The following is a 52,390-nucleotide window of genomic DNA, read 5'->3' as shown; positions in this document are numbered from 1 at the left end:
ACGCGTCCGGCGCTGACGGGGTCGTCGCCCGCCACGACCCCGAGGGTGACCGCGCCGGCGGCGCCGATGCCGGTGAACACGGCGTAGGCGGTGCCGACCGGGACCCCGTCCATCGCCTTGCTGAGCAGCCGGATCGCGGCGGCGGCCAGCGCGAGGCACAGCAGGGTCGGCAGCGGCCGGGTGAGGTTCTCCGTCGGCTTGATGCTCTGCGACCAGGCGATCTCCACCAGACCGGCGAGCACCAGCACCGCCCAGCTCATCGCTGCGCCACCTCCCGGACCCGCGTCCGGGCCGCCGCGCGCGAGTCCGCCTGCGCGCCGCGCAGGTGCGCCAGCGCCGGGTCGACGAGCGCGTTGGTCAGCTCGGCGTGGACGAACGTCACGTCCTCGACGCCGAAATGCCCCCGGAAGAAGTCGCGGAGGTACCGCTCCTGGTGGTCGACGGGCTCGCGCGGCGTGCCCGGCCCGTACGCGCCGCCCCGCGCGCCGGTCACCACGAACCGCCGCCCCGCCAGGGACATCCGGGGGAACGTGACCTGGTCGATCCACGCCTTGAGCGCCGACGGGATCGAGAAGTTGTACATCGGCGTGCCGATCAGGACCGTGTCGGCGGCCACGAGCTCGTCCAGGAGCGGCTCGACGATCCCCCACGCCTCCTTCTGCGCGGGCGTCCGGGCGGCCTCGCGGTAGCGCGCGATGTCGGTGATCCCGTGTTCCAGGACGTGGTCGCACAGCTCCGTCCACGCTTCCCCGATGTGCGGGACGGGATCGGCCGCGAGGTCACGGTAGGTGTAGCCGCCGCCGGGGTGCGCGGCGCGCCACGTCCGGGCGTACTCCCCCGACAGCTCCCGCGAGATCGAGGAGCGGCGGGCGCTCGCGTCCAGGTGCAACAGCCGGCTCATCTCTGCCTCCCATAAGTGGACACCGTGTCCGCTTGCACTCTACGAACAACCGGACGCTCTGTCCACTTGTAGACTCCGGGCATGGAGAGAGCGGACGCGGCCCGCAACAGGGCCCGGATCCTCGAGGCGGCGGCCGCGCTGTTCGCCGCCGAGGGCGCCCCGAACGTGACCATGGACGACATCGCCCGCGCGGCGGGCGTGGGCCGCGGCACCCTCTACCGCCGCTACCCCGACCGCGCCTCGATCGCCCTGGCCCTCCTGGACGAGCACGAGCGCGTCCTGCAGGAGAAACTGCTGCGCGGCGAACCCCCGCTCGGCCCCGGCGCGCCCCCCGCCGAACGCCTGGCCGCCTTCTACTCCGCCATGGTGGAACTCCTGGAGGACCACGCCCACCTCGTCCTCGGCGCCGAGACCGGCCGCTCGCGCTTCGAGACCGGCGCCTACGGCTTCTGGCGCGCCCACGTCCACGCCCTGGTGACCGCCGCCGGAACCCCCGCCCCCGACGCCCTGGCCGACACCCTCCTGGCCCCCCTGGCCCCCGACCTCTACACCTACCAGCGCGACCGGGGCCTGACCCCCGACCGGATCACCGCGGCCCTGACCCACCTGGCCAAGGCCGCACTGTCCTGAAGACGCCGGTCAGGCGACCTGGACGACCGCCTCATGCCGCACCGGGAAGTCGACCGAGTTCGCGATGAAGCACAGCTCGTGCGCCCGCTCGTGCAGCGCGCCCGTCCGCGCGGCCTGCTCCTCCATCGCCACGATGACCTTCGGCCGCAACACGACCTCCTCGAACCGGCCACCGCCGTCCGGCGTCTCGACCATCGTCCCGCGCGGCCGGTCGGCGTACCCGGTGACGATCACCCCGTCCGCCGAGCACAGGTGCAGGAACCACAGCATGTGGCACTGCGCCAGCGAGGCCACCAGCAGCTCCTCGGGATTCCACCGCCCCGGATCCCCCCGGAAAGCGGGGTCGGACGACCCGAGAATGACCGGCTTCCCCTCCCCCGACACCTCATGCGCACGCGCGTAGTCCCGGTAGCCACTCGTCCCGCTCCCGAGGTCGCCGGTCCAGACGACGTCCACCTCATACCGATGGGCCCTGCCCATGCCCGCCTCCCTAATCACATACGGCCCCGGAGTCCGCCACCAACCAGGACGGGCAAGGCCCTCGCTCCAGACCGCACAGCATGAGCAGGAGACCACGCGGGGGATGAGTCGTCCGGTGCCTTCGGGCACGGTGAGCGCTGGTGCGGGCGGTGCCGGCATGGAAGCACCAGCACTGCCTGGTGGTCGGCCTTATATCGACCAGATGGCCACCGTTGGCCATAACTAAAAGTTACCGGCCGGTTCCACTGCGCGAGGATCGTGGTGCGGTCCAGTCTGAACACCGTTGAAGCCGCAGGGAAGCGGAGGCCCACGCGCACATGACCAGTGACTCCAGTGCGACTGGAGAGATCGGGGATGATGAGTGGCTCAGCCAGTACGGCAGCTTCGCCCAACTCATCGACGGCGAACCATTCAAAAATCGGCCTACAGGCGGCCAAACGGAGTTGTCATTCATACGCGGCAAAGCATCCGTCGACGAAGCGGCATCTTCGGTAAACCGAAGAAAGACGGCAGGAGCCACCGCCGGAGACGCTGTACGGTACGTCCTTGCAGGTAGGTTGCGTGCCGCAGGCTTCCGGGTATGGCCCACGCCAACGGCCTTCAATCCCCATCACGCTTCGGTGGCGACCATGGACGAACGCGCGGATTGGGCGGATGATGAGGTGGCCGCGTTCAAACGCTGCCTCGAAGGGGCGCAGTTCAAGTGGAAGGAGGGCAAGGTATGACCGAGCTCATTGAGGTCACGATCGGTGCTCGGCCGTGGCTGCCCTCTGAGGACGCTGTGGCCATCGCCGAGTTCGACAGGTTCAACTTCCCGACCACCGGCCTGATACGGCAGGGCTCCCGGCTGTACCTCTTCGACTGCGTGGACGGTCACGCCATGGAAGGGAACGTCTGGGTGTACGTCCAGGTCTCCGACCAGGGGGCAGAGACCCTCCGGCGTCTGACGGGCCGGGAACTGATCGATGGGGTCGACCGTGCCTTCCAGGGACGTCCGCTGATGGGAGTGCTGGCCATCGGCGGAAGGGTCCGTTCCGGTGCTCCGGTGTCGGAGCAGGCGGTGGCGGACAAGGGGCTCGGGCAGGCGCTGCTGGACGAACTGCAGCACGGCCGCCAAGTGGCCGCGAAAGCCGCCACAGACCTGCAACATCTCGTCAGCGCTTGAAGAGCGGCTGACGAGTAGCGCGCCCGGCGCGCGACCGCTTCGACGCTCAGCGCAGAGAGGTCGCCGCTTCGAGGCCCTCGTCGACTTCGGAGGCGCGCTCATACCGGACGCCCTCCCGCCCGGTGTTCCGTACGGCGAACCGGACACCGAGCAAAGCGAACTGCTGCTCGCGTCCATCAGCTCCGGAGCCCGTGCACTCCCCGGCACCCTGGACGAACTCCGCTACCAGACGGCGAGGGAAACGCCCTGGGTGAACCACATGGGCGACGCCGATTTCCTCGCCGCGTGGTTGCAGCACCCGCGCTTCCGCATGGTCAAGTAGACCGCCAGCCCGCGCAGGGATGGCGGCCGATGGTCTCCTCACCGCAGAGGGGCGCGGATCAGGTCCCACGGTCCGCTCAAGGTCTGCTCGTCCGGGTCGAGAGTCGCTGGAGCAGCAGGGCAAGACGGTGCTCGTGGTGCTCGCGCGGGAGCCGGCCGACGCGCGTCAGCGTCACGAGCCCGTGCAGCCCGCTCCACAGCACCTCGGTGAGCATGTCCACATCGTCGTCCCCGGCGACGGGCCGGACGGCCTGACGCAGCTCGTCGAAGCCGGCGTGCAGGGCGGCCGGTGCCTCCGGGGTGGCGAACGGCAGGTTCACGGCCTGGTTGAACATCGCGTCGTAGAGCGCCGGGCGTCGCTCACCGAACGCGGTGTAGGCCGCGGCGACGTCGGCGAGGACCTGCCGCGCGTCGCGAGCCGCCCCGCGGGCGGCGCGCAGCTCGGCGGCGAGGTCGGCGAACCCCTCGAGCGCGACCGCCGTCATGATCGCGTTCTTGCCCGCGAAGTGGCTGTAGAGCACCGGCTGGCTGTATTCGACGCGTTCGGCCAGCCGACGGGTCGTCACCGCCTCCCACCCCTCGGCCTCGGCCAGCTCGCGGGCCGCCGTGACGATCAGCCGCTCCCGCTCCGCTCGCTCCCGCTCCCGGCGGGCCTGAATCGACATGAGTGAATTCTAGCGGCGCTAGCGGGGTTTGCTGAAGCTATGTTAGCGTCGCACTTGTTCCTAGCGTTGCTAGCAATTGGAGATTCGATGCTGACCCCCATCGCGTACGGCCTGGCCATCGTGCTCGACGTCCTCGTCCTGTACGTCGGCGTGCAGTTCCTGCTGAAGCCGGTGCCCGCGGCGGCCGGCTACGGCGTGCCGTCCCCGGCCAGTGCCTACCTGACGATCAAGGGAGTCCGTGACGGCGGCTACGGCATCCTCGGCCTGGCCCTGCTGGCTTTCGCCGGCTCCCACGCGGCGGCCTGGTTCATGCTGGTCGTGGCTCTGAACCCGCTCGGCGACACCCTGATCGTCCTGCGCAACGGCGGCACCAAGGCCACGGCGTTCGGGGTCCACTTCGCCACCGCCGTGGCGGTCCTCGTGAGCGCCGCCCTTCTGTTCGCCGTGTGAATTCGGTCGGCGCCCACGCAGATCCGTCTCAAGGCAAGGCGCGTGCAGGGAGTGAGGGCCACCGCTCCGATGGCCGGGCCGAGTCGGACGCGGTGGTGCGGGGCGCCGTCTCCCGTCGGATCCGCGGGCGGCCGAGAGCGCCGGAGCCGGTGAGAGTGCAGGATGCGACAAGACCCCGCCGCGAGTGCTTGAGGACGGCGGGGTCTTGGTGTGCACGTCGGCCTTCGTCGACGATGCTCGCCAGCGGCGGTTCACGGCGGTTCACGGCGGTTCACGGCGGCTCACGGTAGAACCGCGCTGGGGCTTGCGCAGGATCAGCCGCCGGCCCGCGAGCGGTACGCGCCGTTGTTGTAGCCCGTCACCGCGACCCACGGCTTGTAGGTCCGGCCGTTGCCGGTGTAGTAGAACTTGCCCCGCACCCGGGCAGTCACCGAACTCCAGCTCGCGGGGTGGGTCGCCTTCCTCTTGGCCCAGCCGCGCCACTGCCACACGTGCTTGTTGTAGGTGTAGGCGCGGAAGTCCGCCCGGTAGGAGCGGACGTAACTGCCGTCCCAGCACCAGTTGAGCCGGTTGGTGACCATGATCAGCCAGCGGCCCTTGGCGGACTTGCGGCCACGGGTGCGCTCGTACCATCCGCACCGCTCGGCGGCCCTGATGGCCGCGGTCTCCTTGGCGCTGTACGGCTTGCCCGCGCGCTTGGCCTCGGCGAGGAGGGCCTCCGCGGAGATCGCCCCGGTGCGCGTGACGGTCACCTCCTTGCCGAAGTCGTCCTGAGCCGCGGACGGCTGGACCTTCGACCGGGTGTCCGCTTGGGCAGCGGGGGCCGAGACGAGCAGACCGGCGGCCAGAGCGCCGGAGATGATCGTCGCGGTGACGGAACGGCGCATGCATCCTCCATGTTCGACAAGGTGTGAGATCGCGAGTCAAGGTAACCGGAAGTATCAACATGATTGCGCCGTTTATCCCGTTTGTGGCCAATGTAGTGACCGATCCGTAATCACATGCTCACAATGAGGCAGATGACCGTTACGGACTGCCACATTTCCTTCGAGAAGAACGCCTCGGCGATCCGCTTCGCCGTCGCGCTCTCGGGCGAGTCGAGGCAGCAGGCGGGCGCGGGGGGGGGTGAGAAGCCGACGCAGGAGGCCACCGGTCCGGCCGCCGCAGGTCGACATCGGACGGCCGAGCGCTCCGGCGATCCCCCGGCGCCGAGCGCCTCCCATCCGCTACCGTCCTGACCTCAACTTGTGGGATCTGGGCAAGGGAGAAGCCCAACATATGGGGGTGAAGGGGTGGTGAGGGTCACGCAATCGGCTGCGGCGGCTTGGGACGCCGAGTACGCCAAGGGACGCTACCTGGACGAACCACCGGTCCCGTTCATCGGCGACATCATCACCGCCGCCAAGGCCTCCGCGTGCGGCCGCGGCCTGTACATCGGATGCGGTAACGGACGCAACTACGTCCCCCTCGTCGAAGCGGGCCTGGATCTGGTCGGCTTGGACATCTCGCCGGTGGCGGTCGAGCAGCTCTCGCGGCGGATGCCGGAACGTCGGGACCGGCTGGTTCACGGAGATCTCTCGGCACTTCCGGCCGGCGCGACGTACGACCTGGTGGTGGGCATCCAGGTCTTCCAGCATGGAGACCGTGCCGCCGCGCACAGCCGGATCCGCCACGCTCAGCGGCTGGTGCGCCCGGGCGGGCTGCTCGCCGTCCGCGTGAACTCCACCCGCACCGACCTGTGGCCCGATCACGAGGTGGTGGAGGCAGACCCGAAGGGCGCCGGTCTAACGCTGCGCTACCTGGCGGGACCGAAAGCCGGGCTGCTGATCCATTTCTTTGATGGTGGGGAGCTCGAGGAACTGCTCGCAGGGATGGAGCCCGTCCTGGTTCGGCGCGTGGTGAGCGCCCGGCGACCGGCCCCGAAACCGGGGCAGTGGTCGCAACACGAGGCGATCTGGCGGCGTGTCTCCTGATCGCCGACGCCGGCCGACCGCCGCGAGACGCGTACGGGCGGCGCGGGGCCGGCGGTGCTGGCGGGCCGCGCGGGTGATCAGCGGGGGCAGCGCGCCCAGACGATCTTGCCGCCCTCGGCCAGCGGGCGGACACCCCAGTCGTGGACGAGCCGCGTCATCATCGCCAGCCCGCGCCCGCAGATGGCGTCCGCGTCCTCGGGTCGGACGACAGGGTGTCCCGTCCCCTGGTTCCACACCTCGATCGTGACCAGGTCGTCGCGTCCGTCAGGGAAGATCCGGACGACGATGTGCCCGAATCCGACGTGCTTGAAGGCGTTCGTGACGAGCTCGGTGACCACGAGCCGCCCGACGAAGTCGTCCTCGATACCGAGTTCGCGGAACCGCTCCACCAGGAACCGGCGGGCGTGACCGGGCGCCCGGTCGTTCGGCTCCAGCACGAGCGCCGGCGCCTCGGGAGCGAGAGCGATGGGTGGCATGGGGACCCTCCAACATGGACGGTGGCGGCTGATCGCGGACGGGCTCTCATTACAAACCGGGAGATTCCATGCGCAATCACTCTGTGTTGTCGAACAACCACCATCCAGTCACGCGCTTAAGTACGATGCCTGGGTACCGCTGAAGCAGTCACCAAAAGCTCACTTCCCCTACCGCATCCGCTCACCAAGCCCCCGGGAGCGCTGTGACCGTCCTGAAGAACATCAAGCCGGAATTCCTGAGCTACGGTGCGGAGGTCCGGCGGCTCCGCAAGGCGGCCGGACTCACTCAGCAGGAACTCGCTGACCTGGTCAATGTGACCCGCAGTTACATCACGCAGATCGAGTCGGGCAAAGCCCGCTGCCGCCGCGACTTCGCCCTCAGGCTCGATCGGGGCCTGAAGTCCGGAACGACCCTCGTCGAGGCATGGGACGAGCTACTAGAATCGATCAAGTCCGACAAGTACCCCGAGTTCTTCGCCAACTTTCCCAAGGCCGAGCAGACGGCCATAATGCTCCGTGCCTATGAAGAAAGAATCGTTCATGGTCTGTTTCAGACCGAGCGTTACGCTCGATTCCTTCTGCAGGACGAAGACGCCGTCAAGAACAGGATGCGGCGTCAGGAGATCCTGTACCGGGTTCCCTGTCCGGTGGTGACGGTCGTCATGGACGAAAGCGTTCTTTATCGAGAGGTCGGCGGGAAGGAGGTGATGAGGGAGCAGCTTGAGTTCCTATTGGAACTCTCGAAGCGGGAGAGGGTGAACATCCAGATCGCGCCGATCCGATACATACGGAACGTGTGGGCCACCTTCGTCATCGCCACCTTGCCGGACCAGCGGCAGGTCGTCTACACGGCCAAGGCGTACGGCGGGGAGACCTCAAGCCGTCCGGACGAGCTCGCCTTGGTGAACGAGACCATGACGGTGTTGCAGGCCGAAGCGCTCAACGTGCACGACACTCGGGAACGGATCAGAAAGGTCATCGGAGAAAGATGGGCATAGGTATCGCGGTGTGGCGGAAATCGTCCCGGAGCAATGAATCTGGAGATGCCTGCATCGAGGTGGCATCCATCTCGGGTGGCGTGGCTGTACGCGACAGCAAGGATCCCGAAGGGCCCAAGATCATTGTGGGCCGAAAGGATTTTCGGCGCTTCGCCGAAGCTCTCAGAGCACTCTGAGCGAGCGACGGCCGGGTTGAGCCGTCCGAGGGCGGGTCGTCTGGGTTTCTGAGAATTACCCCATTGAGGCGTAGTATCCTGTTGGTTGCTCCCAGTGATCGTCGGTGAACAAGGGCGCGTCCTGCCTTCCGTGAACGCGGACGCCCTCGAGACGGGGAGCGTGGAGATGAGACGTGCTGTCACGGTCGCGCTGGTTGTCGGCGGCCTGCTCGTGACCACCGGCTGTGAGTCGGAGACCCCGGTACCGCAAGCGGTCAGCGCGACGCCGTCCACCAGCGCGGCCAGTAAGACGGCCACGCCCACCGCCACGCCGTCGAGCGAGGTGCGCACGGTCACCGAGCGCCAGAGGATCCCGTACCGGACGCGCAAGGTGAGCGACGCGGGTCTGGCCAAGGGCACCACCAAGGTGCGCAGGCAAGGGAGGGCGGGGATCAAGACCCTCACCTACCGGGTGACCCTCACCGGCGGCGTGCAGACGGGGAAGGAGCTCATCCGCCAGGCGGTCGCCAGGAGGCCCGTCGACCGGATCATCGCCGTCGGCACCAAGGCCGCGCGGCGGTGCGATCCCAACTACAGCGGCTGCGTCCCGATCGCCGACGATGTCGACTGCGCCGGAGGGAGCGGCAACGGGCCGGCGTACGTGACGGGGCCGGTCCGGGTGATCGGCTCGGACGTCTACGACCTCGACCGCGACGGCGACGGGGTCGCGTGCGACACCTGACGTGGACGCCCCGAAGCGGGATCAGATGGTGTGGACGTAGCCGAAGAACTCGTGGTCGGCGTTGTAGCCGCCGTACCCGCCCGCGACATCGGCGAAGCTGGCCACGAAGTCGATCCCGGCGATCCACTTGACCTGCTTGAACCCGTGCTGGATCTCGTTGCGCAGCCGCAGCGGCGCGCCGTGCCCGTACGTCAGCGGCTCGTCGTTCATGTCGTAGGCGAGCATCGTCAGCCGGTACCGCATCTGCTCGATCGGGTGGACGTCGTAGTACAGGCCGCCGCTCGGGCCGTCACCGAGCGAGTAGAAGACCACCCATTTCGCCTCGGGATGCGGCTGGACGAGGTCCAGGATCGTCGACATCGACACCCCGCCCCATTTCGCGATGCCGGACCAGCCCTGGACGCAGAAGTGCTGGGTGATCTGCTCATGGCGCGGCAGCGCCCGCAGATCGGACAGGCTGAGCTCGACCGGGTGCTCCACCAGGCCGTGGACCTTCAGCCGCCATGACGCGAACCCCTCATCGAACATCGCCTTGTACTCCGGCGTGCGCGGGAAGGCGCCGTTGTGCCAGAAGTACGGGGAGATGTCCTTCTCGGTGTACTGGCCCGGGGTTGCGTCCACATGCTGGAAGAGCCGCTGGATCGGCCTCACCAGAGCGGATCCCACGCGCTGCACGAGGCGCGGGTACTTCAGCGTGAACGGTGTCGCGGCGACCCACGCGGCGATGAGCAGCGCCAGGACGACCGCGAACACCGCCAGCCCGATCCAGCTGGTGTCGTCGCGTCCGGCGTAGATGTGGTTGAGGTTGCGGCGCAGCCCGGTCGTGAACACGAGCGTGACGTGGACGACGATGAAGAGCACGAACCAGACCATCACCAGGAAGTGCAGCGACCGCGCCACCTGGATGCTCAGCACCCGCGACACCGGCTTGATGCGCGTCGACAGCGCCGGCGACATGCCGAGGCCGGTGATGAGGGCCAGCGGCGCGGCGATGAAGACGGTGACGAAGTAGGCCAGCATCTGCAGCGAGTTGAAGGCCGTCCAGCCGCTCTCGACCGGCCAGTCCAGCGACATGTACTGGATCAGCACCGAGACGGCGCTCGGGAACACCTCCCAGCTCGTCGGGACGATCCGGCGCCAGTGCCCGGTCGAGAACAGCAGCACGTAGAACACGATCCCGTTGACCAGCCACAGCACGTCCAGGCCGAGGTGCCACCAGCGGGCGAGGCCGATGGAGTGCCGCAGGCCGGGGAGCCCGAAGTGCTTGGGCAGGGTGACCGAGTCCTGCTTGGCGGTCCATAGCGGATCCTCGGGCACGGGCTTCTGGAAACGGAACCAGTCCTTGCCGGGCGTGGAATGGCGCGTCCAGTACAGCCGGGCGTGGTCGGCGAGGATCTGGATGCCCGACCGGATGATGAAGAGCATGAACACGAGGTTCACGAAATGCTGCACCGCCGCCCACCACGGCATGCCGGGCTCGGCGGCGGCGGACACCGGAAGGGTGCCGGGGTGCCGCTCGATGAAGCCCGCCATGTGCTCCCGGAGCTCCTGCGCGACCGCGACGGCGACGAGGAGCAGCGCCCACCCGATCGGGACGAGCCACAGCAGGTTGAACCATTTGTTACGGCCGACGCGGATCCGGGGCGCGATCCCGGACGCGGCGGGCAGCGACCCCGACCATTTCTCCAGGTCGACCGCGTCTCCACCTCGGGAGAGCCGGTCGCGGTACTGGTCGAGTTCCCTCGGGCTGACCGGATGCTCCACCCGGTGCTGCCCGGCGGGCCCCTCCCGCACACTCACCGGGACGTCCCGGAACGCGTACTGCGGGCGATGGGCACGGAATCGGCACTCATGGTGGGACCTCTCGCACTATGGGCGGAACACGCAGGGTCACGTACCCGTCGACCCCGCGACCGCACCTCCGCCTCGCCCACTCACCCGCTGCCTGTACGAACACGTGAACCGCCCATGACCGGCGCTTCAGCGGCAGGGGCCGGTCCGGCCGAGGGGTTCGCGACCCGGGACGGAATTCACCGCTGCCGGGCACGGCCTGGCCTGGCATGACGAAGGCCGGCGCGGTGATCCCCCCAAGGTCACCGTGCCGGCCTGCGTTGTCCACGATGCCGCCCCCGCGGCGATCGTGCCGGGATGTGATGACGCCCCCGCGTCGACCACGCCCCTCCGTCCGGAATGCGGCGACGCCCCCCGCGTCCACCACGTCCCTTGATCTGGTCCGGCTCGGCGACGCCCCCGCGTCCGCCGTGCCGTTGCACCATCCCCATCGGCCGCCCCGGGACGGGCCTGAGAAAAACACCGAAAAAGGAACCGAGAACTTCCCGATCATCAACCGTCCCGCTCGGCGGGCGGTTCCGCCGCCGAACCGCCCCCCCCGGCCCGGCCGACCCCGTCAGGGGTAGGGGCCGTGTCGGCCGAGGGGCTCGACGGGGGTGGCCCCGGGGCGGGTCCACTGCGGTACGAGGCGGCGAATTCCGTGCGCTGGAACGGCCGCGGCCCTGCTGCCGGAGAGCCGGGGCAGGGGAGATAAGGCGATCGCCGTGGTCCGTCCGCCTGCCGAGGCCGCCCGCAACGGTCGGCGCGAGGACGCGACCGAGCGGGCACGAGCGCGCCCGAGGCCGGATCCGCGCCTCCCATCCCAGGTGACAAGGGACGGGAGGCGTGGACGAGCGGATCAGGCGAAGATGTCCTGCGCGTGGTCGACGACGACGGCGCGCTGAAGCCAGCGTTCGAGCTGCTCGACATCGGTGCAGGAGGTCACGCGCTCGCGGACGTCGGTGGGGACGCGGAGTTTGCGCGTCGCCAGGACGAGGAGTATCGCCCTCGCCTCGCCGAGGGCCTCACCTTCGGCGCGTCCCTCGGCGCGTCCCTCGGCGCGGTGGGTGCGGGCGAACTCGGACTGCCACTCGTAACCCTTGGTCTGCACTTCCTTCTCCAGGTTCTCCCGGGCGGCTTCGGACAGGTGTGCCTGCAGGTAATCATGACAGAGCAGCCTGAGGTGGTCCGGGACCACTTCGAGGGCGACGGAGGTGCTCTGGATGACCTCCGTGCCCGTCGGGCCGTCGGCATGGGCCGGGGCGCTCATGATGGTGAGCTCCGGCATCTCGCGGGCCTTCGCCGGATCCGTGATGGGCGGCAGAAGGCCGGGGTGGACCGTCAGGGGCTCCAGGCAGAACTTGGGATGCCCCAGTTTGATTGGTTTACCGCATTTGCGAGCGACGGATTCGTTGGGGCAGAAGACCAGGAGCGTGACGTCGCACTTGCGGCGCAGGCGCAACAGCGTGAGGTACGCGGGCCAGCTGTACTCCTTGTCCGGGTCGAACCTCATCTGCGATTCCACGACGATCCCGTGGTCGGGGTGTCCGGGAATCCGAGCAGGACGGTCGAGTCGCAGCGCAGCTCGATGGGGTCGGCGGCGGCGTAGGACTCGGAGGCGAGGGTGATCTGGTCGTCCTCGCCGGGCATCTCCAGAGCGAAGACGGTCCGCAGGATCAGGGGGACGAGCTGGGGCCGGTTGCGGACCATTTCCAGATGCAGGAGATTGGGTGAAATGTCGGGCGCTTGAGAAACGTCAGGTGCCGAAGAGCTGGACGATCCGCAGGGCGCCCGGGCCGATGATGATCACGAAGAGGGCCGGGAAGAGGCAGAGCAGGAGCGGGAAGAGGATCTTGATGGGGACCTTCTGGGCGGCCTCCTCGGCGCGCTGGCGGCGGCGCAGCCGCATCTCGCGGGCCTGCTCGCGCAGGACGCCCGCGATCGGGATGCCCAGCTCACCCGCCTGGACGACGGCGGTGGCGAAACCGCGGAGCTCGGCGACGGTCGTGCGGCCCGCCATGGCGCGGAGGGCGTCGGCGCGGGGCAGGCCGATCCGCATCTCCTGCAGGACGCGGGCGAACTCGCCGGCGAGGGGCCCCTCGGCGTTCTGCCGCACCTGGGCCATGGCGGCGTCGAACCCGAGGCCCGCCTCGACACCGATGGTGAGCATGTCCAGGACGTCCGGGAGCGTCTTGGCGATCTCCAGCTGGCGGCGGGTGCCGAGGTTGTGGATCAGCAGGTCGGGGAGCAGGAAGCCGCCGGACGCCCCCAGCGCGACGCAGAGCACGAAGGCCACGGGGCCGCCGAGGCCCGCGCCGAACAGGACGCCGAGGAGCACGCCCGCGCCGAGGGCGGCGCCCTTGGCCTGCATGACGCGCTCGACCGTCCAGGACGGGGGGTTCCCGGCCAGGGCGAGGGAACGGTGCAGGCGGGCGATGAGGCCGGCGGGCGTCAGGCGGCGGCCGATCCGGCCGAGGCGGGCGGCCAGGGGCGCGAGGACGCGGTCGCCGAACGGCTCCGCCTCGGGTTCGGCGGCGGGCTCGGGCGGGCCGTAGACGTGCCGGAGGGACGCCAGGCGCCGCTCCGGGACGCGCCGCGACCGGCGTCCCGCCAGCAGGGCGAGGGCGATGCCGCCGTAGAGGGCGGCGAGCCCGGCGAGCAGCAGCATCAGACCTCCACCTTGATCAGGCGGCTCATCCAGAACGACCCGGCGGCGACGAACAGGACGGCGCCGGCCAGCATCGCGATGCCGATCGGCTCGGTGTAGAGGACGCGGACGTACTCGCCGCGCATCAGGAACATCCAGCCGCCGACGCAGATCGGCAGCGCGATCAGCACATAGGCGGACAGGCGCCCCTCGGCGGTGAGGGCGTGGACATGGCGGCGGAGCCGGGCGCGCTCCCGCATGGTCTCCACGGCCGTCTCCATGATCTCGGCGAGGTTGCCGCCGACCTCCCGCTGGATCCGGATCGCCATGACCAGCCAGGACAGGTCGCGGCAGGCGGTCCGTTCGGCGGTGCGCTCCAGGGCGTCCTCCAGGTCGACGCCGATGCGGGTCTCGGCGAGGGCGCGGCCGAACTCGGTGCCGACGGGGTCGGCGGACTCCCGGACGAGGGCCGCGAGGGCCTGCCCGAGGGAGAACCCGGAGCGGAGCGACCCGACGACGAGCTGGAGGGCGTCCGGAAGCTGCTCGGCGAACCGGCGGGTGCGGCGGGACGCGCGGCGCCGCCGGTAGGCCGCCGTCCCGGCCCAGGCGGCGGCCGGGCCGAGGAGGATCCCGAGCAGCGGCGACAGCAGGACGGCCAGGACCAGCAGCGCCGCGGCGGCGGTCCCGACCCGCAGCAGCAGCCATTCGCGGGGCAGCAGCCGCATCCCGGCCTGTTCCAGCTGGACGGCGAGCCGGTCGTGCAGGCCCCGCGCCCGGACGACCCTGTCGCTGAGCGCGAGCGCCATGTCCGGCAGGGCGCGGGAGGCGGCGCCGGGCGGGGCGGCGCGCCCGGCGGTGAGGCCCTCCAGTTCGGCGAGGCGGCGGCGGCCGAGGCCGCGGCGGGCGGGGGCGATCGTGGCGGCGCCGAGCAGGACGGCGGCGAGCATGGCCGCGCCGCCCGTCCAGTACAGCCAGGGCGGCGGCCCCGGGGACGCGGTCACGGCGCGGGGCGCGCCGGCGGTGGCGGCGCGGGGGTCGGCGGCGAACGCGACGGTGACGCCGGTGCCGAGCGTGCGGCCCCCGGCCGCCGCGGTGATCGACAGCCGGGCGGTGCGGGCGGCGAGGGCCGCCGGGACCTCGACGGTGACGCGGACGGGGGCGGTGAACGCGGCGGCGGCGTCCAGGAACACGCCGGCGAGGGTGCCGCTCTGCGCGGCGTGGTGGAGGGTGCCGCGCCCCGCGTCGGCGATCCGCCGGAGCGCGGCGGGGTCGGTGCCGGTGCCGAACGCGACGACGTCGACGGAGCCGTCCTGCCGGTCGAGCCGCCGGGCGAGGAGCGGAAGGGAGGTCGCGGACGCGGTGTCGGCGCCGTCCGACAGGACGAGCAGCCGCCGCTCCCCCGCCGGCTGGGCCGCCAGCAGCGCGACGCCTGCGGCGACGCCGTCGTAGAGGGCGGTCCTCGCCCCGGCGCGCAGGTTCCCGGCGGCGGCGGTGAACGCGGCCCGGTCGGTGGTGGGGGCGAGGACGGTGCGGGCGGGCAGCCCGGCGGTGACGAGCCCGATCCGGAGGGACGCGGGGACGGCGGCGGCGTAGCGGCGGGCCGCGTCCTGCGCCTCGGCGAGGGGGCGCCCCTTCATCGAGCCGCTGGTGTCGATCACCATGACCACGGTGCGGGTGACGTCCGCGCGGCCGGACGAGGTCGCCTCGACGGTGGCGGGCAGCGCCCGGCCGCCGGCGGACGCGGTGATCCGCGCCTCGTCCAGCGTGACGCCCTCGGGCAGGCCCCGCGCGCTCAGGTAGAACTGCGCGGACCCGGGCACGGCCCGCACCGCGCCGACGTCGAGGGATCCCTCCCCGGACGGCGCGGCCAGCGCCCCCGGGGACGGAACGCACACCGCCAGCGTCAGCGCGACGGCCCAGGCGGCGGCCCGGAGCGTCACCATGGCGCGGTATGTCCGAAGAGGCCCGGTGGGACGGTCACGCCCGCCTTGGCGATCTCCTCCAGGAACGCCGGGCGGAGGCCGGTCGGGACGAGGGTCCCCCGGTAGCGGCCGGTCTCGTCCATGCCGGCGCGGTAGTCGAAGACGAAGATGTCCTGGAGGGTGACGATGTCGCCCTCCATGCCGGTGACCTCGCTGACGTGGGTGATGCGGCGGACGCCGTCCTTCATCCGGGACACCTGGATGATCACGTCGATGGCGGAGGCGATCTGCTCGCGGATCGCGCGGGCGGGCAGGTCGACGCCCGCCATCAGCACCATCGTCTCCAGGCGGGCGAGGGCGTCGCGGGGCGTGTTGGCGTGGACGGTGGTGAGGGAGCCGTCGTGGCCGGTGTTCATGGCCTGGAGCATGTCGAGGGCGGCGCCGTCGCGGACCTCGCCGACGACGATCCGGTCGGGCCGCATGCGCAGGGCGTTGCGGACCAGGTCCCGGATGGTGACCTCGCCGCGCCCCTCGGTGTTGCGGGGCCGCGACTCCAGCCGCAGGACGTGCCGCTGCCGCAGCTGCAGTTCGGCGGCGTCCTCGATCGTGACGACCCGGTCGCCGGGCGGGATGAACCCCGACAGCACGTTCAGCGTGGTCGTCTTCCCCGAGCCGGTGCCGCCGCTGATGACCATGTCGAGGCGGCCACGGACGCAGGCGTCCAGGAGTTCCGCGACGGGCGCGGTGATGGTGCCGAACGAGATCAGGTCGTCGACGGTGTAGGGGTCCTTCGCGAACTTCCGGATGGTGAGGAGCGACCCGTCCAGCGCGATCGGGCCGACGACGGCGTTCACGCGGCTGCCGTCGGGCAGGCGGGCGTCCACCATCGGGCTGGCCTCGTCGACGTGCCGGCCGACGCGGGACACGATCCGGTCGATGACGCGCCGCAGGTGGGCGTCGTCGTGGAAGTGGGCGTCGACCTCCGTCAGCCGCCCGCCGCGCTCGATGAAGATCAGATCGGGGCCGTTGACCATGATCTCGGTGACGTCGGGGTCGCGCAGCAGCGGCTCGAGGGGGCCGTGGCCGAGGATCTCGTCGGTGACGTCCGCGACGACCCGGGTCCGGTCGGCGGCGGTGAGCGGGGTCTCCTCCCAGGTCAGGACGTCCTCGACGGTCTCGGTGACGCGGCGCCGCAGATCGTCGTCGCCGCCGACGTCCGCGTACAGCTGCGGGCCGAGCACCTCCAGCAGCGACCGGTGGACGCGCCGCCGGACGGCGGAGAGGGCGTCGGCGGGCCGTTCCGCGGGCTCGGGCCGGACGTGCCGGGGCGCGGGCGCCGGGGCGTCCGGGGCGGGGCCGTCGGGTTCGGGGCGCGAGGGCTCGGGGCCGCGCCGGCCGGCGAGGTAGTCGTTGAGTCCCATGGTCTACGAACCTTCCTTGCGTCGCAGGCCCCGCCGCCTTCCGCGCCCGGACGCGGCCGGGGCGGGCACCGCGTTCAGGTGCCGGACGGCGAGGTCGGAGATGGCGCGGCTCACCGCGTGCCGGGGCTGCGCGGCGGTCAGCGGCACGCCCTTGTTCAGGGACGCGGGGACGTCCGCGCTGGAGGGGATGTGCGCCCCGATCGGCACCCGCAGGATGTGCTCGACGTCGTCCATCGTCAGTCCCACCGGCGACCCGGACCGGTTCAGCACCACGGTCCGCCGCCCGGCCGGATGCCCCAGCAGGTCGAGGGTCTCCAGCGCCACCCGGGTGTTCTTCAGGGTCAGGACGTCCGGTGCCGCCATCAGCAGGGTGTGGTCGGTGATCTCCAGCGCGGCGAGCAGCGGGTCGGAGAAGTGCGCGGGGGTGTCGACGACGACGTGGTCGAACATGCCGCGGGCCAGGCGCAGCACCTCGCCGGCGAGCGCGCCGCCGACGTGCTCCCCGTCGGTGGGCCGGACGGGTGCGAGCAGCGCGTCCAGGCCGGGCCGGGCGTGCGTGAGCAGGGACCGCAGGCCGGTCTCGTCGAGGCGGTCCGCCATGGTGACGGCGTCGCCGATGCCGCGTTCGGGGTGCAGCTGGAGCGCGACCGCGACATCGCCCATCTGGACGTCCAGGTCGACGATGAGGACGCCCCGCCCGCCGCCCGCCGCGAGGGTCACGGCGAGGTTCGTGGCGAGGGTGGTGCGGCCGCAGCCGCCCTTCGTCCCCACGACCGTGACGATCTTCCCGTCCCCGGCGGGGGCGGTGTCACCGACCGGGACGGCCGGGGGCGCCAGGTGCCGCGCCACCTCCAGCGCCCGCGTGCACGCGTCCCGGACGCCGGCGGGGTCGCGCGGGTCGGCGATCTCCCGGATCCCGGCGCGCAGGGCGTCCCGCAGCAGGTCGGCGTCGGCGTCCGCGCACAGCAGGACCACGCCCGTCCAGGGCCGGGCGGTCCGCAGCTCGGCGGCGATCCGCAGCGCGTCCGCGGCCGGCGCGCCGGGTCCCGCCACGATGAGCGGCTCGCGCGGGTCGGCGGCGAGCCGCGCCGCGACCTCGTCCGCCGTCGCGGCGGCCCGCACCGCGTCGCCCGCCCACAGGGCGCCGCCGAGCAGGGCGGCGAGGCCCCGGGCGGCGTCCGGTCGCGGCTCGTAGAGCACCGTCATCGCGCGTTCTCCTCCCGGGTCAGCGGAACAGCGTGGGATTGTCGACGCCGGGCCCGGGACGGACGTCGGCGGAGTCGGTCAGCAGGCCGAGGTAGAGCGTCCCGGTCTGGGCGGCGTGGACGAGGCGCTCGGCCTCGTCCTGGTTGACGGCGACGGTGACCGGCAGGGTCCGCCCGGCCTCCGCTTCGGCGCCCTTCTCCTCGGCCGCGGCGGCGGGGCGGGGGCCCACGGCCAGCACCTGGACGCGCGGCAGCAGCACCCGCGTCGCCCGGTTGTTCTCGGCGCCCTCGGCGAGCCGGTCACCGGACGGCACGCCCGGACGCCCCTTCAGCACGTTGAAGGTGTCGAACACGGCGACCTGCGCACCGGGCCGGACATATCCGGCGACCCCGGCGGCGGCGGTCACCTCGACCGTCACGGCGAGCTTCCCGTCCGGCACGGCCAGGCCGCCGGTGGTGCGCTGCGGGCGGCCCAGCATCCCGCGCAGCAGCAGCTGCCGGGGCTTGATCTCGGCGGTCGCGGCGAGCGCGTCGGTCTCGGCGTTCAGGGCGCCGAGCGCGTCGGCGGGCACGGTGCCGACGGGCATCCGGACCCGCTCGGTGTAGCCGCCGGACCGGAGCCGCTCCCCGCTCGTCCCGGCCGGGATCGCCTTCGCCGCCACCAGGACCTCCACGGCGCGCTTCCCGGCGACCGCCCGCTCGTCCGCGCCGGACACGTACGCCATGATCGCGGCGGCGCCGAGGCCGGCCAGCGCCAGCGCGGCCACGAACAGCAGAACGCGGCTCTTCACAGGGAGGGTCCTTTCCGGGAGGTCAGCCGATCAGGGTCACGATGGCGGCGCCGAGGTCGGGGCCGGCGATCCGGCCCTTGCCGGGCATGAGGGCGCGGACGAAGTAGCCGTACACGCACTTGTCCGACCCCGAGCAGTGCGCCCGCCTCGTCAGCCGGGACGGCTGCTCCAGACCCGGCAGCCCGTAGCCGGTGATGACGAACGGCGCGAAACCGGCGATCGCGTACCGGGTGTTCTGGCCCGTCCCGGTGACGGACTCGTAGATCGGCAGGAACGCCGGCCGCCTGCCGTCCCGGAGGTCGGCGAACGCGTCCCCGCAGGCCCGCGAGACCGCCACGCCGGGGTCGCCGCCGTAGGTGCCGTCGGTGTCGACGAGCGCGGTGCAGCCGCCGTCGGGGTCGTCCAGCCAGCCGAAACCGCCCGGCGTGTCGCCACCGGACGGCCCGGCCGGGCAGCGGCCCGCCGTCGTCGTGTGCAGGCGCAGCACGACCTCGGCGGACGCGTCCGGGACGCCCGGCGGCGGCGGCCCGAACACCGTCCCGCCGGACGTGGCGTCCCGCCATTCGCACAGCGACACCGTCAGGCCGAGGCCACGGGCGCGCCGCGGCGGCCCCCACGCGGCGCGCGCGCAGGCCCGCACGACCGCGCCCGCGTGGTCCTCCTCGCCGAGGAGGGTCCCGGCGAGGATCGGCGGCAGCAGCGTCGACCCGTCCGGCCGCCGGGTGCGGGTGCGGACCTCCGCGTACCCGCCGGTCGCCGGCGGGTCGCCGAGGCACGCCGTCAAGTTCTCCGCCGGCGGCGGGCAGGCGGGCAGCGGACCCGGCCCGGCCCCGCACACCGCCTCCACCGCGGACGCCCCGTCCGCGGCGTTGGCGTCGGCGTACCGCTCCGCCGTCCCGGCCGGGGACGGCCCGCACGTGTCGGGCCGCAGCGCGCACCGCTCGGCGACCGCGACGGCCGCCGCGTCCGCGCCGCTCTGCAGCTCCTCCCGCTCGGCGTAGATCTGGCCCACGTCGAGCGTGAGCGCCGCCATCCCGAGCAGGACGCCTCCGGCCAGCATCACGACGGCCAGCACGGCGATGCCCCCGCCGTCGCCGCGCCGGACCCCGCCCCTCAGCCGCTGCACGGCATGACCCCCTTGCCCGTCAGGGTGACCGGCCGGTCGAGCCCCCCGCCGAACAGGGCGGCGAGCCCGGCGACCGGCGTGACGAACGTGAACGGATGCGTCACCGTCACGACGGCGTCGTCGTCCCCGCCGTCCATGGGGCAGGCGGTGACCGTCGCGGACACGGGGGCGGTGCCGCCCGCCGCGGACGCGACCCGCGGCTGGGCGGCCTGCCCGAGGGCCGCGGCCCTGGCGCCCTCCCGCGCGGCCTGCGTCACCGTCAGCTGCGCGTTGAACATGCGCCCGAAATCGATGATCGCGAACAGCAGGAAGAGGATCACCGGCAGCATCAGCGCCGTCTCCACGGCCGCGGCGCCCCGGTCGTCCCGTCTCCGCACTCCGGCCAACGGACAGCCCCCTCCCCGCGCACCGGCCCGGTGGACGCGCCCGCGCCCACCGGGCCGGCCGTGATCAGCCGATCCGGTCGAGGACCTCGTTGAACTTCACGTCCAGGCCCTGGCCGAGCAGGATCACGGTGCCGACGATCACGGCCGCGATCAGCGCGACCATGAGTCCGTACTCGACGGCGGTGGCGCCGCGCTCCCGGTCCTCCGCCACGGCCGCGTGCCGAGCGGCGAGGAGGGTCTGAAGGTGCGTGTAGAGAAGAAGCATGACTCGTCCTCCATGACGATCGGATCATCCGTGATGACCACAGGTGAGGGATCTGTAACTGACGGTGTCCGGCTGTGGGTACGCCGAAGCCCGGACGGGAAGCCGTCAGGTCACTCGGCGGGCTCGGTCTCCACCTCGTGGACCGAGACGCGGGAGGCGGCCAGGCCGCCGTCCTTCTTGAGGCCCTTGACGGTCACCACGTCGCCGGCGGAGAGCACGCCGAACTCCCGCTTCGCCCCGTCCTTGACGATCTTGGTGGTGGACGTCACCGTCACCACGACGTCGTCGCCGCGCAGCGACTTGTGGCCCGCCTTCACGCGGAACGTGAACGTCTTCGCGTCCCCGTCCACGACGGTGACCCCGCCGACGGCCGTGACCGGCGTCGCCTTCTTGGGCTTCTTCGCCTTCTTGACCTTGACGGTCTTGGACTTGGCGTCCTTGGCCTTGGGTGCGGCCTCCGCCGCGGCCGGCACGCCCATCGCCATCGCACCGGCGACCAGGACGACCGCGGCCTTGCTGATGCTCGGTTTCATGGGTGGTTCTCCTTCAGAGCCCGACACTGATGCAGCCTGTCCATCGGCCGCACCCGTCCGGCCCTGAGAAAAACACCGGAACGGAAACCGAAAAATTCTTGTGTGGTCTCGGCAACCCGTCCGCACCCCCGCCGCACCGCCCGGCCGCACCCCCGGACACCACCCTGGACGGACGTCGCCGCCTGGGAGGACCCCCGATGAACCAGCTCACCGTGCTCACCAACGCCGCCCCCCTGGCCGCGTTCCTCTTCGACCGCCTCACCGGCGGCGGCTTCGCCCCCCTGCTCGCCTTCACGGCGCAGGCCGCCGCCGGCACCTTCGGCGCCCACTTCGGCATCCAGGCGATAGACCGCCTCGTCCGCCGCTGATCAGACCCGCCAGGCCCCCACCACATCCCCGGGCCCCCATGCCAGGTCCAGCCCGTCGGCCGTCACCCCGCCGAGGGACGCGGCGACGAGCCCGGACTCTCCCGGCACGAACCCGGGCACGGCGCCCGCCGCCTCCCGCAACGCGGCCATGTCGCGCCCGTCGAAGGCTCCCCCGAGCCATTTCACCGACCCCGCGAAGAACACGGACCCGGCGACGGGCCCCTGGTCGGCACCCACGAGATCGACCTCCGGGTCGAATCGCCGGTTCCACCAGCCACCGACCGTTTCAGCATCCGGCCAGGGCAGCGCCCCGTCCAGCGCGGCCAGCTCGAGTGACTCGCGGACCAGCGGCTCCACGGCCCGCCCGCGCCAGCTGCTCCAGCGCCGCTCCACCGCCCGGAACCCGGCCTCGGGACGTCCCCGCCGTGCCTGTTCCTGCACGGCGCGCAGTATCCCCAGATACAGCCGCAGGTTGCTATCGGCGACCCGGTACAAAAACGGGCATGCCGTGCGGCCACGTCCGCAGGATGCCGGGCAGCCCGCCGCTCACCAGATGGGCGTCGATCGCGTCCGCCGGCCCCAGCCCCAGGGCCCGCCCGACCTCCGCCACGTTCAGCGGACCCAGCGTCAGAATCTCGTCCTGCTCGGCCAGCCACGGCACCTCGTCCAGGACCACAGTAGATCTCTACTACATAGATGAAATCTACCAAAAGCCGTCTTCGAAGTCGGCCGGCGTCAGTTCACGGAGACGTGGATGTGGTCGTAGTGGTTCTGGGTCACGCTGCCGCGGTTCTCCATCGGGCGCCAGCCCTCGGCGGCGCGGGAGGGGTTCCAGATCTTCTGGTCGTAGATCACGTACTTGACGCCGAGTCGGTCGGCGTTGTCCGTGATCCATTCGGCGATCTCGCGGCCCTTGGCGCGCTGGGCGGCGCTCGGCATCGCGCCGCCGGAGCTGAGCATGAAGTCGGCCGCGCGGCCCAGCGGGTGCTCCCCGCCGCCGGCGATGCCGCCGTCCGAGCGCCAGCCGCCGATCGTGGGGAACGGGCCGAACCTCTGGTCGACCTCGTTGATGAGGCCGCGCATCCGCCCGGTCAGCTTGGACCGGCCCGTGACGGGCGACGACTCGTGCGCGTGGGTCGTGGACGCCGGCGCGGTCGCCGGTGCCGCCGAGGTCGCGGCGCGGGCGGACTCCAGTTTCGCCGCGAACGCGGCGCCCGAGGCGCTCGTGGACGCGGCCGGGGCGGCCTGTCCGAGCCGCGTGCGAAGTTCGGCGATCCGTGCGGTGATCGCGGCGATGCCGTCGGTCAAAGCGTCCCCTTCCAGGCGGTTCTCCCCCGCACCATCGGCGGGGGCCCGCCCCGGTTGAGGCCATCGCGCAAACGGAAGGTCAAGGCTGCGCATATCGTCGCGATGCGCGCCACGCCGGTCACGCGGCGCCACCATGCTGGGTGCATGGCGAGGTTCTCACTGGACGACGTGCGCGCGACCCGCAAGGACAAGGACGCCTGGTGGACGGTGCTGCTGGTCGACCCCGTCGCCGTCCGGGTCGCCTGGCTGCTGGCGAACTGGACGCGCGCCACCCCCAACCAGATCACCGTCGCCGCGTTCGGTCTCGGTCTCGGCGCGGCCGCCGCGTTCTGGCAGGGCACCTCCGGCTGGCTCATGATCGGCGCCCTGCTGTACCACCTCGGGTTCGTCCTCGACTGCGTGGACGGCAAGATCGCGCGACTGAAGGGCAGCGGCTCCCTGTTCGGCGTCTGGCTCGACTTCATGCTGGACCGCGTCCGAGACGGCATCTGCGCGGTCGCCCTCGCCAACGGGCTGTTCGCCGTGACGGGCCAGGTCCGCTACCTGTGGCTGGCGTTCGGCGTCCTGGCGCTGGACATGTTCCGGTACGTCAACGGCCCGCAGATGGCCAAGGTCCGCCGCCACATGCTCGCCGAACTGGGCGAACCCGCCCCGGCGGAGGCCGTCGAGGAGAAGCCCGACGAGGAGGCCGTCGACCTGCAGCGGGAGTTCCGGTCCCGCTTTCCGCTCTACATCCGGGTCCGGGACGCGCTGCTGCGCCACCGCATCCGCACCCACCTGGTCAGCGGCATCGAGTTCCAGATGGCCGTGTTCATCGTGGCACCGCTGACCGGCCTGATCCTCCCCGTCACCGCGGCCGCCGGCGCGATGCTCCTGACCTTCGAGCTCGCCCTCATCTACAAGTTCTGCCTGAGCGTCCGGACGTTCACCCGCCTGCGGGAGAACCAGCCGCCCGTCCCAAAACCGGCTGAGCCCACCACCACCCTGCTCCAGACCCGCTGACCGTCTGATCGTTCACCTGCCATTCACCTGGACGGTGAACGATGCCGGTGTGCCGCAGACGATCGACGACCGGTGCCGGGCTCCCGGCGACCCCCTCCCGATGGACCGCCCCCCCATGGCGGACGGGCCGCTCACCCGCGATGATCGCGGCAGCCTGGCCTGACACCCCGGCGCCGGACGGCATCCGCTCCCCGATCATCTGATCCGGAACGCGCACTATCATCCCGATGTCCGGCGCGGCGATGATCGTCGCGGGATCCGGCGACCCGGCGGCGCGACCGACCCCCCTCGACAACGAAACGACGAATCTCTGATGTCCTGGATCGAAGCCCTCATCCTCGGCGTGGTGCAGGGGCTCACCGAATTCCTGCCGATCTCCTCCTCGGCCCACCTGCGGCTGACCGCCGTGGCGGCGGGCTGGCCCGACCCCGGGGCCGCGTTCACCGCGGTCACGCAGATCGGCACCGAGACGGCCGTGCTCATCTACTTCCGCGCCGACATCATGCGCATCCTCCGCGCGTGGGCGCGGTCCCTGGTGGACGCCGACGCCCGCAAGGACCCCGACGCCCGCATGGGCTGGCTGGTGATCATCGGCTCGCTGCCGATCGGGGTGCTGGGGGTGACGCTCAAGGACTACATCACCGGGCCGTTCCGGGACCTGCGGCTCATCGCCTTCACCCTGATCACGCTCGGGATCGTGCTGGCCGTGGCCGACCGGCTGGCCGCCCGCGCCGCCGAGCACGCCTCGTCCACGGGCCCGGGCACGGGCGGCGGACGGCACCGCGGCGTCCGCCGGCCCAAGGAACTGGAGAACCTCAGCGTCCGCGACGGCCTGATCTACGGCCTATGCCAGGCCATGGCCCTGATCCCGGGCGTCTCCCGATCGGGGGCGACGATCACCGGCGGGCTGTTCCTCGGCTACAGCCGCGCCGCGGCGGCCCGCTACTCCTTCCTGCTGGCGATCCCGGCCGTGCTGGCCTCCGGCCTGTACGAGCTGACCGACATCGGCGAACACGGCGGTCACGTCTCCTGGGGGCCGACCCTGGTGGCGACGCTGGTGGCCGGGGTGGTCGGCTACACGGTCATCGCGTGGTTCATGCGGTTCATCAGCACCCGGAGCTTCCTGCCGTTCGTCTGCTACCGCGTCGCCCTCGGCACCGTGCTGCTGGTGCTCATCGGGCTGGGCGTCCTGGAGCCCACGGCCGGCGGCGACATAGGCGGCTGACGCCCCGGGCTCAGGGCAGGACGTCCACGGCGTAGCCGAGGTTGCGCCAGGTCTCGGCGTCCTCGGCGCGGGTGATGATCGGCCAGCGGCGGGCGGCGGCGGCCAGGGCGACGTGCGCGGCCGGCAGTGAGAGGCGCAGCTTGCCGCCGAGTTCCCCGGCGCTGATCGCGTCGGCCGCGGTCAGCGACATGACCAGGATGATCTCGCTGTCGACGGCGCGGCGGAGCAGGTCCCGGGCGGCCTCGTCGGCGACGGCCGCGGACGCCTCGGCGAGCACGACCGCGGGGACGGCCAGGGTCTCCCCGCGGGACGCGGCGATGTAGGCGACGGCCCGCATGTACCGGCTGCGGCCGGTCGCCAGGTCGACGATGGCGGGGGTGTCCAGGACCCGGCCGGAAAGGCCCGCCGGGACGGACGGTCGGGGGGAGGTCATGAGGCGGTGCGGAATCCCCCCGGCTCGACGCGGTGCCCACCGTCGAGGAGCTCGCCGGCGAACTCCAGTTCCTCGGGCGTGAACGGGCCCAGGGCGTCCAGGGCCGTGCGGGCGCGGCGCTCGCGGTCGACCCGCTGCAGGACGGCCTCGGTGACGTAGCCGGTGACGCTCTGCCCCGTGCCCGCGGTGGCGGCCTCGACGGCGTCCTTCACGTCCTGCGGGAGCCGCACGGTGACCTTCGGACTCTCAGCCATGCCCCCGATCCTACCAGCCGCGTATGGCACCGGCCCGGGAATCGTATGGCAACGGTCCTCGGGGGAAGCGGGGGTTCCGACGCGGGCGGACGAATCCTTATGCCGGGGCGCGGGCTGTCGATTAGGAGCCCGGACAGCTAGGCGGCCGCCCCCGGGTGCGGGGTCGGTCGCCCCACGGCACAGGAGGGCCTCGCGTGGTATCAGTTCTCGTGGTCGACGACTCGGTCGTCGTCCGGCGTCTGATCGTCGACGCGCTGAGCTCGGATCCGGGGATCCAGGTCGTCGGCACGGCGCCGAACGGCCAGATCGCGCTGTCGAAGATCGGTGCGCTGAAGCCCGACATCATCACCCTCGACATCGAGATGCCGGTGATGGACGGGCTGACGACGCTGCGCGAGCTCCGCAAGGTGCATCCGCGGCTCCCGGTGATCATGTTCAGCACGCTGACCGCGTCAGGCGCCTCGGCGACGCTGGAGGCGCTGTCGGCGGGCGCGAGCGACTACGTCACCAAGCCCGCGAACGTCGGCAGCGTCACCGAGTCGATCAGGAGCGTCCGGGAGCAGATCATTCCCCGGATCCACGCGCTGACCGGGTCGGTGCGGCCCGCGCGGCCGCCGGCGCCGATACGGCGTCCGCCGCCGGCGGCGGCGCGTCCGGCCGCGCCGGGCGGCGGCACCGGGACCCCCGAGGTCATCGCGGTCGGCTGCTCGACCGGCGGGCCGGAGGCCCTGACGGCCGTGGTGAAGGCGCTGCCGGCGTCGTTCCCGGTGCCGATCGTGGTGGTGCAGCACATGCCGCAGGTCTTCACCAAGATGTTCGCCGACCGGCTCGACCGGACGGCGGCGCTGACCGTGGTGGAGGCGACGGCCGGCATGGCGCTGCGCCCCGGCACGGTCTACATCGCGCCCGGCGACTACCACATGGAGCTGGAGCGCCGCAGGACCGATGTGTACACGCGGCTCCACCAGGGGCCGCCGGAGAACTTCTGCCGTCCGGCGGTGGACGTGCTGTTCCGCTCCGTCGCCGCCGCCTACCCGGCGGGCGTCGTGCTCGGCGTGATCCTCACCGGGATGGGCCAGGACGGCAAGCGCGGAGCGGATGCGCTGCGCAGAAAGGGTGCCGAGATCGTCGCGCAGGACGAGGCGACCTCGGTGGTCTGGGGGATGCCCGGCGCGGTGACCCAGGCGGGGCTGGCGGACGCGGTCCTGCCGCTCAACGAGATTTCCAACCACTTGCTGACCCGTGTGGCAGGACGCCGCACGGCACTACCTCGAGGATGATGCGATGGCCCTGACGACCCAGGAGTTCGCGTTCGTCAGCGGACTCGTCAGACGAGAGGCGGCGATCGTCCTCGACACCGGTAAGGAGTACCTGGTCGAGGCGCGGCTGCTGCCGCTGTCGCGGCGCGCGGGCACCGACAGCGTGTCGGCGTTCGTCGCGCGGGCGCAGCGGGAGCGCGCGCTCGCCGAGCAGATCGTGGACGCGCTGACCACCAACGAGACGTCGTGGATGCGGGACCGGGAGCCGTTCACCGCGCTCACCGACGTCGTGCTGCCGGAGATGCGGGCGCAGCGGTCGCCCGCGCACCGGCTGCGGGTGTGGTCGGCGGCGTGCTCCAGCGGCCAGGAGCCCTACGGGCTCTCGATGCTGCTGGAGGACGCGGGGATGCCGTACGAGATCCACGCCACGGACATCTCGTCCGAGATGTTGGAACGCGCCAAGGCGGGCAGGTACTCGCAGCTCGAGGTCAACCGAGGGCTGCCCGTCCCGCTGCTGGTGAAGTACTTCCACCGGGCGGGCACCGAATGGGAGGTGTCCGAGGCGCTGCGCCGCAAGATCACCTTCCAGAAGCTGAACCTGGCGGCACCGCTGCCGTCGGCCCAACCGTTCGATGTCGTGTTCCTCCGGAACGTCCTTATCTACTTCGACATCGAGACAAAGCGTGCGGTGCTGCGGGGCATTCGTCGCCTCATGCGGCCCGACGGCTGGCTGTTCCTCGGAGCGGCCGAGACCACCATCGGAATCGACGACGGGTTCGACCGCGTCGTGGCCGGGCGCGCGTCCGCGTACCGTCCGCGCGCCGCGGCCGGCGCGCCCGTGAACGCAATGGGAAGGGGGTGACGCGGTGCACGCCATGGTGATCGACGATTCTCGCGCGATGCGTCTGATCCTGCGCCGAATCGTCACGCAGCTGGGGTTCGAGGTCCACGAAGCCGGAAACGGCAGAGAGGCCATGGAGACCCTGGAATCACTTGACGAGGTGCCGAAAGTGGCCCTCATCGACTGGAACATGCCGGAGATGAACGGCCTGGAGTTCGTCACCGCCGTCCGTGCGGACGAGCGCTTCCGGCAGATGACGCTGATGATGGTCACCACGGAGAGTGAGCACGGGCAGATCGTCCGGGCCCTCGCCGCCGGCGCCCACGAGTACGTCATCAAGCCGTTCACGCCCGATGCCATCACCGAGAAGCTGGCCCTGATGGGCCTCGTCCCGAGTGGAACCACCTCATGACCTCACCCACCCTCGAAGACCTGCAGACCATCACCGAACAGGTGTGGCAGTCCTACCTCGACCCGGAGGGCCTCAACCCGCTCCTCACGGTGCCCGAGGACGCCCTTCCCAGCGACGTCGCCGCGTCGATCTCCGTCAGCGGCCCGTGGGACGGCCACGTCGTCATCACCTGCTCGCACGAGGCGTCCCGCCAGGCCGCCTCCGCCCTGCTGGGCATCGAGGCCGGCGAGGTCACCGGCGACGACGTCGCCGACGCCGTCGGCGAGCTCGTCAACGTGATCGGCGGGAACGTCAAGAGCCTGCTGCCGGACGGCTGCCTGCTCTCCCTCCCGCACGTCATCACCGGCGGACAGCCGCAATCCAGCAAGTACCCCTCCGCCGTCGAGGTCTGCCGACTTCAGGGCGTCTGGCAATCGGAGCCCATCGCCGTGAGCGTCTGGGCGAGCAAAGCCGCGTAGGAAAGGACCTGATTCGATGAAGATCCTCATCGCCGACGACAGCCGGGTCATGCGGCAGATCGTCACCCGCACGCTCCGCCAGGCCGGCTTCGACGGCCACGACCTGGTCGAGGCCGCCGACGGCCGGCAGGCCCACGACATGGTCGCGGACGAGAAGCCCGACCTCGTCCTGTCGGACTGGAACATGCCTGAGATGACCGGTATCGAGTGCCTGCGGGCGCTTCGCGCCGGCGGGGTGAACGTGCCGTTCGGCTTCGTCACCTCCGAGGGCACCGACGAGATGCGCAAGATGGCGGAGGACGCCGGCGCACTCTTCCTGATCACCAAGCCGTTCACGGCCGAGACGTTCTCCGACGTCCTGAGCCCGATCCTGGGGTGAGGCAAGCCATGTCGTCCATTCCCGTTCCCAAAAACATCAGGGACCTGTTCGAGGACCTCCTCGGACGGCCGGTCACGGTCGGCGTCACCGACCCGTGCGTGGCCGACGACCTCCGTCTCGCCGTCGTCGCCCTGTACGTCGACAACGCCAAGCAGCTGACGGCGGTGGCCGGTCTCGACCTGCCGCTCGCCGCCTTCGCGGGCGCCGCCATCGGCCTCATCCCCAAGGGCGGGGCCGAGGCGGCGGTCGAGGACGGCGAGCTGAGCCCGATGCTCGCGGACAACGTCCGCGAGGTGCTGAACATCTTCGCCAGCACGCTCAACAACCTGGACCTGCCGCACCTGAAGCTCCACCAGACCTTCATGCCCGGTGAGGTCCCGCCGCAGGACGCCACCGCCCGGCTCCTCGCGCTGGGCGCCCGCCTCGACCTCTCGGTCGAGATCGGCGGGTACGGCACCGGCCGGTTCTGGCTGTCGCTCGCGGGTTGAGCGCGGCCGCACGAAGGCGCCGTCCCCCTTCCCAGGGAGACGGCGCCTTCTCTCTCGCGCGGGCAATGATTGCGCCAAATCGGCCGTGTCCCGGTATCGCGGCGGCGCCGCACCCGGTGGGATGAGGGCTCGACTTTCCCCGTCCCACACCAAGGTCATGACACGTCCAGCCCTAGCACCCTTGCTGATCGCAGCGGCCCTGCTGCCCGCCCTCGCACCCTCGCACGCCTCGGCGGCCTCGCACGCCGCGGCCGCTCCGGCCGCCGCCCCGGCATGCCCGGCCGGGGAGCCCTGGGCGCGCGCCGTCCGGATCAGGGTGCCGGACGGCGCGTCCGGGACCCGCCACGGCACGGTCGCGGGCCGGTCCGGCGCCGCGCGGCGCTGCCCGGACCCGTCCATCCCGCTGATGGACTGGCCCATGGCCCCTGAGCCGCGCCCCATCACCGGCCTCCCGGTCCCGCTGCGGCCGCCCGCGTTCGGGCTGCGCGCGGCGGAGGCACCCGGTACGGCCGCTGAGGAACCCCTGGAGGAGGCGGCCCCGGAACCTCGGCCGATCCTGGCGGACGCGGAGGCGCCCGAGCCGGCCGCGGTGGCCCCGCTCGTCCTGGCGATGCTCGCCGGCGCGGCGGTGGTCCCGCCGGTCGCCGTCACCGTCCGCCGGACGGCACGCCGCCGCCGGCCGGCGCCCTGACCCGGGGCGCCGAAAGGCCCTGCCGGCGCGGGCAGGGGAAAAGCCCGTCCGCCGTGAACCGGCGGACGGGCTTCGGGCGCCCGCGATCAGGTCGCGAGCTCGCGGAGGCGGTCGCGGAGGATCTCGGGGGTCGGCTCCCGGACCAGGTCGTTGTGCCGGACGGCCCACCACAGGCCGGAGCCGCCGTGGCCGACCCGCCAGTCGGTGAACTCGGCGGCGAGGGCGCGAAGACGATCGGTGTCGTGCGCGGTCTGCGGATCCATGGCCGGTCCCCCTGTTCGTCCCGTTGACGGTCGTCACCGTCTCCCATCGGCGGATCCGCCGGGCTGTGTAGCGTTCCGCTCAGGTTTCCGCCCGCCGGGCCGATCGGAGGGACCTCCCTTCAGAGGCCATGGGAAGGCGGCGGTGATCGTGATCGGCGGGTTCGGGCGGGTGGCGACGGCGGCCGCGGTACTGGCCGCCGCGGCCGCCGTGGCAGGTGTTCCGGTGGCGGAGGCCGCCTCCGGCGTGCCGGATGCGGCCGCGTCCGCGTCGGAGCCCGTCCCCGGGCGGTACGTCGTGGTCCTCAAGGACGCCGTGGCGCCGACGGCCGCCGCGGCCGAGGAGCAGGCGCTGGCGGTCACGCGGCGGCGCGGCGGGCAGGCCGAGCGGGTGTTCTCGTCGGCGCTGCCCGGGTTCGCGGTGCGGGCGTCGGCCGCGCAGGCGCGGGCCCTGGCGTCCGACCCGTCCGTGGCCTATGTGGAGCGGGACGCCCGTGTGCGCCTCGCCGACACGCAGACCTCGCCGGGGTGGGGGCTCGACCGGATGGACCAGCGGACCCTGCCCGTCGACAGGTCCTACGGCTACGCGTCGCAGGGGTCGGGCGTGTCCGCGTACATCCTGGACACCGGCATCCGCACCTCCCACACCGATTTCGGCGGTCGCGCCCGGGTCGGGTTCGACGCCGTGGGCGACGGGTGGCAGGGGCAGGACTGCAACGGCCACGGCACCCATGTCGCCGGGACGGTCGGCGGCACCCGCTGGGGCGTGGCCAAGTCCGTCCGGCTGTACTCGGTGCGGGTCCTGGGATGCGACGGGTCGGGGCTGCTGTCGGATGTGATCGCGGGGATCGACTGGGTCACCGCGCACGCGAAGCGTCCCGCCGTGGCGAACATGAGCCTGGGGTCCGAGGCGTCCGCCGTGCTGGACGACGCGGTCCGCCGGTCCATCCGGGCCGGGATCGTCTACACCGTCGCGGCCGGGAACGAGGACATCGACGCCTGCGAGGTCTCGCCCGCGCGGACGCCGGAGGCCATCACGGTCGGCGCGTCCGACCGCGACGACCGGCGCGCCCCGTTCTCCAACACCGGCCCCTGCCTCGACCTCTTCGCCCCCGGGGTGGACATCGCGTCCGCCGGGTACGGCTCCACCACCGCGACGGCGGCGATGAGCGGGACGTCCATGGCCGCGCCGCATGCGGCGGGCGCGGCGGCGCTGTACCTGAAGGCGCATCCGTACGCGTCCCCCGCGACGGTCCGCGGCGCGCTCGTCGGGGCGGCGACGTCCGGCGCCGTGAAGTCGGCGGGGACCGGGTCGGCGAACCGGCTGCTGTTCAGCGGCGGCCTCGGCTACGTCGCGCCCCGCACCTACCGCGGGTCGTCCCGGCTCACCCTGACCCGCCGGGCCCCCTCCGCGACGGGCCGGACGACGGTGACGGGCCAGGTGGGCCACCCCACCCGCGACATCTCGGTGGAGATCCGGGTGCGGCCCTGGCGCGGCACGAAGGTGCGGTTCCGCCTGGTCGCCCCGGACGGATCCGCGACGGCCTTGGGTTCGGTCCACGTACCCGGGGGCAGATCACGGACAGTGAGGTACACCGTGCGAAAGGGTACGAAGCCCGCTTCGGGGACGTGGCGCCTGCGCGTCATCGGCTCGTCCTCCTGGAGCGATCGCGACAGCGTCCTCTGGTGGACGATCCGGTTCTGAGGCGGTGCGCCGCACCGAAGGTCCCGGACGAAGGAGGTGTGCGGTGGCCCGGTTGCTCGTGGTCGAGGATGAAGGCGACGTGCGCGAGCTCCTCGTCCGGCATGTCCGCCAGGACGGGCATCACGTCATGGCCGCCGGCAGCGCCGGCGAGGCGCTCACCGCGGTCGAGTACCACGGCCTGCCGGACGCGGCGGTGATCGACTACGACCTGCCCGACATGGACGGCGTCCAGCTGCTTGAGCGGCTGCGGGCCGTGCGCCCCACCCTGCCGGCGGTGTTCGTGACCGTGATGTGGACCGGCGACGTGATCGCCCGGATCCGCGCCACCGGCTGCCGCCACCTGCCGAAGCCGTTCAGCCGGCACGACCTGCACGGGGCGCTCCGGTTGATCCTGCCGCCGGACGGGGGGCAGGGGGAACGATGACGGCACCCCTCGCGTACACGCTGCGCACGGCCGTCTTCACCGTGCTGTACGTGGCGGCGGCATGGGCGGGCCGGCTCACCATCCTGGACGAGACCAACCTCAGCATGGTGTGGCCCGCCGCCGGCGTCGCCGTGCTGTGGCTGGCGTCCAGCCCCGGCCGCTGGCCGGTCATGGACATGGCCGCGATCGGCGTGGCCGGGGGGCTCGTCAACTACGCCACCGGAGCGCCGGTGCAGCTCGCCCTCATGTACGCCGGCGTCAACATCGTCCAGGCGGTGCTGTTCGTGCGTGTGTTCGAACGCATGTGTCCCGACGCGCGCCGCACATCCCTGGAGCACCTCGCGGACCTGCGCTGCTTCCTGATCGCCGCCGTGACGGCCGCCGCCCTCAGCGCCGCCCTCGGCACCGCCGGGACCTGGCTGCTCGCCGATCCACTGCCCTGGCCCGCCGTTGCCGTCTGGCTCGCCCGCAACGCGGCCGGCATCATCCTGGTCGGCTCAGCGGGGCTGTGCCTGATCCGGCGCTGCCGGACGATCATGGTCGACCGCCGGGGGCTCTCCGAGCGCGCCGCCATCGCCGTCGTGTCCGTCGCGGCCTACTGGATCGTCTTCGGCAGCGACCACCTGCCCATCTCGTTCTCCCTGCTCGCGATGACGGTGTGGGTGGCGATGCGCTGCGGCGTCATGTTCGTCACCCTGCACAGCCTCGGCGTCGGCGCGCTGGCCGTCCTGTTCACCCTCAACGGCAGCGGCCCCTTCATCGGCATCGAGTCCAACGCCGCCCGCGCCCTCGTCGTGCAGGCGTTCGTCATCATGGTCAGCGTCGTCGGCATGATCGTCACGCTGAGCCGCGCCGAGCGCGAGGAACTGACCGTCCGGGCCACCGAGGCCCGCCGCGAGGCCGTCGCGCAGGCGCGGACGCTGGGCGCGATCCTGGACTCCATGCGGGAGGGCGTCGGCGTCGTCGACTCACAGGGCCGGTTCGTCCTGCGCAACTCCGCGACCGCCGGGATCCTGGGCCTCACCAACCAGACCGGCGTCATCCGCACTCCGGACTTCTACGGCCTGTTCCACCCGGACGGCACCCGCGTGGGGCCGGAGGAGATGCCGCACCTCCTGGCGATGCAGGGCCACGAGGTCGACAACATGGACCTCGTGGTGCGCAACCCGGCCATCCCGGACGGCCGCGTCATCAATGTCAACTCCACCCTGATGCCGCCGGACGACGAGACCGGTGAACAGCAGGCGGTCATCGTGTTCCGCGACGTCACCGCCGAGCGCCGCCACCGCGACGAGCTCGCGGCGTTCGCCGGCGTCGTCGCCCACGACCTCCTCAACCCCCTCACCACCATCGACGGCTGGGCGGAGATGCTGGAGGACGCGATGGAGGACCAGCCCGCCGGGACCGAGGTCGGCGACGGCCTCGTCCGGATCCGCCGCGCCGCCGCCCGCATGCGCCACCTGATCAACGACCTGCTCGCCTACACCACGTCCCGGGACGCCACGCTGGCCCCCGCCGACGTCCGCCTCGGCGACATCGTCGGCGACATCGTCGCCGCCCGCCTCGACCAGGCGGCCTCCGCCGGCGGCCCGCGGCCTCGCTTCGAGGTCGGCGCCCTGCCCGCCGTCCACGCCGACCCGGTGCTGCTCCGCCAGCTCCTCGACAACATCATCGGCAACGCGGTCAAGTACTCGCGGCCGGGCGTCCCGCTGCATCTGACGGTGGAGTGCTCGACGACGGACGACGGCCTGATCCGCGTGGACGTCACCGACAACGGCATCGGGATCCCCCCCGGCCAGCACGAGGCCGTCTTCGGCAACTTCCACCGCGCCCACCGCGGCGCCGGCCGGGGCGGTACCGGCCTGGGCCTCGCGATCTGCAAGCGCATCGTGGAGCGGCACGGCGGCACCATCACCGCCCGCGACAACCCCGCCGGCCAGGGCACCCGCATCAGCTTCACCCTTCCCCCGGCCACCTCCGTCTTCGACCTGCGCTCCGAGGCCATGACCTCCCACTGACCGGTCGCCGGCCCCGCATGGGGCGGGGAGAAAACCACTGGGGGGCGGATGGCGCCCTTGGTAGCTTGAGATCGTGCACTACCACTTCTTCCTCTGAGAGCGACGCCCGCTCGGCCGCCGGGTGCGGCCCGCGGTTCCGACGTCGTCTCTCACTTCGGGTTCTCCGGCCCCCTCCGGGGCGCGCGGGAGCCCGCCTTCGGAGGAAGTCATGTCTGTGCGCACTCGTGCACGCGCCCATCTCAACGCCGTCGACCTGCGCGTCTCGCGCGGCGGGCGGCCCGTCCTGAGCGGAGTGGACCTCACCGTGTCCGCCGGCGACCGGCTGGGCGTCGTCGGGGAGAACGGGCGCGGGAAGACCACGCTGCTGCAGGTGCTCGCCGGGACGCTCGTCCCGGACGAGGGGGCCGTGCACCGGGCGGGGACGCTCGGCGTCGCCGATCAGGAGATCCCGGCCGGCGGGACGGCCGGCGAGCTCATCGACGTCGAGCTCGCGCGGGTGCGGGCGGTGCTGCGGGCGTTCGACGCGGCGGCCGCCGCGCTCGCGGAGGGGCGTCCCGGCGCGGAGGAGTCCTACGCCGAGGCGCTCGCCGGCGCGACCGCGATCGACGCGTGGGGCGCCGACCGGCGGGTCGAGGTGTCCCTGACCGCGCTGGGCGCGGTGACGGACCGGGCGCGCCCGCTGGCGGACCTGTCGGTCGGGCAGCGGTACCGGGTGCGGCTGGCGTGCCTGCTGGGCGCCCGGCACGATCTGCTGCTGCTCGACGAGCCCACCAACCACCTCGACGCCGGCGGCCTCGACCACCTGACGGCGCGGCTGCGTGAGCATCCGGGGGCCGTGGTGCTGGTCAGCCACGACCGGGCGCTGCTGGCGGACGTCGCCACCGCGATCCTGGACCTCGACCCGTCCGCCGACGGGCGGCCCCGCCTCTACGGCGGCGGGTACGCGGCCTACCGGGAGGGGCGGGACGCCGAGCGGGCCCGCTGGGAGACCGCCTACCGCGATCAGGAGGACCGGCGGCGCCGCCTTGAGGGCGATCTCGCGGCCGCGCGGGACCGGCTCGTCACGGGATGGCGGCCGGACAAGGGCACCGGCAAGCACACCCGCGCGACCCGGGCCCCGGCGCTCGTACGTGCGGTGCGCCGGCGGCGGGAGGACCTCGCGGCCCATCGCGTGGACGTCCCGGAGCCTCCGCTGCGGTTCGCGATGCCGCCCCTGGACGCGCCGCCCGGCGCCGTCCTGCTCCAGGCCGACGACGTGATGCTCCCCGGCCGGATGCCGGCGCCCCGCTCGGTCCTCCTGCGCGGCGGTGACCGCCTGGTCGTGACCGGGCCGAACGGAGCGGGCAAATCGAGCCTGCTCGCGCTCCTCGCGGGGGCCGTGCCGCCGGACGCCGGGACGGTCCGGGTCGGGCGGGGGACGCGCGTCCGGCTGCTGGCGCAGGAGTCGGCGCCGCCGGAGCCCGGCACGGCCTTCGAGGCCCACGCCGCCGCCGTGGGGCGGCTCGTCGCCGCCGGAGACCTCGCGGAGGCCGAGGCCGGGGGGCTCGGCGGGCTGGGACTGCTGCCGCCGGAGGCCCTCCACCGGCCGGTCGGGGAGCTGTCGATCGGCCAGCGGCGGCGCCTCGACCTGGCCGTCCTGCTGGCGGCGCGGCCGCAGGTCCTCCTGCTGGACGAGCCGACCAACCATCTGTCGCCCGCGCTGGTGGACGAGCTGACCGAGGCCCTGGACGCGACCGGCGCCGCGGTCGTCCTCGCCACGCACGACCGGCGGCTGCTGCGCGACACCGCCGGCTGGCCCCGCCTCACGCTCTGATCCGGCCCGTCCCCGGCCGTTCCCGCGGCCTCCCGGGGACGGGCCGGTCCCGGTTGTTCGGGCGAGGGGGTAAAGCCGGGCGCCGGGCGGCCGATGGTGCTCGAAGCGGGTGTTCACCGATTCGGGTGGACGCTCTGCCGTCCGCGCTGAGCCGCACCGCACAACGGGTGTTTCCTCAGCCGGGGCCGGGTGCGGCCGATGGGTCGGGTGCCGGCCCACGGACGGGCCATGTTGTCTTGACGATCTCCAGGGACGGACCCAGTGATACTTCTGACTCGCCTCAACGGCCCGGCCTTCGCGTTGAACCCGGACCTGATCGAGCGGGCCGACCAGACCCCTGACACGGTCATCACCCTGGTCGACGGGACGAAGTACCTCATCGAGGAGTCCCTGGCCGATTTCGTCACGCTGGTGCGCCGGTACCGGGCGGAACTGATCGCGGACGCGGAGATCCTCATCTCGTCCGGGGGCCGCCGCGCCGCCGCGGTGGGCGCGCTCGACGCCGAGGACCAGGCCCGGATCGTCCATCTGACGCCCAAGAAGGAGCGCTGATGGACCTCGCGACCATAGTCGGGATCGTCATCGCGCTGGCCGCGATCATGGTGGCGATGATCCTCGAGGGCGGCAGCCCGATGTCGATCATGCTGCTGCCGCCGCTGATCCTGGTGTTCTTCGGGACGTTCGGCGCCGCCATGGCGGGCGGCATCCTGCGCGACACCACGGGCATCGGCGCCCAGTTCGTCCGCGCCTTCACCGCCAAGACCACCCCGAGCGGCGACCTGGTCGACTCCATCGTGAAGCTGGCCGAGCGCGCCCGGCGCGAGGGCCTGCTGGCGCTGGAGGACGCGATCAAGGAGGTGGAGGACCCCTTCCTGCGACGGGGCCTCGAACTCGCGATCGACGGCACCGACCCCGAGGAGCTCCGCGAGATCCTCGAGGCGGAGGTCGACGCCAAGCGCAGGGCCGACAAGTCCGGCTCGAAGATCTTCACCGACATGGGCGGGTACGCGCCCACGATCGGCATCATCGGGACGGTCATCAGCCTCGTGCACGTCCTGGAGAACCTCGACAAGCCCGAGGAGCTCGGCCACATGATCGGCGCCGCGTTCGTCGCGACGCTGTGGGGCGTGCTGTCCGCGAACGTGTTCTGGCTGCCGCTCGGCAACCGGCTCAAGCGGATCAGCGAGGTGGAGTGCGCCCAGATGGAACTGACGATCGAGGGCATCGCGAACATCCAGGCGGGCACCAACCCGCGCCTGGTGTCGCGCAAGCTCAAGAGCCTGCTCCCGCCCGGTGAGGGCGAGAAGGACAAGAAGGCCGCCTGATGAGCAGCGGAGGGGGCCGCCGCAAACGCGGCGGACATGAGGAGGAGCACGAGAACCACGAACGGTGGCTCGTGACCTACGCCGACATGCTCACGGTGCTGATGGCCCTGTTCATCGTGATGTTCGCGATCAGCCAGGTCGACCAGACGAAGTTCGAGAAGCTGCGGGCCAGCCTGGCGGGCGCGCTCGGGCAGGAGTCGGTGGCGTTCGAGGCGCAGGGCAAGGCCCTCGCGGGCGAGGCCGCGTCCAACGCGCCGGACCCCGCGGAGATGCAGCCGACGGTCGGGGAGCCGCCGACCGACGCGGAGAAGGAGAAGGCCCGCAAGGCCGTCGCCGACGCCGACCGGAGGCGCGCGTCCGAGCGCGCCCAGAAGGCCGAGGCCGAGGTGGAGAGCTTCGAGAAGCTCCAGAAGGCGATCGAGGAGGCCCTGAAGCGCAACAACGCCCAGGACGCGGTCAAGTTCCGTATCGATGAGCGCGGCCTCGTGGTGACCGTCGTCACCGACGAGGTGGTGTTCGGGAACGCCTCGGCGGAGCTGCAGGCCAAGGGCCGCCGCATCGTGGACGCCATCGCGCCGCCCCTCAAGACCAAGACGAACCGGATCCAGGTGGACGGCCACACCAACCACCTGCCGATGGTGTCGGGGCTGTACCCGTCGAACTGGGAGCTGTCCACGGCCCGCGCGTCCACGGTCGTCCGGCGCCTGATGCAGGCCGGGCGGCTGCCGGCCGGGCGGCTGAGCGCCGCCGGCTACGCCGAGCAGCGCCCGCTGTACCCGGTGAGCGACTCGCGGTCGCTGCGGCTGAACCGGCGGGTGGAGATCGCCGTGCTGTCGGACCTGCCGGCCGAGGTGCGGGCGCTGCTGCCGTCGGCGGCCGGTCAGGCGGCCTCGTCCGGCACGTCCACCTCGACCGCAACGACCACCTCGTCCACCTCGCATTGACCGATCACCGATCACCCCTGGAGAGATCATGGCCGACGCCAAGCTCAAGGCCGCGCCGGACGCCGAGGAGGCGGCCGGTGACAAGAAGAAGTCCAAGAAGCTGCTGATCATCGGCGCCGCCGTGGGGCTGGTCGCCGCCGCGGCGGCCGCCTACTTCATGCTGTTCGCCGGCGGAGGCGAGGAGAAGGCGGCACCGAAGCCGGGCGTCGTCGCCCCGCTGGAGCCCATCACGATCAACCTCGACGACGGCCACTACCTCAAGCTCGCGCTCGCCCTCCAGGCCACCGCGGACGCGCACGAGCCGCCGGAGGGCAGCAAGGCCCTCGACCTCGCGATCCAGCAGTTCAGCAACCGGTCCGTGGCGGAGCTGTCCACCAACAAGGCCCGGGAGCAGGCCAAGAAGGAACTCCTGAAGAAGATCGAAGAGGCGTACCACCACGACGTCATGGACGTCTACTTCACCGAGTTCGTCATGCAGTAGCCCCCCAGGCCCCTCCCCCAGGGCGTTCCCGCCGGCTCCGCCGGCCGTTCACCGCGCACCGGGTTCGCGTCCCCGCGAACCCGGCCGGCGGCGTTTCCCTCAGGCGGTCCCGGGACCCGCCGATGGGTGGAATCGTGAGCCAGTCAACGTCTTCGGCCGCCGCGCCGCGCATGGCCGGGCGCCTTTCCCGCCGCGGCAAGTCCGCGGAACCGCAGCCCTACGACTTCCGGCGCCCCATCAAGCTGTCGCGTGAGCACATCCGCACGCTGCAGATCGCCTACGAGACCTTCGCCCGCCAGCACTCGACGCTGCTGACGTCGAGCCTGCGCGTGGTGTCGCAGGTCTCCCTGGTGTCGATCCAGCAGCAGACCTACGACGAGTACATCGGGTCGCTCTCCACCCCGACCATGCTCGCCACGTTCACGCTGGAGCCGCTGCCCGGTACGGCGATCATCGAGTTCTCGCTGGAGACCGCGATGGCCTCGGTCGACCACCTGCTCGGCGGGCCCGGCGGACCGCAGCCGGAGCGTCCGCTGTCGGACATGGAGGCGCCGCTGCTGCGGAACCTGCTGAACCGGGCGCTGGACGAGTTCCGCTACGCCTTCGACACCCTGGTCGCCGTCAGGCCGAAGCTCGAGGCGCTGGAGTACAACCCGCAGTTCGTGCAGGCGTGCTCGGCCTCCGACGCGGTCATCGTCGCCTCGTTCGAGATGAAGGTCGGCGAGCACGAGTGCCTCGCGACGATCTGCCTGCCGTTCACCTCGATCTTCCCGAAGCTCCAGGGGGACGCCAGCGACGTCACGCTGACCCCGGCGCAGCGGCACGCCCGCGAGGAGGCCCACCGCAACGTGGCCGCCGCGCTCGGCGCCGCCCCGATCGAGGTGGCCGTCCGGTTCGACCCGATCCGAATGCGGTCCGAGCAGATCATCGGGCTGCAGCCCGGGGACGTGCTCCCCCTCGGCCACGCCGTCACCGCCCCGCTGTCGGTGACGTCCGCGGACATCACCTTCGCGCACGCCGTGCCCGGCAGCCACGGGCCCCGGCTCGCCTGCCTCGTCGTGCCCGCCCCGCCCAAGGGCGCGCAGCAGCTCACCACGCCGATGACCACGTCGCTGACCAGCAAGGACATCCAGCCATGACCGCACTGACCGACACCGCCCGCGTGGACCTCGCGCACACCGCCGCCCAGGCCATGATCACCACGCTGCCGATCGGGGCGCCGCTGGAGATCGGCGCGCCGACCCCCGAGCGGCCCGTGCAGACCCCCGAGGGCCAGGTCGTCTGCGCCCGGTTCTCCGGCGCCGCGACCGGCGAGGTCGCCGTCGCCGTCGGCCAGGACCTGGTGGACGCCCTGCAGCAGAGCCCCCTCGGCGAGCTGGACCTGGCCCAGGCCGTCCAGCCCGCCCTGGAGGCCGCCGCCAAGATCCTCGGCCCGGTCGTCGTCGACCCCGGCCAGGCCGCCGACCCCGAGGTCGGGCTCGGCTCCCTCGCCGCCCGCGGTGAGGCCCTGTACGTCCCGTTCCTGGAGGGCGACACCGTCCGCGCCGTCCTCGCGCTGGTCGTGACGCCGTGGCCGGCGCCCGCCGAGCCGGTGGAGGCGGCGCAGCCCGAGACCCACGCCACCCCGCCGCGCCTCGACCTCCTCCACGACGTGGAGATGGAGGTCACCGCCGAGCTGGGCCGCACCCGGATGACCGTCCGGGAACTGCTCTCGCTGTCGCCCGGCGCGGTCGTCGAACTCGACCGGGCCGCCGGGTCCTCCGCCGACCTGCTCGTCAACGGCCGGCTGATCGCCCGCGGCGAGGTCGTCGTCATCGACGAGAACTTCGGCATCCGCCTGACCGAGATCGTCCCGCCCGCCAGCCAGTAGGAGTCGCTTGTGATGATCGAGACGGTCCTCCGGATCGCCCTCTCGCTCACCGTCGTCCTGGCCCTCATGTGGGTGCTGGCCAAGGTCGCCCGGCGGCCTCTCGCCGCCCGCGGCGGGGACGTGGTGAACGTCCTCGCCCGCCAGCAGCTCAGCCGGAACTCCTCCGTCACCGTCGTCCAGGTGACCGACCGGGCGCTCGTGCTCGGCGTCACCGAAGGCCAGATCACCCTCCTCGGCGAGGTCGACCCGGCCGCCATCGAGCAGCGCAGGCAGGAGATCGAGCAGCGCAGCCCGGTCGACCTGGACGCCCCCGCCGCGGCGGACCGGCCCCACGCGCCGTCCGGCGCGGCCCTCGCCGGCTCGGCGCTGTCGCCCCGGACCTGGGCCACCGCCCTCGACCTCCTCCGCGAACGGACGGCCCGAAAGTGATCACTCGTGTCCTCGGCCTGGCGCTGCTCGCCGCCGCGGCCGTCCTCGGACTGCTGTTCGGCGCGTCCACCGCCGCCGACGCCGCCACCACCCCGCAGCTCCGGCCGGCCGCGGCGGAACGGGTCCTCGCCGTCCCGACGCCGCCCGCCGACCCCGCCACCCGGAACGGGACGAACGGGCCCGCCGGCCCGCAGGGCCCCACCGGAAACCCCGCCGGGAACCCCGGCGGCCAGGTCACCGTGGACCTCAACGGCGTCAACGGCAAGCCCAGCCAGTCGATCGTCATCATGCTCGGGCTGACCGTCCTGTCGGTCGCCCCCGCCATCCTGCTGCTCTGCACCAGCTTCACCAAGATCTTCGTGGTGCTGAGCATCACCCGCAACGCCCTCGGCCTCGCCAACGTCCCGCCCAACCAGGTGCTCGCCGGCCTCGCCCTGTTCATCAGCCTGTTCCTGATGAGCCCGGTCGCGTCCGAGATCAACAAGGACGCCGTCCAGCCCTACCTCAAGGGCGACAAGACCGTCTCGCAGGCCATCGAGACCGGCACCCCGCCGCTGCGGGAGTTCATGGTCAAGCAGACCCGCAAGGAAGACCTCGCGCTGTTCACCAAGGTCGCCGACAAGCAGAAGCCGGCCAACGCCGAGTCGGTCCCGATGACCACGCTGGTCCCCGCGTTCGTGATCTCCGAGCTGCGCGCCGCGTTCATCATCGGCTTCGTCATCTTCATCCCCTTCCTGATCATCGACATGGTCGTCTCGGCCGCCCTGATGTCGCTGGGCATGATGATGCTGCCGCCGGTCACCGTCGCGCTGCCGTTCAAGCTGCTGCTGTTCGTCCTGGTCAACGGCTGGGGCCTGATCATCACTGCACTGATCTCCAGTTACCGATGACGCGGCGGGCCGCCGCCCCAGGCCGCGTCCCGCCTACCCCGCCCCGCCCGTCCGGCCGACCCGTTAAGGACGTCCCATGAGCGACACCGAAGTCCTGCACATCGCCCTGCAGGCGATGATCGTCGCCGCCAAGCTGTCCGCCCCGATCCTGCTGACCTCGCTGATCATCGGCTTCGCGATCTCGCTGTTCCAGTCGGTGACCCAGATCCAGGAGGTCACGCTGTCCTTCGTCCCGAAGGCCGTCGGCGTCGCCGTCGCCCTGATGATGTCGGGCAACTGGGCGCTGCACGAGATGATGAGCTTCACGACGGCGCTCTTCGAGAAGGTGCCGCAGCTCCTCAACGGGGGCTGAGCCGTGACGCTGTCGTCCGCGACCCTCCTCGCCGTGCTGCTCGGCTCGATCCGCGCGGCGGCCTGGCTGATGGTGTGCCCCCCGTTCAACACGCGGCTCATCCCGATGCCGGTCAAGGCGCTGCTGTCCGTCGCCATCGCGCTGCCGATGGCGCCGCGGCTGTCGCAGCAGGTCCCCGACTTCACCGGCGCGGCCGTCGTCACCGCGGCCGTGGAGCAGGTCGTCGCGGGCATGGCGCTCGGCTTCATCACCTCCCTCGTCTTCGCCGCCATCCAGGCCGCCGGCGACCTCATCGACCTGTTCGGCGGGTTCAGCCTCGCCACCGCGTTCGACCCCGTGTCGCAGACCCCCACGTCCGTGTTCGGCCGGTTCTACAACCTGACCGCGACCACGCTGCTGCTGGCGTCCGGCGGCTACCAGCTCGTCATCCGCGGCTTCACCGAGACGTTCGAGCTCCTCCCCCTGGACGGAACCCTCGCGCTCGGCACCCTCAGCGAACTGCTCACCACCGGCATGACCGACATGTTCCTCGCCGCGCTCCAGATCGCCGGGCCGATCATCGCCGTCCTGTTCTGCGCCGACGTCGCCCTCGGCCTGCTGAGCCGCGCCGCCCCCGCCCTCAACGCGTTCTCGCTCGGCTTCCCCCTGAAGATCATGCTGACCCTCTCCCTGGCCGGGACGGCGGTCGCCGTCCTGCCCGGCGTCCTGGACGGCGTCGTCGACAAGGCCGTCCGATTCGTGATGGAGGCCGCGGGCTCATGAGCGGTGAGAAGACAGAACAGCCCACAGCGCAGAAGAAGAAGAAGGCCCGCAAGGACGGAACCGTAGCCCGCACCCCCGACTTCGGCGCGTGGGCGATGATCCTCGCCGCGGGGCTCGTCCTGCCGATCACGATGCGCAAGGCCACCGAGGCCGGACGCGGCATCATGAACGAGGTCGGGCACATCATCGAGAACCCCGAGCCGGCCCTCGCGCTGCGCCTCCTCGGCGACGGCCTCATGGACGGCGCGATGGCGCTGCTGCCGCTCGCCGCCCTCGCCGTGTTCGTCCCCATCGCGGCCGGCGCCGCGCAGGGCATGCACCCCGCCACGAAGCTGCTCAAGCCCCAGTTCAAGCGCGTCAACCCGTTCAGCGGCCTCAAGCGCATGTTCGGCCCCCAGTCCCTGTGGGAGGCGACGAAGGCGCTGCTGAAGACGATCGTCCTGGCGATCGTGGCCTACCTGTCGCTGAAGGACCTGATCCCGCTGCTCATGGCGTCCGGGTCCCTCCCCCTCGGCTCCCTCCTCGCCACCGTCGCCGACTCCCTCATGGAGCTGATGCGCTGGGCCGGCGCCACCGGCGTCGCCCTCGCCGCAGGCGACTACGCCATGGCGCGCCGCCGCACCGGCAAGCAGATCCGCATGACCAAGCAGGAGGTCAAGGAGGAGTACAAGCGCAGCGAGGGCGACCCGCACGTCAAGGGCCACCGCCGCGCCATCCAGCAGGAGATGAGCCGCAACCGGATGATGGCGGAACTCCCCCAGGCCGACGTCGTCCTGGTCAACCCCACCCACGTCGCCGTCGCGATCCGCTACGACCCCGCCAAGGGAGCCCCCCGCGTCATCGCCAAGGGCGCCGGCGCCGTGGCCGCCAAGATCCGTGAGGCCGCCGCCGAGCACCGCATCCCGATGGTCCAGGACGTCCCCCTGGCCCGAGCCCTCCACAAGGCCTGCGACATCGGCCAGGAGATCCCCCCGGAAATGTACGGCGCCGTCGCCAAGGTCCTCGCCTTCATCATGACCCTGAAGTCGAAGGGCTCCGCCGCCGGCCTCCACCGCGTCGCCGCCTGAGGGGAACGACCGTGAAGAGAGTCCGCGAAAGGCTCTATATCTTCGCCGCCTACGCGGCCGTCCTGAGCGTCCTCAGAATGACCGACGGTTACCCCCTCCTGGCAGGCGACCACCTCGGCGCCATCGCATGGTTCGGCGCCGGACTGACCGCTCTGACGATCAGCGAACTCATCTGGTCGGCGGTAAAGAACCGCACCCGGAAAGAGTGACGCCCGGGCGGCGGCCCGCCCGCCCAGAAACCGGCCACGCCATGGCGAAGGCCCTCGCTGGCGCTCGGACAGGACCCCCTGGGGCTCCCGCCCCAGACCCCAAGGCGGGGATCGACGACATCCCTTCGACTGGCGCAGATACCTGGCCGGCACCCGGCGGCGTCCATTGGCGGCAGCGGCTGACCCCGCTGGCGGTATTTAGAAGCCGACGCGTGACCAGACCCATTTACCGTGAGGGTCGGTCCTGTCCACGCCGCATTGTGACGAGAGCGCCTCGACGATGGACAAGCCGCGTCCGCCCGTGCCGTCCTCATGGCCGGGGTCCAAGGCGGCGGGATCGGGGGTGATGTCCTCCAGGGACACCTCGGTGAGCCGGTTCGCGACGGGTGACCTGTCCGACGAGTCCCAAACCCCGAGCAGGACCGCGCACGACTCGCGGGTCAGCCTCACACGGATCTTGTCATCAGGTGTGCATTTCACCGCGTTCGCCACGAGTTCGCCCGCGATGAGGCACATGTCATCGGCAATGCCGCTCAGCCCCCACTCGGCAAGCCTGAGTTCGATCAGCATCCGCACCTGACCGGCGGCGGTCCGGGCGGCGAGGCAGGTGATATCGAGTGCGGTCGTTGTCATCGTGGCATCGCCCTTGTGTACGAAGTTCGTTGCTCCGCGCACAGGCTCACACACCCGGCGCTACCCTGGCGTTGTCTCGCGAGAGGAACGAGAGTTACGGAGGGTCAATGGCGACCACCGCTGAGTCGGTAGACCCGATGGCCGGTCTCTGGTGTCTTCTGGCCTATACGCTGCGGAGACTCCGTAAGCAGCACCGCCTCTCCCAAGCTGCGGTCGGGAAGATCGTGGCGGCCGACCACAAGACAGTCTCGAATTGGGAGGCAGGGCGGAACCACCCGCCCGTCGACGCCCTCCGGACTCTCGATGCCGAATGGGGAACGGGAGGGCTGCTGGAAGCCCTTCACCACTACGCCACCACCATGCAGGCCCCAGCGCAGTTCCTTGCCTTCGCCGAGTACGAGGCCCTGGCCACCGTGATCCGCATCAACGGGGTCGCCTTCATCCCGGGACTGCTCCAGACTCCCGAGTACGCGCGGGAGGCGTTCACCCTGGCCGGCGTCTCGGACGTGGATGGCCAGGTCAAGCAGCGAATGGAGCGGCAAGGAGTCCTCACTCGAGCCGATCCGCCCTACGTCTCGATCCTGCTGTCGGAGGTGGCGCTGCTGCTCATTCCGTGCGCCATCCGGCCGGGGCAGGTCGCGAGACTTGCAGAGATCGCGGATCTGCCGAACGTCACGCTTCGACTGGTTCCGATCGATGTCGGTCCGCAGGTGGGGCTTGAGGGGGCCTTTCACCTGTTCGCTACGCACGAGCGAGAGGTCGGATTTGTTGAGACTCCCGCCCGCGGGAGCCTGGTGACCGAGATGAGCGACTTGCGTAGACTCACCGTCGCATTTGATCGAACCAGCGGGCGCGCACTCTCCCCAGAGATCACCCGCGCCAGACTCCGAGAGATGATCGAGGCCCGCCAGTGACCCAGTGGAGAAAATCCGGACGCAGCGCCGACACCGGCCAGGAGAACTGCGTTGAGCTGGCTCGACTCCCCCCGGCGATCGGCGTCCGTGATTCGAGACTCCCCGAGGCGGGACACCTGATCCTGTCCCACGAGAGCTTCGCCGACCTCATTACCCGCATCAAGCGGGACGAGCTGAACTTCTGACCAGCGCCCGGCGATTCCGCGGGGGAGCGCCCGCCTCGCACGCTCGTGCCGTGCTCTGCGCGCACCAAGTCGGCCAGAAGGAGCGGCAGCTCGGTCAGGTGGTGGATGAGCCGGTCGGCGGCCCCGCCGCCTTCGGCCGTGTCCGCCCATAGGTGGCCCAGGGCGCCGGATCACCGCGGCCCGCCACTCGGGCGGATGTCGTTCCCGTGGGAACGCCACGCGTGCACACCGATCTTCGTTGTGCGAGTCCGGGACGAATCGTTCAGCTCAGCCGGTCGGGAGGTGATAGCGGCGGCGTCCTGCTCGTTCGGCGGGTCGATGCTCGACCGGGGTCGCTCCCGCCGCCTGGAGTAGTCGTCGGGCTGCCGCGTTGCCATGGGAGACCTCGACCACGGCCTGGGTGATGCCGTTGGCCCGTGCGAACGGAAGGGCCGCCGTCAGCAATGCCCGTCCCAGACCTTTGCGGCGCATCGTCGGACGCACGGTGATCCAGAGTTGGCTACCGGGTTCGCCCAGGGCGGACGTGACGGGGTGGTGGCGGAGCGAGATCCGCCCCAGGTAGGTCCTCCTGTCGGCGTCGTCCCGCACGAACCACCACACGGTCTGTTTCATGGGTTCGGTGCCGGGCCGCAGGGCGGTACCGTCCCGCAAGCCCTCGGTGTAATGCGTGATGCAGGTCCGGCCGGTCAGGTCGGCCATGGTGAGGCCGTCCGCGTCGGGGCCGCCGTCGACGCGTTCGTGTTCGGCCATGGCATCCAGGAACGAGGCACGCAGGGCCGTGTCGTCGGTCGGCTGGATCAGGAACGCCGTCGTCGCGGTGGTCATGCCCTTCACCTTCCCACCCCGGCGTCGGACGAGACCGGCGATTGCATCGCTTCGCACAGCCGGTCGCAGATCGCCGCCGTGATCCGCAGCCCCGATCGGATCTCTACGAAGCCGTACATGCCGGTCGGGTTGATCTCCAGGAACGTCCATGCGTCGTCGGTCGCGATGAAGTCGAACGCCCCGTACTCCAGGCGGTAACGCAGCATGAACCTGTGCACTGCCCTCAACACGTCCGGCGGAACGTCGATCCGAGCGAAGGTCAGCCTGTGTTGGACGGGCCGCCAATCAAGGTCGGCGGTGCCCGTGATGGTCACGGCGAACGGCTGCGTGCCGACCATGGTCAGCCGCACGGGCACGCCGGAGACGATCTCTTGAAAGAGGGACGCCGCGCCCAGTTCGTCCGGTAGCTCATCGGGGTCCACACGACTCGCCGTCACCATGGCGTCGTCGTCGGCGCCCTGCGCATGGAACGCCTTGAACAGCACGTCACGGCCACACGCCCAGGCGCGGACAGCCTCCCCGGAGGTTGTCACGATCGTGTCCGGCACGTTCAGGCCACATTCGGTGGCAGTGACGAGCTGACCCGGCTTGGAGTTGGCCGCCGCCGCCAGATCGGGGTGGTTGATCCAGAGGACCGGAAGTGCCTTGAGGACACCGAAAATACCGGCCGCGTCCTCGCGAGCAGCCCAGGCTCGCCGGGCGGGCCTTTCGATGGAGGGATGGCCGGGCGCCGGGGTGGGCCAGCGCCACAGCACCGAAACCACTTCTCCCAGGTCGACGGCACGGTGCTCGTCTCCCAGCCCGTTACGCCATCTTCCACGCGCCAACGTCGCTGCCAGGTGAACCGGGCCCGATCCCGGGTCCAGACGGGTGACGCCTACGCCGCGTGCCTGCAGATCCGCGACGATCAGATCCGCGGTGTAGTCGGTCGCGTCGGTGATGATGAGCACCGTGCCGCTCAAGGGTCAGCCCCCGTTGTCGGTCTTGTTGTCGCGGTCGGTCGTGCCCCACGTGACGGTGAACTGCCGCATGAGGTCTGGCTGCTCGACCAGGGGGTTACCGCCCACGGTCGAGAGTTGCCGCTGCGGGTCGTACACGATCCCGGGAATCGGTGCGGTGTACGCCGGGTCAAGGTACACCTGATGTGTCAGCCCGTACGGGGCCATCTCTGATCGCCTTTCTGCTCAATGAGGGTCGGTCGCTTGGTTCTCCTTCAAGGAAAGCTCCGGTGGATGCCTCGTCCCAGGGCATCCACGACGCGATGACGGTGCATTCGTGGTGCATCCCTGGTGCATTGACGTCGCACCGCCGAATCACGCATTACGCTGACCTCGGCGAACGCGACGGTGGCGAGTGGGTTCCTTCCGGAGGACCATCGATGACGGCAAGGAGACGGCCCCGGCTGGCCAAGCGCCGGAGAACGCTCGGGTTCACTCAGGAATCCCTTGCCGGTGCCTTGGGCGCCGACCGGTCCACGGTCGCCCGCTGGGAACGCGGTCAATGCGATCCCCAGCCCCACCATCGCTCGAAGCTCTGCGAACTCCTTCAGATCCGTCCGGACGAGCTGGACGAGCTGCTGTTGGTCGCCGCGCTGGGGACGCAGATCCACCCGTCAGCCGACCCCGTGCGGGTACTCCGCGGCCGTGTCATCGACCCCACGGTGATCACATCCGGTCTCGACTCTGATGAACTGGAGGACATGAACCGCCGGGAGTTGCTTCGCCTGCTGAGCATCGCGGGAACGCTGGTCACGGTCCCCGATATCGACGCCGATGCGCACACCGCCGATCCCGAACGGATCAGCCACTACGAACAGCTGAACTCTCACCTGTGGCGGGTGTACGCCCTGGCTGAGTCCAAATGGACCGTCTACCCCGTCGTACGGCAGCAACTCGACCTGCTCGTCAGTAGCCTCCGCCGTGCGCATTCCTCAGTCGCGCACAAGCGCCTCTGCGTCGCGACCGCCGACCTTCTCCAACTCGCAGGAGAGATCCTCTTCGACGCCGACCGGTACACCGATGCCGCGCACTGCTACAAGCTCGCGGCCGACGCCGGCAGAGAAGGTGACGCGTTCGACCTATGGGCATGCGCCCTCACCCGGCACGCCTATCTCGTTATGTACGAACGCCGATTCCAGGACGTGACGCCGATCTTGAAGGGAGCCGCGCGGGTCGCCCGACGTGGTGACGGTCAATTGTCCAGTCGGCATTGGGTCGCCGCCGTGCAGGCGGAGGCGTATGCCGGACTGGGGAAGCTCGATGATTGCCGGCGTGCCTTGGACGAGGCCGAGCGAGTGAAGTCGTTGAGCGGCCCCGCGATGCCGGGCGGTTGGCTCCGTTTCGACGGCTCGCGATTGGCTGAAGAACGCGGCACTTGTTATGCCGCTCTGGGAAGGGTCGACCTCGCTTCGGATGCGCTGAACGAGGCCCTCGCCGCCACAACATCGCCACGTCGGCGCGGAAGCATCCTGGTCGACCTGGCCGCCCTGGGTATTCACGGCAAAGACCTGGACCAGATTGTCGAATACGGCGTGCAGGCCGTCGACCTGGCGGAAAAAACCAAATCGTCGGGGTACGTCGGGCGCAAACTCCAAGGACTGCGGACCCGGCTCATCCCGATGATTTCTGATAGCCAGGTAGCTCAACTCAGCGACCGGATCGCCCAACTCTGAGGAGACGATATGCAGTCGGACACCCGGCAAAGCGAACACGGACGTATCTTCCGCGAAGCATGGATCGCCGGAGTTCGCAAGTACTATCCAGGAGATCCCAAGCCTGGATACGTTGCCCCGTGGGCCGATACCCCAGAATGGGAGCGGCAAGCCGCGGCCGCGGTCTACCGGCAGGTCGCGGATTTCATCGCTGTGTCCGACGGGAGCACATCCAAGCTCACTCGGGACCAAAAGGGCCGTTTCGTTGCGCTGTGCTGGATCGCCCAGATCTACAAGCACATCACCGACCCGAAACCGTCCTACGTCGCCGACTGGGACGCGCTTCCAAGATGGCAGCAACAGACCGACGCCGACATCTTCGAAGAGATCGAGAAGCGCGCCTGATCGGCCGGGGTCGTGCGGCCCCGCCTCGGGTTGCCCGGGTCCGGCCGGGCGGGCGGCCACACGACGTCTTTACGGCCGAGGCGCGATCCCACGTTGCGGGTTCGCCGCCCTGGCCGAGGCCGGAGATAGCGCTGTCCGGCCATTTCGCGCGGTCAGTTCGGTCCAAGCGGCGGCCATGGCAGCCGGTGTCGGGGCTCCCACCAGGCGGGCGGGGGCGACGGGCAGAAAAGCGGCGGGCACGGCGGCAAGGGTGACGGCACGAAGGGCAACCCGCACGACGGGAAGAAGTCGTGACCGACTGGGATGAGGTGTTCCGGCGGGTTCCCCGGAGCCTGTTCGCGCCGCCGGTGGTGTGGGCCGACCTCGGGCCCGGCCCCTGGACGCGGGTCGACCGCGACGCCGACCCCGGCCGCTGGGACGAGGTCGTGGCGCTCGACCGGCCTCTCATCGTCCAGTTCGAGGACGGCCGGGCCGAAGGCGAGGGACTGGCCACCTCCTCTTTGTCGATGCCGACGATGGTGGCCGAGTTCCTGCGGCTGCTCGACCCGCTGCCGCACGACCGGGTGCTGGAGATCGGCACCGGGTCGGGCTGGACGGCCGCCCTGCTGTCGTCGCTCCCCGGGGTTCACGTGACCTCGGTCGAGGTCGATCCGGACATGGCGGCCCAGGCCGCCGGGCGGCTGAAGACCGCCGGGTTCGCTCCCCGGCTGGTCGTCGGGGACGGCTCGGAAGGATGGCGTCAGGGGGCTCCCTATGACCGGGTGCACGCGACCTGCGCGGTGTCGTCCGTTCCGCGGGCGTGGGTCGAGCAGACCCGGCCGGGCGGTGTGATCGTCGCTCCGTACGCGCCCGGTTTCGGGTTCGGCACCGTGCTCCGGTTGGACGTGCTTCCGGATGGGACGGCCGTCGGCCGGTTCCACGGCTCGGCCGACTACATGCTGCTGCGCGCGCAGCGTCCCGCCGGAGGACGTCCGCGCGCGTGGGTGGACGCGGGCGGTGACGTCACCGTGTCCGAGACCCGACTCGATCCCAGGTCGATCCGGTACGCACCCGTGGCGGCGGATCTCGTGATCGCGGCGCGGGTGCCCGGTGTGGTGTCGCGCTTCTACGAGGACGCCGAGCCGACCGGCGAGGCCACGCTCTGGATCTTGGACGCGCAGGGACCGGGCGGCGCATGGGCGTCCGTGGACTACGTCCCGGGGGACGAGGCGTACCGGCTGGAGCAGGCCGGAGATCTCTGGGACCGGGTGGAGGACGCCTACGTCCAGTGGCTCAAGTGGGGAAGCCCCGACATCACCCGCTTCGGCCTGACCGTCACCCCCGACGCCCACACGGTCTGGCTGGACACCCCCGCCACCCCCGTCTGACGCCGCTCAACTCGAGAAGCGGCCCACCGTCGCGGCGCTGGTGCGGCCGCCCGGCACCGCACCCCGATGCAGAACGAGGAGTGGTGAGGCCGTCCGCCGGGACTACCGGCGGCGGGGGAGGAAGATGACGCGCATCCCGTCCCGCAGCACGATCGCGGACGCGTCCGGGCCGTCATGGGTGATCTTCCCGCCCGTCAGGGCGGCGTAGAACGCGGCGAGCACCGGCGGGTCGGGGCAGTCGAGACTGACGGCGGCCAACTCCGCGATACCGGACGACATGGGAAACTCCTTCGCAAGTCGGCTTGACCCGCGCCGCCGGCACCGACGTATCCCTTGTCGGCGTAGCAGGCGATCCGCCGAGAAGAAGATCACCACCGGTGAGGACGCGCCGACCTGCCTGCCGACCCTCCGGCTCTCCTGATCCCCCCCCCGGGGACCCGTCGGGCCACGGAACGGCAGGGCCGGACGGCGAGGGCGACCAGGTCCGCGCCGTGCCGCTCAGCCCGGGAGCGGGGAGCGTGGAGCCTCACGTTCAGCCGCCCGGTTCTGGGAGTTGAGGGGAACGGGGGCGGCGCAACCGTCCCGCACCCGTACGAAACCAGAACATCACCCTGCGTCACCGGAGTCTTGAGGTGTCGGGGCAACCGCCCCCAAAGCACACC

The 52,390-nt window shown here is 71.4% G+C and carries 69 protein-coding genes (1 of these 69 cut by a window edge); 41 read left to right on the top strand and 28 right to left on the bottom strand.

What is annotated here, in order from left to right:
* Nucleotides 1-260, bottom strand: partial view of a DMT family transporter gene (locus tag IE99_RS0125985; protein ID WP_030176387.1) — the 5' portion only. The gene continues 52 nt to the left of window position 1, outside the view; 260 of the gene's 312 nt are visible here — the first part of the coding sequence; the start codon lies at nt 258-260; the stop codon falls past the left edge of the window.
* On the bottom strand, nt 257-901 hold the full coding sequence (locus tag IE99_RS0125980) for an FMN-dependent NADH-azoreductase (RefSeq protein ID WP_030176384.1): 645 nt from the start codon (nt 899-901) through the stop codon (nt 257-259). Before IE99_RS0125980 ends, IE99_RS0125985 begins: the two co-directional genes overlap by 4 nt.
* 81 nt (nt 902-982) lie before the next feature.
* Between IE99_RS0125980 and IE99_RS0125975 the strand changes: the two genes are divergently transcribed.
* Nucleotides 983-1,531 carry a TetR/AcrR family transcriptional regulator gene (locus tag IE99_RS0125975; RefSeq protein WP_030176382.1) on the top strand — a complete coding sequence of 183 codons (549 nt, stop codon included), beginning with the start codon at nt 983-985 and terminating at the stop codon, nt 1,529-1,531.
* A gap of 9 nt (nt 1,532-1,540) precedes the next feature.
* Here IE99_RS0125975 and IE99_RS0125970 read toward each other — a convergent pair whose 3' ends face one another.
* A complete protein-coding gene (locus tag IE99_RS0125970) occupies nt 1,541-2,011 on the bottom strand; it encodes an OsmC family protein (protein ID WP_030176379.1) in 471 nt (156 codons plus the stop codon).
* 317 nt (nt 2,012-2,328) lie between these two features.
* Here IE99_RS0125970 and IE99_RS32150 point away from each other — a divergent pair, with 317 nt between their 5' ends.
* The 3 genes from IE99_RS32150 to IE99_RS33735 are packed head-to-tail and all read left to right on the top strand — an operon-like array spanning nt 2,329 to nt 3,498.
* The gene (locus IE99_RS32150) at nt 2,329-2,736 is read left to right on the top strand and encodes a hypothetical protein (protein WP_157610494.1); all 408 of its coding nucleotides are present in this window, start codon (nt 2,329-2,331) and stop codon (nt 2,734-2,736) included.
* On the top strand, nt 2,733-3,176 hold the full coding sequence (locus tag IE99_RS0125965; protein ID WP_030176376.1) for a hypothetical protein: 444 nt from the start codon (nt 2,733-2,735) through the stop codon (nt 3,174-3,176). Before IE99_RS32150 ends, IE99_RS0125965 begins: the two co-directional genes overlap by 4 nt.
* On the top strand, nt 3,160-3,498 hold the full coding sequence (locus IE99_RS33735) for a DUF6368 family protein (RefSeq protein WP_425423858.1): 339 nt from the start codon (nt 3,160-3,162) through the stop codon (nt 3,496-3,498). Before IE99_RS0125965 ends, IE99_RS33735 begins: the two co-directional genes overlap by 17 nt.
* Nucleotides 3,499-3,574: 76 nt before the next feature.
* On the opposite strand, the gene IE99_RS0125955 is transcribed toward IE99_RS33735, so the two are convergent.
* Nucleotides 3,575-4,162, bottom strand: a complete 588-nt coding sequence (locus IE99_RS0125955; RefSeq protein WP_030176371.1) for a TetR/AcrR family transcriptional regulator — start codon at nt 4,160-4,162, stop codon at nt 3,575-3,577.
* Between the two features lie 87 nt (nt 4,163-4,249).
* On the opposite strand from IE99_RS0125955, the gene IE99_RS0125950 reads away from it, so the two are divergent.
* A complete protein-coding gene (locus IE99_RS0125950) occupies nt 4,250-4,612 on the top strand; it encodes a DUF4267 domain-containing protein (protein WP_030176367.1) in 363 nt (120 codons plus the stop codon).
* 314 nt (nt 4,613-4,926) lie between these two features.
* Here the strand turns inward: IE99_RS0125950 and IE99_RS0125945 are convergent, their stop codons facing one another.
* A complete protein-coding gene (locus tag IE99_RS0125945) occupies nt 4,927-5,499 on the bottom strand; it encodes a hypothetical protein (protein ID WP_030176365.1) in 573 nt (190 codons plus the stop codon).
* Between the two features lie 123 nt (nt 5,500-5,622).
* Between IE99_RS0125945 and IE99_RS32495 the strand changes: the two genes are divergently transcribed.
* The gene (locus IE99_RS32495; RefSeq protein ID WP_169744482.1) at nt 5,623-5,850 is read left to right on the top strand and encodes a hypothetical protein; all 228 of its coding nucleotides are present in this window, start codon (nt 5,623-5,625) and stop codon (nt 5,848-5,850) included.
* A gap of 54 nt (nt 5,851-5,904) precedes the next feature.
* Nucleotides 5,905-6,585, top strand: coding sequence for a class I SAM-dependent methyltransferase (locus tag IE99_RS30755; RefSeq protein WP_030176363.1), 681 nt, complete (start codon nt 5,905-5,907; stop codon nt 6,583-6,585).
* Nucleotides 6,586-6,662: 77 nt separating this feature from the next.
* On the opposite strand, the gene IE99_RS0125930 is transcribed toward IE99_RS30755, so the two are convergent.
* Nucleotides 6,663-7,061 (bottom strand): ATP-binding protein, encoded by a 399-nt coding sequence (locus tag IE99_RS0125930; RefSeq protein ID WP_051713261.1) that lies wholly within the window; start codon nt 7,059-7,061, stop codon nt 6,663-6,665.
* Between the two features lie 203 nt (nt 7,062-7,264).
* Here IE99_RS0125930 and IE99_RS29765 point away from each other — a divergent pair, with 203 nt between their 5' ends.
* The 3 genes from IE99_RS29765 (at nt 7,265) to IE99_RS31480 (ending at nt 8,956) form a co-directional block, all read left to right on the top strand.
* Nucleotides 7,265-8,059 (top strand): helix-turn-helix domain-containing protein, encoded by a 795-nt coding sequence (locus IE99_RS29765; protein ID WP_037560095.1) that lies wholly within the window; start codon nt 7,265-7,267, stop codon nt 8,057-8,059.
* Nucleotides 8,050-8,235, top strand: a complete 186-nt coding sequence (locus IE99_RS31485; protein WP_084219940.1) for a DUF397 domain-containing protein — start codon at nt 8,050-8,052, stop codon at nt 8,233-8,235. The genes IE99_RS29765 and IE99_RS31485 overlap by 10 nt, the downstream gene beginning before the upstream one ends.
* 166 nt (nt 8,236-8,401) lie before the next feature.
* Nucleotides 8,402-8,956, top strand: a complete 555-nt coding sequence (locus tag IE99_RS31480; RefSeq protein ID WP_084219956.1) for a G5 domain-containing protein — start codon at nt 8,402-8,404, stop codon at nt 8,954-8,956.
* A 21-nt stretch (nt 8,957-8,977) separates the two neighbouring features.
* On the opposite strand, the gene IE99_RS0125915 is transcribed toward IE99_RS31480, so the two are convergent.
* The 12 genes from IE99_RS0125915 to IE99_RS0125860 form a co-directional block, all read right to left on the bottom strand.
* A complete protein-coding gene (locus IE99_RS0125915) occupies nt 8,978-10,756 on the bottom strand; it encodes a molybdopterin-dependent oxidoreductase (RefSeq protein WP_211258923.1) in 1,779 nt (592 codons plus the stop codon).
* An 889-nt stretch (nt 10,757-11,645) separates the two neighbouring features.
* Nucleotides 11,646-12,299, bottom strand: a complete 654-nt coding sequence (locus IE99_RS0125910; protein WP_051713260.1) for a hypothetical protein — start codon at nt 12,297-12,299, stop codon at nt 11,646-11,648.
* Nucleotides 12,296-12,496: a hypothetical protein gene (locus tag IE99_RS30745; RefSeq protein WP_030176350.1), complete on the bottom strand. Its 201-nt coding sequence runs from the start codon at nt 12,494-12,496 to the stop codon at nt 12,296-12,298. Before IE99_RS30745 ends, IE99_RS0125910 begins: the two co-directional genes overlap by 4 nt.
* A gap of 46 nt (nt 12,497-12,542) precedes the next feature.
* The gene (locus IE99_RS0125900; RefSeq protein ID WP_051713259.1) at nt 12,543-13,454 is read right to left on the bottom strand and encodes a type II secretion system F family protein; all 912 of its coding nucleotides are present in this window, start codon (nt 13,452-13,454) and stop codon (nt 12,543-12,545) included.
* On the bottom strand, nt 13,454-15,376 hold the full coding sequence (locus IE99_RS30740) for a type II secretion system F family protein (RefSeq protein WP_051713258.1): 1,923 nt from the start codon (nt 15,374-15,376) through the stop codon (nt 13,454-13,456). The genes IE99_RS0125900 and IE99_RS30740 overlap by 1 nt, the downstream gene beginning before the upstream one ends.
* A complete protein-coding gene (locus IE99_RS0125890) occupies nt 15,370-16,776 on the bottom strand; it encodes a TadA family conjugal transfer-associated ATPase (RefSeq protein ID WP_030176345.1) in 1,407 nt (468 codons plus the stop codon). Before IE99_RS0125890 ends, IE99_RS30740 begins: the two co-directional genes overlap by 7 nt.
* 3 nt (nt 16,777-16,779) lie before the next feature.
* Nucleotides 16,780-17,982, bottom strand: coding sequence for a CpaE/TadZ family protein (locus tag IE99_RS0125885; protein ID WP_051713256.1), 1,203 nt, complete (start codon nt 17,980-17,982; stop codon nt 16,780-16,782).
* 19 nt (nt 17,983-18,001) lie between these two features.
* Nucleotides 18,002-18,772, bottom strand: coding sequence for a Flp pilus assembly protein CpaB (cpaB, locus tag IE99_RS0125880; protein WP_030176338.1), 771 nt, complete (start codon nt 18,770-18,772; stop codon nt 18,002-18,004).
* Nucleotides 18,773-18,794: 22 nt separating this feature from the next.
* A complete protein-coding gene (locus IE99_RS0125875; protein WP_030176337.1) occupies nt 18,795-19,898 on the bottom strand; it encodes a pilus assembly protein TadG-related protein in 1,104 nt (367 codons plus the stop codon).
* Nucleotides 19,886-20,275, bottom strand: coding sequence for a TadE/TadG family type IV pilus assembly protein (locus IE99_RS0125870; RefSeq protein WP_030176334.1), 390 nt, complete (start codon nt 20,273-20,275; stop codon nt 19,886-19,888). Before IE99_RS0125870 ends, IE99_RS0125875 begins: the two co-directional genes overlap by 13 nt.
* Nucleotides 20,276-20,348: 73 nt before the next feature.
* Nucleotides 20,349-20,549 (bottom strand): Flp family type IVb pilin, encoded by a 201-nt coding sequence (locus IE99_RS0125865; RefSeq protein WP_030176331.1) that lies wholly within the window; start codon nt 20,547-20,549, stop codon nt 20,349-20,351.
* 110 nt (nt 20,550-20,659) lie between these two features.
* The gene (locus IE99_RS0125860) at nt 20,660-21,082 is read right to left on the bottom strand and encodes a DUF5666 domain-containing protein (RefSeq protein ID WP_030176328.1); all 423 of its coding nucleotides are present in this window, start codon (nt 21,080-21,082) and stop codon (nt 20,660-20,662) included.
* A gap of 197 nt (nt 21,083-21,279) precedes the next feature.
* On the opposite strand from IE99_RS0125860, the gene IE99_RS32145 reads away from it, so the two are divergent.
* Nucleotides 21,280-21,450 (top strand): hypothetical protein, encoded by a 171-nt coding sequence (locus tag IE99_RS32145; RefSeq protein ID WP_157610493.1) that lies wholly within the window; start codon nt 21,280-21,282, stop codon nt 21,448-21,450.
* Here the strand turns inward: IE99_RS32145 and IE99_RS29755 are convergent, their stop codons facing one another.
* The 3 genes from IE99_RS29755 to IE99_RS30730 are packed head-to-tail and all read right to left on the bottom strand — an operon-like array spanning nt 21,451 to nt 22,758.
* Nucleotides 21,451-21,891, bottom strand: coding sequence for a DUF234 domain-containing protein (locus IE99_RS29755; RefSeq protein ID WP_051713255.1), 441 nt, complete (start codon nt 21,889-21,891; stop codon nt 21,451-21,453).
* Nucleotides 21,892-21,925: 34 nt separating this feature from the next.
* A complete protein-coding gene (locus tag IE99_RS32815) occupies nt 21,926-22,126 on the bottom strand; it encodes a hypothetical protein (protein ID WP_051713253.1) in 201 nt (66 codons plus the stop codon).
* Between the two features lie 59 nt (nt 22,127-22,185).
* Nucleotides 22,186-22,758, bottom strand: a complete 573-nt coding sequence (locus IE99_RS30730; protein ID WP_051713251.1) for a VldE C-terminal domain-containing protein — start codon at nt 22,756-22,758, stop codon at nt 22,186-22,188.
* A 144-nt stretch (nt 22,759-22,902) separates the two neighbouring features.
* Here IE99_RS30730 and IE99_RS0125840 point away from each other — a divergent pair, with 144 nt between their 5' ends.
* Nucleotides 22,903-23,760, top strand: coding sequence for a CDP-alcohol phosphatidyltransferase family protein (locus tag IE99_RS0125840; protein ID WP_051713249.1), 858 nt, complete (start codon nt 22,903-22,905; stop codon nt 23,758-23,760).
* Between the two features lie 313 nt (nt 23,761-24,073).
* A complete protein-coding gene (locus IE99_RS0125825; RefSeq protein ID WP_030176319.1) occupies nt 24,074-24,985 on the top strand; it encodes an undecaprenyl-diphosphate phosphatase in 912 nt (303 codons plus the stop codon).
* A gap of 10 nt (nt 24,986-24,995) precedes the next feature.
* Here IE99_RS0125825 and IE99_RS0125820 read toward each other — a convergent pair whose 3' ends face one another.
* Both IE99_RS0125820 and IE99_RS0125815 read right to left on the bottom strand, forming a co-directional pair.
* Nucleotides 24,996-25,418 (bottom strand): PIN domain-containing protein, encoded by a 423-nt coding sequence (locus IE99_RS0125820; RefSeq protein WP_030176304.1) that lies wholly within the window; start codon nt 25,416-25,418, stop codon nt 24,996-24,998.
* Nucleotides 25,415-25,672, bottom strand: coding sequence for a ribbon-helix-helix domain-containing protein (locus IE99_RS0125815; protein WP_030176302.1), 258 nt, complete (start codon nt 25,670-25,672; stop codon nt 25,415-25,417). The genes IE99_RS0125820 and IE99_RS0125815 overlap by 4 nt, the downstream gene beginning before the upstream one ends.
* Nucleotides 25,673-25,866: 194 nt before the next feature.
* Between IE99_RS0125815 and IE99_RS0125810 the strand changes: the two genes are divergently transcribed.
* From IE99_RS0125810 to IE99_RS0125780, 7 genes are all read left to right on the top strand, one after another.
* Nucleotides 25,867-26,952 carry a protein-glutamate methylesterase/protein-glutamine glutaminase gene (locus IE99_RS0125810; RefSeq protein ID WP_030176299.1) on the top strand — a complete coding sequence of 362 codons (1,086 nt, stop codon included), beginning with the start codon at nt 25,867-25,869 and terminating at the stop codon, nt 26,950-26,952.
* A gap of 4 nt (nt 26,953-26,956) precedes the next feature.
* Entirely contained in the window at nt 26,957-27,793 is an 837-nt protein-coding gene (locus IE99_RS0125805; RefSeq protein ID WP_030176296.1) for a CheR family methyltransferase, read from the top strand.
* Nucleotides 27,794-27,806: 13 nt separating this feature from the next.
* On the top strand, nt 27,807-28,184 hold the full coding sequence (locus IE99_RS0125800) for a response regulator (RefSeq protein WP_037560102.1): 378 nt from the start codon (nt 27,807-27,809) through the stop codon (nt 28,182-28,184).
* Nucleotides 28,181-28,642, top strand: coding sequence for a chemotaxis protein CheX (locus IE99_RS0125795; protein ID WP_030176289.1), 462 nt, complete (start codon nt 28,181-28,183; stop codon nt 28,640-28,642). The genes IE99_RS0125800 and IE99_RS0125795 overlap by 4 nt, the downstream gene beginning before the upstream one ends.
* A 16-nt stretch (nt 28,643-28,658) precedes the next feature.
* Entirely contained in the window at nt 28,659-29,021 is a 363-nt protein-coding gene (locus tag IE99_RS0125790; RefSeq protein WP_030176286.1) for a response regulator, read from the top strand.
* An 8-nt stretch (nt 29,022-29,029) separates the two neighbouring features.
* Entirely contained in the window at nt 29,030-29,509 is a 480-nt protein-coding gene (locus tag IE99_RS0125785) for a hypothetical protein (RefSeq protein WP_030176283.1), read from the top strand.
* A gap of 181 nt (nt 29,510-29,690) precedes the next feature.
* The gene (locus IE99_RS0125780) at nt 29,691-30,200 is read left to right on the top strand and encodes a hypothetical protein (RefSeq protein WP_030176280.1); all 510 of its coding nucleotides are present in this window, start codon (nt 29,691-29,693) and stop codon (nt 30,198-30,200) included.
* Nucleotides 30,201-30,286: 86 nt separating this feature from the next.
* Here IE99_RS0125780 and IE99_RS32140 read toward each other — a convergent pair whose 3' ends face one another.
* On the bottom strand, nt 30,287-30,463 hold the full coding sequence (locus IE99_RS32140) for a hypothetical protein (RefSeq protein WP_157610492.1): 177 nt from the start codon (nt 30,461-30,463) through the stop codon (nt 30,287-30,289).
* Nucleotides 30,464-30,605: 142 nt separating this feature from the next.
* Here IE99_RS32140 and IE99_RS0125770 point away from each other — a divergent pair, with 142 nt between their 5' ends.
* The 16 genes from IE99_RS0125770 (at nt 30,606) to IE99_RS0125695 (ending at nt 44,749) form a co-directional block, all read left to right on the top strand.
* Nucleotides 30,606-32,165 carry a S8 family peptidase gene (locus IE99_RS0125770; RefSeq protein WP_211258922.1) on the top strand — a complete coding sequence of 520 codons (1,560 nt, stop codon included), beginning with the start codon at nt 30,606-30,608 and terminating at the stop codon, nt 32,163-32,165.
* Nucleotides 32,166-32,208: 43 nt separating this feature from the next.
* Entirely contained in the window at nt 32,209-32,589 is a 381-nt protein-coding gene (locus tag IE99_RS29745) for a response regulator (RefSeq protein ID WP_051713247.1), read from the top strand.
* Complete coding sequence (locus tag IE99_RS0125760) at nt 32,586-34,607, top strand: ATP-binding protein (RefSeq protein WP_030176263.1); 2,022 nt, start codon at nt 32,586-32,588, stop codon at nt 34,605-34,607. The genes IE99_RS29745 and IE99_RS0125760 overlap by 4 nt, the downstream gene beginning before the upstream one ends.
* A 208-nt stretch (nt 34,608-34,815) precedes the next feature.
* Nucleotides 34,816-36,420, top strand: coding sequence for an ABC-F family ATP-binding cassette domain-containing protein (locus IE99_RS0125755; protein ID WP_030176260.1), 1,605 nt, complete (start codon nt 34,816-34,818; stop codon nt 36,418-36,420).
* Between the two features lie 261 nt (nt 36,421-36,681).
* The gene (locus IE99_RS0125750; RefSeq protein WP_030176257.1) at nt 36,682-36,972 is read left to right on the top strand and encodes a flagellar FlbD family protein; all 291 of its coding nucleotides are present in this window, start codon (nt 36,682-36,684) and stop codon (nt 36,970-36,972) included.
* Nucleotides 36,972-37,745: a motility protein A gene (locus IE99_RS0125745; RefSeq protein WP_030176254.1), complete on the top strand. Its 774-nt coding sequence runs from the start codon at nt 36,972-36,974 to the stop codon at nt 37,743-37,745. Before IE99_RS0125750 ends, IE99_RS0125745 begins: the two co-directional genes overlap by 1 nt.
* Entirely contained in the window at nt 37,745-38,689 is a 945-nt protein-coding gene (locus IE99_RS0125740) for an OmpA/MotB family protein (protein ID WP_030176252.1), read from the top strand. Before IE99_RS0125745 ends, IE99_RS0125740 begins: the two co-directional genes overlap by 1 nt.
* A 28-nt stretch (nt 38,690-38,717) precedes the next feature.
* Complete coding sequence (locus IE99_RS0125735) at nt 38,718-39,170, top strand: flagellar basal body-associated FliL family protein (RefSeq protein ID WP_030176248.1); 453 nt, start codon at nt 38,718-38,720, stop codon at nt 39,168-39,170.
* Nucleotides 39,171-39,304: 134 nt separating this feature from the next.
* A complete protein-coding gene (locus IE99_RS0125730) occupies nt 39,305-40,309 on the top strand; it encodes a flagellar motor switch protein FliM (protein ID WP_211258921.1) in 1,005 nt (334 codons plus the stop codon).
* Nucleotides 40,306-41,040, top strand: coding sequence for a flagellar motor switch protein FliN (gene fliN / locus IE99_RS0125725; RefSeq protein WP_030176242.1), 735 nt, complete (start codon nt 40,306-40,308; stop codon nt 41,038-41,040). Before IE99_RS0125730 ends, fliN begins: the two co-directional genes overlap by 4 nt.
* A gap of 12 nt (nt 41,041-41,052) precedes the next feature.
* Nucleotides 41,053-41,469, top strand: a complete 417-nt coding sequence (gene fliO, locus IE99_RS0125720; RefSeq protein ID WP_030176239.1) for a flagellar biosynthetic protein FliO — start codon at nt 41,053-41,055, stop codon at nt 41,467-41,469.
* Nucleotides 41,466-42,359 (top strand): flagellar type III secretion system pore protein FliP, encoded by an 894-nt coding sequence (gene fliP / locus IE99_RS0125715; protein WP_030176236.1) that lies wholly within the window; start codon nt 41,466-41,468, stop codon nt 42,357-42,359. Before fliO ends, fliP begins: the two co-directional genes overlap by 4 nt.
* Nucleotides 42,360-42,435: 76 nt before the next feature.
* Nucleotides 42,436-42,711 carry a flagellar biosynthetic protein FliQ gene (locus IE99_RS0125710; RefSeq protein ID WP_030176233.1) on the top strand — a complete coding sequence of 92 codons (276 nt, stop codon included), beginning with the start codon at nt 42,436-42,438 and terminating at the stop codon, nt 42,709-42,711.
* Between the two features lie 3 nt (nt 42,712-42,714).
* Nucleotides 42,715-43,473, top strand: a complete 759-nt coding sequence (fliR, locus tag IE99_RS0125705) for a flagellar biosynthetic protein FliR (protein WP_030176230.1) — start codon at nt 42,715-42,717, stop codon at nt 43,471-43,473.
* Nucleotides 43,470-44,540, top strand: coding sequence for an EscU/YscU/HrcU family type III secretion system export apparatus switch protein (locus IE99_RS0125700; protein WP_030176221.1), 1,071 nt, complete (start codon nt 43,470-43,472; stop codon nt 44,538-44,540). The genes fliR and IE99_RS0125700 overlap by 4 nt, the downstream gene beginning before the upstream one ends.
* Before the next feature lie 11 nt (nt 44,541-44,551).
* Entirely contained in the window at nt 44,552-44,749 is a 198-nt protein-coding gene (locus IE99_RS0125695) for a hypothetical protein (RefSeq protein WP_030176218.1), read from the top strand.
* A gap of 198 nt (nt 44,750-44,947) precedes the next feature.
* Here the strand turns inward: IE99_RS0125695 and IE99_RS0125690 are convergent, their stop codons facing one another.
* Nucleotides 44,948-45,382: an ATP-binding protein gene (locus tag IE99_RS0125690; protein WP_030176215.1), complete on the bottom strand. Its 435-nt coding sequence runs from the start codon at nt 45,380-45,382 to the stop codon at nt 44,948-44,950.
* A 107-nt stretch (nt 45,383-45,489) separates the two neighbouring features.
* Between IE99_RS0125690 and IE99_RS0125685 the strand changes: the two genes are divergently transcribed.
* Both IE99_RS0125685 and IE99_RS0125680 read left to right on the top strand, forming a co-directional pair.
* Nucleotides 45,490-46,296: a helix-turn-helix domain-containing protein gene (locus IE99_RS0125685; protein WP_030176212.1), complete on the top strand. Its 807-nt coding sequence runs from the start codon at nt 45,490-45,492 to the stop codon at nt 46,294-46,296.
* Nucleotides 46,293-46,481, top strand: coding sequence for a DUF397 domain-containing protein (locus IE99_RS0125680; RefSeq protein ID WP_030176209.1), 189 nt, complete (start codon nt 46,293-46,295; stop codon nt 46,479-46,481). The genes IE99_RS0125685 and IE99_RS0125680 overlap by 4 nt, the downstream gene beginning before the upstream one ends.
* Nucleotides 46,482-46,748: 267 nt before the next feature.
* Here the strand turns inward: IE99_RS0125680 and IE99_RS30725 are convergent, their stop codons facing one another.
* On the bottom strand, nt 46,749-47,306 hold the full coding sequence (locus tag IE99_RS30725) for a GNAT family N-acetyltransferase (RefSeq protein WP_051713242.1): 558 nt from the start codon (nt 47,304-47,306) through the stop codon (nt 46,749-46,751).
* A gap of 5 nt (nt 47,307-47,311) precedes the next feature.
* Nucleotides 47,312-48,268, bottom strand: a complete 957-nt coding sequence (locus IE99_RS32490) for an MvdC/MvdD family ATP grasp protein (RefSeq protein WP_169744481.1) — start codon at nt 48,266-48,268, stop codon at nt 47,312-47,314.
* A 266-nt stretch (nt 48,269-48,534) separates the two neighbouring features.
* Between IE99_RS32490 and IE99_RS0125660 the strand changes: the two genes are divergently transcribed.
* From IE99_RS0125660 to IE99_RS0125650, 3 genes are all read left to right on the top strand, one after another.
* Nucleotides 48,535-49,977 carry a helix-turn-helix domain-containing protein gene (locus IE99_RS0125660; protein ID WP_245623342.1) on the top strand — a complete coding sequence of 481 codons (1,443 nt, stop codon included), beginning with the start codon at nt 48,535-48,537 and terminating at the stop codon, nt 49,975-49,977.
* 9 nt (nt 49,978-49,986) lie between these two features.
* A complete protein-coding gene (locus IE99_RS0125655) occupies nt 49,987-50,361 on the top strand; it encodes a hypothetical protein (RefSeq protein WP_030176190.1) in 375 nt (124 codons plus the stop codon).
* 290 nt (nt 50,362-50,651) lie between these two features.
* The gene (locus IE99_RS0125650) at nt 50,652-51,728 is read left to right on the top strand and encodes a methyltransferase domain-containing protein (protein ID WP_051713237.1); all 1,077 of its coding nucleotides are present in this window, start codon (nt 50,652-50,654) and stop codon (nt 51,726-51,728) included.
* A gap of 102 nt (nt 51,729-51,830) precedes the next feature.
* Here IE99_RS0125650 and IE99_RS32135 read toward each other — a convergent pair whose 3' ends face one another.
* Complete coding sequence (locus tag IE99_RS32135; protein ID WP_157610491.1) at nt 51,831-52,007, bottom strand: VOC family protein; 177 nt, start codon at nt 52,005-52,007, stop codon at nt 51,831-51,833.
* Between the last annotated feature and the right edge of the window lie 383 nt (nt 52,008-52,390).

This window comes from Spirillospora albida (assembly GCF_000718255.1).
Classification (GTDB): Bacteria; Actinomycetota; Actinomycetes; order Streptosporangiales; family Streptosporangiaceae; genus Spirillospora; species Spirillospora albida.
The sequence above is the reverse complement of the archived record's forward strand: the minus strand, read 5'-3'. Positions and strand labels throughout refer to the sequence as shown.

What these genes read in the sequence shown, in the direction of transcription:
- IE99_RS0125885 (WP_051713256.1), bottom strand. Translation starts at nt 17,982, where the DNA reads ATGACGGTGCTCTACGAGCCGCGACCGGACGCCGCCCGGGGCCTCGCC.
- IE99_RS0125785 (WP_030176283.1), top strand. Translation starts at nt 29,030, where the DNA reads ATGTCGTCCATTCCCGTTCCCAAAAACATCAGGGACCTGTTCGAGGAC.
- IE99_RS0125760 (WP_030176263.1), top strand. Translation starts at nt 32,586, where the DNA reads ATGACGGCACCCCTCGCGTACACGCTGCGCACGGCCGTCTTCACCGTG.
- IE99_RS0125690 (WP_030176215.1), bottom strand. Translation starts at nt 45,382, where the DNA reads ATGACAACGACCGCACTCGATATCACCTGCCTCGCCGCCCGGACCGCC.
- IE99_RS0125755 (WP_030176260.1), top strand. Translation starts at nt 34,816, where the DNA reads ATGTCTGTGCGCACTCGTGCACGCGCCCATCTCAACGCCGTCGACCTG.
- IE99_RS0125800 (WP_037560102.1), top strand. Translation starts at nt 27,807, where the DNA reads ATGGTGATCGACGATTCTCGCGCGATGCGTCTGATCCTGCGCCGAATC.
- IE99_RS0125820 (WP_030176304.1), bottom strand. Translation starts at nt 25,418, where the DNA reads ATGACCTCCCCCCGACCGTCCGTCCCGGCGGGCCTTTCCGGCCGGGTC.
- IE99_RS0125795 (WP_030176289.1), top strand. Translation starts at nt 28,181, where the DNA reads ATGACCTCACCCACCCTCGAAGACCTGCAGACCATCACCGAACAGGTG.
- IE99_RS0125815 (WP_030176302.1), bottom strand. Translation starts at nt 25,672, where the DNA reads ATGGCTGAGAGTCCGAAGGTCACCGTGCGGCTCCCGCAGGACGTGAAG.
- IE99_RS0125890 (WP_030176345.1), bottom strand. Translation starts at nt 16,776, where the DNA reads ATGGGACTCAACGACTACCTCGCCGGCCGGCGCGGCCCCGAGCCCTCG.
- IE99_RS0125655 (WP_030176190.1), top strand. Translation starts at nt 49,987, where the DNA reads ATGCAGTCGGACACCCGGCAAAGCGAACACGGACGTATCTTCCGCGAA.
- fliN (WP_030176242.1), top strand. Translation starts at nt 40,306, where the DNA reads ATGACCGCACTGACCGACACCGCCCGCGTGGACCTCGCGCACACCGCC.
- IE99_RS0125910 (WP_051713260.1), bottom strand. Translation starts at nt 12,299, where the DNA reads ATGAGGTTCGACCCGGACAAGGAGTACAGCTGGCCCGCGTACCTCACG.
- IE99_RS0125980 (WP_030176384.1), bottom strand. Translation starts at nt 901, where the DNA reads ATGAGCCGGCTGTTGCACCTGGACGCGAGCGCCCGCCGCTCCTCGATC.
- IE99_RS30745 (WP_030176350.1), bottom strand. Translation starts at nt 12,496, where the DNA reads ATGGTCCGCAACCGGCCCCAGCTCGTCCCCCTGATCCTGCGGACCGTC.
- IE99_RS0125970 (WP_030176379.1), bottom strand. Translation starts at nt 2,011, where the DNA reads ATGGGCAGGGCCCATCGGTATGAGGTGGACGTCGTCTGGACCGGCGAC.
- IE99_RS31485 (WP_084219940.1), top strand. Translation starts at nt 8,050, where the DNA reads ATGGGCATAGGTATCGCGGTGTGGCGGAAATCGTCCCGGAGCAATGAA.
- IE99_RS0125930 (WP_051713261.1), bottom strand. Translation starts at nt 7,061, where the DNA reads ATGCCACCCATCGCTCTCGCTCCCGAGGCGCCGGCGCTCGTGCTGGAG.
- IE99_RS0125740 (WP_030176252.1), top strand. Translation starts at nt 37,745, where the DNA reads ATGAGCAGCGGAGGGGGCCGCCGCAAACGCGGCGGACATGAGGAGGAG.
- IE99_RS0125745 (WP_030176254.1), top strand. Translation starts at nt 36,972, where the DNA reads ATGGACCTCGCGACCATAGTCGGGATCGTCATCGCGCTGGCCGCGATC.
- IE99_RS0125900 (WP_051713259.1), bottom strand. Translation starts at nt 13,454, where the DNA reads ATGCTGCTGCTCGCCGGGCTCGCCGCCCTCTACGGCGGCATCGCCCTC.
- IE99_RS31480 (WP_084219956.1), top strand. Translation starts at nt 8,402, where the DNA reads ATGAGACGTGCTGTCACGGTCGCGCTGGTTGTCGGCGGCCTGCTCGTG.
- IE99_RS0125975 (WP_030176382.1), top strand. Translation starts at nt 983, where the DNA reads ATGGAGAGAGCGGACGCGGCCCGCAACAGGGCCCGGATCCTCGAGGCG.
- IE99_RS0125950 (WP_030176367.1), top strand. Translation starts at nt 4,250, where the DNA reads ATGCTGACCCCCATCGCGTACGGCCTGGCCATCGTGCTCGACGTCCTC.
- IE99_RS30740 (WP_051713258.1), bottom strand. Translation starts at nt 15,376, where the DNA reads ATGGTGACGCTCCGGGCCGCCGCCTGGGCCGTCGCGCTGACGCTGGCG.
- IE99_RS0125790 (WP_030176286.1), top strand. Translation starts at nt 28,659, where the DNA reads ATGAAGATCCTCATCGCCGACGACAGCCGGGTCATGCGGCAGATCGTC.
- IE99_RS0125945 (WP_030176365.1), bottom strand. Translation starts at nt 5,499, where the DNA reads ATGCGCCGTTCCGTCACCGCGACGATCATCTCCGGCGCTCTGGCCGCC.
- IE99_RS0125865 (WP_030176331.1), bottom strand. Translation starts at nt 20,549, where the DNA reads ATGCTTCTTCTCTACACGCACCTTCAGACCCTCCTCGCCGCTCGGCAC.
- IE99_RS32150 (WP_157610494.1), top strand. Translation starts at nt 2,329, where the DNA reads ATGACCAGTGACTCCAGTGCGACTGGAGAGATCGGGGATGATGAGTGG.
- IE99_RS32495 (WP_169744482.1), top strand. Translation starts at nt 5,623, where the DNA reads ATGAGGCAGATGACCGTTACGGACTGCCACATTTCCTTCGAGAAGAAC.
- IE99_RS0125860 (WP_030176328.1), bottom strand. Translation starts at nt 21,082, where the DNA reads ATGAAACCGAGCATCAGCAAGGCCGCGGTCGTCCTGGTCGCCGGTGCG.
- IE99_RS0125735 (WP_030176248.1), top strand. Translation starts at nt 38,718, where the DNA reads ATGGCCGACGCCAAGCTCAAGGCCGCGCCGGACGCCGAGGAGGCGGCC.
- IE99_RS32140 (WP_157610492.1), bottom strand. Translation starts at nt 30,463, where the DNA reads ATGGATCCGCAGACCGCGCACGACACCGATCGTCTTCGCGCCCTCGCC.
- IE99_RS0125805 (WP_030176296.1), top strand. Translation starts at nt 26,957, where the DNA reads ATGGCCCTGACGACCCAGGAGTTCGCGTTCGTCAGCGGACTCGTCAGA.
- IE99_RS0125965 (WP_030176376.1), top strand. Translation starts at nt 2,733, where the DNA reads ATGACCGAGCTCATTGAGGTCACGATCGGTGCTCGGCCGTGGCTGCCC.
- IE99_RS0125825 (WP_030176319.1), top strand. Translation starts at nt 24,074, where the DNA reads ATGTCCTGGATCGAAGCCCTCATCCTCGGCGTGGTGCAGGGGCTCACC.
- IE99_RS32135 (WP_157610491.1), bottom strand. Translation starts at nt 52,007, where the DNA reads ATGTCGTCCGGTATCGCGGAGTTGGCCGCCGTCAGTCTCGACTGCCCC.
- IE99_RS0125840 (WP_051713249.1), top strand. Translation starts at nt 22,903, where the DNA reads ATGGCGAGGTTCTCACTGGACGACGTGCGCGCGACCCGCAAGGACAAG.
- IE99_RS0125685 (WP_030176212.1), top strand. Translation starts at nt 45,490, where the DNA reads ATGGCGACCACCGCTGAGTCGGTAGACCCGATGGCCGGTCTCTGGTGT.
- IE99_RS0125955 (WP_030176371.1), bottom strand. Translation starts at nt 4,162, where the DNA reads ATGTCGATTCAGGCCCGCCGGGAGCGGGAGCGAGCGGAGCGGGAGCGG.
- IE99_RS32145 (WP_157610493.1), top strand. Translation starts at nt 21,280, where the DNA reads ATGAACCAGCTCACCGTGCTCACCAACGCCGCCCCCCTGGCCGCGTTC.
- fliO (WP_030176239.1), top strand. Translation starts at nt 41,053, where the DNA reads ATGATCGAGACGGTCCTCCGGATCGCCCTCTCGCTCACCGTCGTCCTG.
- IE99_RS0125700 (WP_030176221.1), top strand. Translation starts at nt 43,470, where the DNA reads ATGAGCGGTGAGAAGACAGAACAGCCCACAGCGCAGAAGAAGAAGAAG.
- IE99_RS0125710 (WP_030176233.1), top strand. Translation starts at nt 42,436, where the DNA reads ATGAGCGACACCGAAGTCCTGCACATCGCCCTGCAGGCGATGATCGTC.
- IE99_RS30725 (WP_051713242.1), bottom strand. Translation starts at nt 47,306, where the DNA reads ATGACCACCGCGACGACGGCGTTCCTGATCCAGCCGACCGACGACACG.